The sequence below is a fragment of the Pseudocitrobacter sp. 2023LY-00077 genome (assembly GCF_055796175.1).
The window spans coordinates 115344-171516 of record NZ_JBSPEI010000009.1 but is presented as its reverse complement, the minus strand read 5'-3'; the positions used below and the strand labels follow the sequence as shown (position 1 = coordinate 171516).

At 54.1% G+C, this 56173-nt stretch carries 56 protein-coding genes (2 of these 56 only partly in view); 28 read left to right on the top strand and 28 right to left on the bottom strand.

What is annotated here, in order from left to right:
• From gsiA to ACWWFX_RS13555, 5 genes are all read left to right on the top strand, one after another.
• On the top strand, positions 1–1654 hold the 3' portion of the coding sequence (gene gsiA, locus ACWWFX_RS13575) for a glutathione ABC transporter ATP-binding protein GsiA (RefSeq protein WP_473224031.1). It extends 194 nt beyond the left edge of the window; the window shows 1654 of its 1848 coding nt (coding positions 195–1848); its start codon lies off the left edge, out of view; the stop codon is at positions 1652–1654.
• Between the two features lie 32 nt (positions 1655–1686).
• Positions 1687–3225 carry a glutathione ABC transporter substrate-binding protein GsiB gene (gene gsiB / locus ACWWFX_RS13570; RefSeq protein ID WP_473224030.1) on the top strand — a complete coding sequence of 513 codons (1539 nt, stop codon included), beginning with the start codon at positions 1687–1689 and terminating at the stop codon, positions 3223–3225.
• Between the two features lie 40 nt (positions 3226–3265).
• Complete coding sequence (gene gsiC / locus ACWWFX_RS13565; protein WP_473224029.1) at positions 3266–4186, top strand: glutathione ABC transporter permease GsiC; 921 nt, start codon at positions 3266–3268, stop codon at positions 4184–4186.
• Positions 4187–5098, top strand: coding sequence for a glutathione ABC transporter permease GsiD (gene gsiD / locus ACWWFX_RS13560; protein ID WP_276218151.1), 912 nt, complete (start codon positions 4187–4189; stop codon positions 5096–5098).
• A gap of 417 nt (positions 5099–5515) precedes the next feature.
• Complete coding sequence (locus ACWWFX_RS13555) at positions 5516–6751, top strand: hypothetical protein (protein WP_473224028.1); 1236 nt, start codon at positions 5516–5518, stop codon at positions 6749–6751.
• Between the two features lie 130 nt (positions 6752–6881).
• Here ACWWFX_RS13555 and ACWWFX_RS13550 read toward each other — a convergent pair whose 3' ends face one another.
• From ACWWFX_RS13550 to ACWWFX_RS13540, 3 genes are all read right to left on the bottom strand, one after another.
• On the bottom strand, positions 6882–7421 hold the full coding sequence (locus ACWWFX_RS13550; RefSeq protein ID WP_276218147.1) for a DUF2058 domain-containing protein: 540 nt from the start codon (positions 7419–7421) through the stop codon (positions 6882–6884).
• 45 nt (positions 7422–7466) lie between these two features.
• Positions 7467–7949, bottom strand: a complete 483-nt coding sequence (locus ACWWFX_RS13545; RefSeq protein ID WP_473224027.1) for a cold-shock protein — start codon at positions 7947–7949, stop codon at positions 7467–7469.
• Between the two features lie 159 nt (positions 7950–8108).
• Positions 8109–9092, bottom strand: a complete 984-nt coding sequence (locus tag ACWWFX_RS13540) for a GlxA family transcriptional regulator (RefSeq protein ID WP_473224026.1) — start codon at positions 9090–9092, stop codon at positions 8109–8111.
• A 111-nt stretch (positions 9093–9203) separates the two neighbouring features.
• Here ACWWFX_RS13540 and ACWWFX_RS13535 point away from each other — a divergent pair, with 111 nt between their 5' ends.
• Positions 9204–9845 carry an HD domain-containing protein gene (locus tag ACWWFX_RS13535; protein ID WP_149461444.1) on the top strand — a complete coding sequence of 214 codons (642 nt, stop codon included), beginning with the start codon at positions 9204–9206 and terminating at the stop codon, positions 9843–9845.
• Between the two features lie 93 nt (positions 9846–9938).
• On the opposite strand, the gene ACWWFX_RS13530 is transcribed toward ACWWFX_RS13535, so the two are convergent.
• Genes ACWWFX_RS13530 through rimO form a run of 3 tightly spaced genes read right to left on the bottom strand, consistent with a single transcriptional unit; the run spans position 9939 to position 12938 of the window.
• A complete protein-coding gene (locus tag ACWWFX_RS13530; RefSeq protein ID WP_473224025.1) occupies positions 9939–10871 on the bottom strand; it encodes a zeta toxin family protein in 933 nt (310 codons plus the stop codon).
• Positions 10872–10909: 38 nt separating this feature from the next.
• Positions 10910–11584, bottom strand: coding sequence for a HEAT repeat domain-containing protein (locus ACWWFX_RS13525; protein ID WP_473224024.1), 675 nt, complete (start codon positions 11582–11584; stop codon positions 10910–10912).
• A gap of 46 nt (positions 11585–11630) precedes the next feature.
• Positions 11631–12938, bottom strand: coding sequence for a 30S ribosomal protein S12 methylthiotransferase RimO (rimO, locus tag ACWWFX_RS13520; protein WP_108474656.1), 1308 nt, complete (start codon positions 12936–12938; stop codon positions 11631–11633).
• A 228-nt stretch (positions 12939–13166) separates the two neighbouring features.
• On the opposite strand from rimO, the gene ACWWFX_RS13515 reads away from it, so the two are divergent.
• Both ACWWFX_RS13515 and ACWWFX_RS13510 read left to right on the top strand, forming a co-directional pair.
• Complete coding sequence (locus tag ACWWFX_RS13515; protein WP_188016803.1) at positions 13167–13550, top strand: biofilm formation regulator BssR; 384 nt, start codon at positions 13167–13169, stop codon at positions 13548–13550.
• 107 nt (positions 13551–13657) lie between these two features.
• Complete coding sequence (locus tag ACWWFX_RS13510; protein WP_473224023.1) at positions 13658–14770, top strand: PQQ-dependent sugar dehydrogenase; 1113 nt, start codon at positions 13658–13660, stop codon at positions 14768–14770.
• On the opposite strand, the gene ACWWFX_RS13505 is transcribed toward ACWWFX_RS13510, so the two are convergent.
• From ACWWFX_RS13505 to ACWWFX_RS13490, 4 genes are all read right to left on the bottom strand, one after another.
• Complete coding sequence (locus ACWWFX_RS13505; protein WP_473224022.1) at positions 14767–16290, bottom strand: sulfatase-like hydrolase/transferase; 1524 nt, start codon at positions 16288–16290, stop codon at positions 14767–14769. The two genes, ACWWFX_RS13510 and ACWWFX_RS13505, sit on opposite strands and share 4 nt — an antisense overlap.
• Positions 16291–16331: 41 nt before the next feature.
• Positions 16332–17645, bottom strand: coding sequence for an MFS transporter (locus ACWWFX_RS13500; protein ID WP_473224021.1), 1314 nt, complete (start codon positions 17643–17645; stop codon positions 16332–16334).
• A 119-nt stretch (positions 17646–17764) separates the two neighbouring features.
• Positions 17765–19054 carry an ABC transporter substrate-binding protein gene (locus tag ACWWFX_RS13495; RefSeq protein WP_276218114.1) on the bottom strand — a complete coding sequence of 430 codons (1290 nt, stop codon included), beginning with the start codon at positions 19052–19054 and terminating at the stop codon, positions 17765–17767.
• 25 nt (positions 19055–19079) lie between these two features.
• A complete protein-coding gene (locus tag ACWWFX_RS13490; RefSeq protein WP_473224020.1) occupies positions 19080–20168 on the bottom strand; it encodes a glycoside hydrolase 5 family protein in 1089 nt (362 codons plus the stop codon).
• A 142-nt stretch (positions 20169–20310) separates the two neighbouring features.
• Between ACWWFX_RS13490 and ACWWFX_RS13485 the strand changes: the two genes are divergently transcribed.
• Positions 20311–21321, top strand: coding sequence for a LacI family DNA-binding transcriptional regulator (locus ACWWFX_RS13485; protein WP_473224019.1), 1011 nt, complete (start codon positions 20311–20313; stop codon positions 21319–21321).
• A gap of 6 nt (positions 21322–21327) precedes the next feature.
• Here the strand turns inward: ACWWFX_RS13485 and ACWWFX_RS13480 are convergent, their stop codons facing one another.
• Positions 21328–21954, bottom strand: coding sequence for a glutathione S-transferase family protein (locus ACWWFX_RS13480; RefSeq protein WP_456147493.1), 627 nt, complete (start codon positions 21952–21954; stop codon positions 21328–21330).
• A gap of 240 nt (positions 21955–22194) precedes the next feature.
• On the opposite strand from ACWWFX_RS13480, the gene dacC reads away from it, so the two are divergent.
• The gene (gene dacC / locus ACWWFX_RS13475; protein ID WP_276218604.1) at positions 22195–23397 is read left to right on the top strand and encodes a serine-type D-Ala-D-Ala carboxypeptidase; all 1203 of its coding nucleotides are present in this window, start codon (positions 22195–22197) and stop codon (positions 23395–23397) included.
• 32 nt (positions 23398–23429) lie between these two features.
• Here the strand turns inward: dacC and deoR are convergent, their stop codons facing one another.
• Positions 23430–24188 carry a DNA-binding transcriptional repressor DeoR gene (gene deoR / locus ACWWFX_RS13470; RefSeq protein ID WP_276218106.1) on the bottom strand — a complete coding sequence of 253 codons (759 nt, stop codon included), beginning with the start codon at positions 24186–24188 and terminating at the stop codon, positions 23430–23432.
• 69 nt (positions 24189–24257) lie between these two features.
• On the bottom strand, positions 24258–24866 hold the full coding sequence (gene ybjG, locus ACWWFX_RS13465; protein WP_473224018.1) for an undecaprenyl-diphosphate phosphatase: 609 nt from the start codon (positions 24864–24866) through the stop codon (positions 24258–24260).
• 267 nt (positions 24867–25133) lie between these two features.
• Between ybjG and ACWWFX_RS13460 the strand changes: the two genes are divergently transcribed.
• Positions 25134–26369, top strand: coding sequence for an MdfA family multidrug efflux MFS transporter (locus ACWWFX_RS13460; protein ID WP_473224017.1), 1236 nt, complete (start codon positions 25134–25136; stop codon positions 26367–26369).
• 34 nt (positions 26370–26403) lie between these two features.
• Here the strand turns inward: ACWWFX_RS13460 and ACWWFX_RS13455 are convergent, their stop codons facing one another.
• Together ACWWFX_RS13455 and ACWWFX_RS13450 are read right to left on the bottom strand one after the other, a co-directional pair.
• A complete protein-coding gene (locus ACWWFX_RS13455; RefSeq protein WP_276218099.1) occupies positions 26404–27216 on the bottom strand; it encodes a Cof-type HAD-IIB family hydrolase in 813 nt (270 codons plus the stop codon).
• The gene (locus ACWWFX_RS13450) at positions 27213–28421 is read right to left on the bottom strand and encodes an MFS transporter (RefSeq protein WP_473224016.1); all 1209 of its coding nucleotides are present in this window, start codon (positions 28419–28421) and stop codon (positions 27213–27215) included. Before ACWWFX_RS13450 ends, ACWWFX_RS13455 begins: the two co-directional genes overlap by 4 nt.
• Before the next feature lie 75 nt (positions 28422–28496).
• Here ACWWFX_RS13450 and ACWWFX_RS13445 point away from each other — a divergent pair, with 75 nt between their 5' ends.
• Positions 28497–29066, top strand: a complete 570-nt coding sequence (locus tag ACWWFX_RS13445; RefSeq protein ID WP_473224015.1) for a TetR/AcrR family transcriptional regulator — start codon at positions 28497–28499, stop codon at positions 29064–29066.
• A 39-nt stretch (positions 29067–29105) separates the two neighbouring features.
• Here the strand turns inward: ACWWFX_RS13445 and ACWWFX_RS13440 are convergent, their stop codons facing one another.
• Together ACWWFX_RS13440 and ACWWFX_RS13435 are read right to left on the bottom strand one after the other, a co-directional pair.
• Positions 29106–29696: a serine acetyltransferase gene (locus ACWWFX_RS13440; protein WP_276218093.1), complete on the bottom strand. Its 591-nt coding sequence runs from the start codon at positions 29694–29696 to the stop codon at positions 29106–29108.
• Positions 29697–30021: 325 nt separating this feature from the next.
• Positions 30022–31707, bottom strand: a complete 1686-nt coding sequence (locus ACWWFX_RS13435; protein ID WP_108474643.1) for an aspartate:alanine antiporter — start codon at positions 31705–31707, stop codon at positions 30022–30024.
• A 274-nt stretch (positions 31708–31981) separates the two neighbouring features.
• Here ACWWFX_RS13435 and ACWWFX_RS13430 point away from each other — a divergent pair, with 274 nt between their 5' ends.
• Complete coding sequence (locus ACWWFX_RS13430) at positions 31982–32389, top strand: inner membrane protein YbjM (protein ID WP_015965156.1); 408 nt, start codon at positions 31982–31984, stop codon at positions 32387–32389.
• Here ACWWFX_RS13430 and ACWWFX_RS13425 read toward each other — a convergent pair.
• On the bottom strand, positions 32386–32649 hold the full coding sequence (locus ACWWFX_RS13425; protein WP_015965155.1) for a GrxA family glutaredoxin: 264 nt from the start codon (positions 32647–32649) through the stop codon (positions 32386–32388). The genes ACWWFX_RS13430 and ACWWFX_RS13425 overlap by 4 nt on opposite strands.
• 182 nt (positions 32650–32831) lie before the next feature.
• On the opposite strand from ACWWFX_RS13425, the gene ACWWFX_RS13420 reads away from it, so the two are divergent.
• The 12 genes from ACWWFX_RS13420 to ACWWFX_RS13365 all read left to right on the top strand — a co-directional run bounded on the left by ACWWFX_RS13420 (position 32832) and on the right by ACWWFX_RS13365 (position 44035).
• A complete protein-coding gene (locus ACWWFX_RS13420) occupies positions 32832–33122 on the top strand; it encodes a YbjC family protein (protein ID WP_276218087.1) in 291 nt (96 codons plus the stop codon).
• On the top strand, positions 33106–33828 hold the full coding sequence (gene nfsA / locus ACWWFX_RS13415) for an oxygen-insensitive NADPH nitroreductase (RefSeq protein ID WP_276218602.1): 723 nt from the start codon (positions 33106–33108) through the stop codon (positions 33826–33828). Before ACWWFX_RS13420 ends, nfsA begins: the two co-directional genes overlap by 17 nt.
• A gap of 162 nt (positions 33829–33990) precedes the next feature.
• Positions 33991–34893 (top strand): 30S ribosomal protein S6--L-glutamate ligase, encoded by a 903-nt coding sequence (gene rimK, locus ACWWFX_RS13410; RefSeq protein ID WP_473224014.1) that lies wholly within the window; start codon positions 33991–33993, stop codon positions 34891–34893.
• Positions 34894–35011: 118 nt separating this feature from the next.
• The gene (locus tag ACWWFX_RS13405) at positions 35012–35494 is read left to right on the top strand and encodes a type III secretion system chaperone family protein (RefSeq protein WP_231827861.1); all 483 of its coding nucleotides are present in this window, start codon (positions 35012–35014) and stop codon (positions 35492–35494) included.
• A 406-nt stretch (positions 35495–35900) separates the two neighbouring features.
• Positions 35901–37013, top strand: a complete 1113-nt coding sequence (gene potF / locus ACWWFX_RS13400; RefSeq protein ID WP_276218084.1) for a spermidine/putrescine ABC transporter substrate-binding protein PotF — start codon at positions 35901–35903, stop codon at positions 37011–37013.
• Positions 37014–37118: 105 nt separating this feature from the next.
• Entirely contained in the window at positions 37119–38252 is a 1134-nt protein-coding gene (potG, locus tag ACWWFX_RS13395) for a putrescine ABC transporter ATP-binding subunit PotG (protein ID WP_015965149.1), read from the top strand.
• A 9-nt stretch (positions 38253–38261) separates the two neighbouring features.
• On the top strand, positions 38262–39215 hold the full coding sequence (gene potH, locus ACWWFX_RS13390; protein ID WP_473224013.1) for a putrescine ABC transporter permease PotH: 954 nt from the start codon (positions 38262–38264) through the stop codon (positions 39213–39215).
• Positions 39212–40057 (top strand): putrescine ABC transporter permease PotI, encoded by an 846-nt coding sequence (gene potI, locus ACWWFX_RS13385; protein ID WP_473224012.1) that lies wholly within the window; start codon positions 39212–39214, stop codon positions 40055–40057. Before potH ends, potI begins: the two co-directional genes overlap by 4 nt.
• Positions 40058–40078: 21 nt before the next feature.
• Positions 40079–40603 carry a YbjO family protein gene (locus ACWWFX_RS13380; RefSeq protein WP_276218080.1) on the top strand — a complete coding sequence of 175 codons (525 nt, stop codon included), beginning with the start codon at positions 40079–40081 and terminating at the stop codon, positions 40601–40603.
• Positions 40604–40645: 42 nt separating this feature from the next.
• Complete coding sequence (gene rlmC, locus ACWWFX_RS13375) at positions 40646–41779, top strand: 23S rRNA (uracil(747)-C(5))-methyltransferase RlmC (protein ID WP_473224011.1); 1134 nt, start codon at positions 40646–40648, stop codon at positions 41777–41779.
• A gap of 73 nt (positions 41780–41852) precedes the next feature.
• Positions 41853–42560, top strand: coding sequence for a response regulator transcription factor (locus ACWWFX_RS13370; RefSeq protein WP_473224010.1), 708 nt, complete (start codon positions 41853–41855; stop codon positions 42558–42560).
• The gene (locus tag ACWWFX_RS13365; RefSeq protein WP_473224009.1) at positions 42557–44035 is read left to right on the top strand and encodes a sensor histidine kinase; all 1479 of its coding nucleotides are present in this window, start codon (positions 42557–42559) and stop codon (positions 44033–44035) included. Before ACWWFX_RS13370 ends, ACWWFX_RS13365 begins: the two co-directional genes overlap by 4 nt.
• 40 nt (positions 44036–44075) lie before the next feature.
• Here ACWWFX_RS13365 and artJ read toward each other — a convergent pair whose 3' ends face one another.
• From artJ to ACWWFX_RS13335, 6 genes are all read right to left on the bottom strand, one after another.
• Positions 44076–44807 carry an arginine ABC transporter substrate-binding protein ArtJ gene (gene artJ / locus ACWWFX_RS13360; protein ID WP_108474629.1) on the bottom strand — a complete coding sequence of 244 codons (732 nt, stop codon included), beginning with the start codon at positions 44805–44807 and terminating at the stop codon, positions 44076–44078.
• 181 nt (positions 44808–44988) lie between these two features.
• On the bottom strand, positions 44989–45657 hold the full coding sequence (artM, locus tag ACWWFX_RS13355; protein WP_276218072.1) for an arginine ABC transporter permease ArtM: 669 nt from the start codon (positions 45655–45657) through the stop codon (positions 44989–44991).
• Complete coding sequence (gene artQ / locus ACWWFX_RS13350; protein WP_276218070.1) at positions 45657–46373, bottom strand: arginine ABC transporter permease ArtQ; 717 nt, start codon at positions 46371–46373, stop codon at positions 45657–45659. The genes artM and artQ overlap by 1 nt, the downstream gene beginning before the upstream one ends.
• 6 nt (positions 46374–46379) lie before the next feature.
• Positions 46380–47111, bottom strand: a complete 732-nt coding sequence (artI, locus tag ACWWFX_RS13345; RefSeq protein ID WP_149461471.1) for an arginine ABC transporter substrate-binding protein ArtI — start codon at positions 47109–47111, stop codon at positions 46380–46382.
• Positions 47112–47131: 20 nt separating this feature from the next.
• Positions 47132–47860, bottom strand: a complete 729-nt coding sequence (gene artP / locus ACWWFX_RS13340) for an arginine ABC transporter ATP-binding protein ArtP (RefSeq protein ID WP_015965138.1) — start codon at positions 47858–47860, stop codon at positions 47132–47134.
• 362 nt (positions 47861–48222) lie between these two features.
• Positions 48223–48738, bottom strand: a complete 516-nt coding sequence (locus tag ACWWFX_RS13335) for a lipoprotein (protein ID WP_276218067.1) — start codon at positions 48736–48738, stop codon at positions 48223–48225.
• A 181-nt stretch (positions 48739–48919) separates the two neighbouring features.
• Between ACWWFX_RS13335 and ACWWFX_RS13330 the strand changes: the two genes are divergently transcribed.
• Both ACWWFX_RS13330 and ACWWFX_RS13325 read left to right on the top strand, forming a co-directional pair.
• Positions 48920–49243, top strand: coding sequence for a heavy metal-binding domain-containing protein (locus tag ACWWFX_RS13330; protein ID WP_015965136.1), 324 nt, complete (start codon positions 48920–48922; stop codon positions 49241–49243).
• Entirely contained in the window at positions 49240–50070 is an 831-nt protein-coding gene (locus ACWWFX_RS13325) for an N-acetylmuramoyl-L-alanine amidase (protein ID WP_276218065.1), read from the top strand. Before ACWWFX_RS13330 ends, ACWWFX_RS13325 begins: the two co-directional genes overlap by 4 nt.
• Before the next feature lie 83 nt (positions 50071–50153).
• Here the strand turns inward: ACWWFX_RS13325 and ACWWFX_RS13320 are convergent, their stop codons facing one another.
• The 4 genes from ACWWFX_RS13320 to poxB all read right to left on the bottom strand — a co-directional run bounded on the left by ACWWFX_RS13320 (position 50154) and on the right by poxB (position 55462).
• Positions 50154–51167, bottom strand: a complete 1014-nt coding sequence (locus tag ACWWFX_RS13320; protein ID WP_276218063.1) for an NAD-dependent epimerase/dehydratase family protein — start codon at positions 51165–51167, stop codon at positions 50154–50156.
• 85 nt (positions 51168–51252) lie between these two features.
• A complete protein-coding gene (locus tag ACWWFX_RS13315) occupies positions 51253–52695 on the bottom strand; it encodes an SDR family oxidoreductase (RefSeq protein WP_473224008.1) in 1443 nt (480 codons plus the stop codon).
• Positions 52696–52705: 10 nt separating this feature from the next.
• The gene (ltaE, locus tag ACWWFX_RS13310) at positions 52706–53707 is read right to left on the bottom strand and encodes a low-specificity L-threonine aldolase (protein ID WP_473224007.1); all 1002 of its coding nucleotides are present in this window, start codon (positions 53705–53707) and stop codon (positions 52706–52708) included.
• A 36-nt stretch (positions 53708–53743) separates the two neighbouring features.
• Positions 53744–55462 (bottom strand): ubiquinone-dependent pyruvate dehydrogenase, encoded by a 1719-nt coding sequence (poxB, locus tag ACWWFX_RS13305; RefSeq protein ID WP_473224006.1) that lies wholly within the window; start codon positions 55460–55462, stop codon positions 53744–53746.
• Between the two features lie 269 nt (positions 55463–55731).
• Between poxB and ACWWFX_RS13300 the strand changes: the two genes are divergently transcribed.
• On the top strand, positions 55732–56173 hold the beginning of the coding sequence (locus tag ACWWFX_RS13300; RefSeq protein ID WP_473224005.1) for a purine-cytosine permease family protein. It continues 992 nt past the right edge of the window; 442 of the gene's 1434 nt are visible here — the first part of the coding sequence; the start codon lies at positions 55732–55734; its stop codon lies off the right edge, out of view.

Sequence of the window (56173 nt, the reverse complement as noted above, 5' to 3'; positions counted from 1 at the left end):
AAACGCTCACGTGCGCAGCCAACAGATGCTGTTGCGCCGCCGCAGCCGCGACGTTATCGAGATAACAGAGCAGTCGTCTGCGCAGATGCGCAATGTGCGCGGTGCGGATATCGCGATGATTTTTCAGGAGCCGATGACCTCGCTGAACCCGGTGTTTACCATCGGTGAGCAAATTGCGGAGTCTATTCGCCTGCATCAGGGAATGGGCCGCGAAGAGGCGCTGGCGGAAGCGAAGAAAATGCTGGAACGCGTGCGCATTCCTGAAGCGCAGGCGATGCTGGCGCGTTATCCGCACCAGCTTTCCGGCGGCATGCGTCAGCGGGTGATGATTGCGATGGCGCTCTCCTGTCGCCCGGCGGTGCTGATTGCCGATGAACCCACGACGGCGCTGGATGTCACCATTCAGGCGCAAATCTTACAGCTTATCGACGTGCTGCAAAAAGAGATGTCGATGGGCGTGATTTTCATTACCCACGATATGGGCGTGGTGGCGGAAATTGCCGACCGCGTGCTGGTGATGTATCAGGGTGAAGCGGTCGAGACGGGCAGCGTCGAGGCGATTTTCAGCGATCCTCAACATCCTTATACCCGCAAACTGCTGGCGGCTGTGCCGACGCTTGGCGAAATGCGCGGCAGCGATTTGCCGCGCCACTTTCCGGAATTGGATTCGCCCGCGTCTGACATTGAAGAACAAAATACCGTGGTTGCCGGCGAGCCGGTGCTTCAGGTGCGTAATCTGGTTGCGCGCTTCGATATACGCAGCGGCTGGCTGAATCGCGTGACCCGCGAAGTGCACGCGGTCGAAGACGTCAGCTTTGATCTCTGGCCCGGCGAAACGCTGGCGCTGGTGGGGGAATCGGGCTGCGGAAAATCGACGACCGGGCGCGCGCTGCTGCGACTGGTCGAGGCGCAGAGTGGCACCATCACCTTTAACGGCGCGCGGATCGATACGCTCTCCGCGCATCAGCTTCAACCCCTGCGCCGCGATATTCAGTTTATCTTTCAGGACCCTTATGCGTCGCTCGACCCGCGTCATACGGTGGGTTACTCGATTATGGAGCCGCTGCGCATTCACAAGAAGCTGGAAGGCGAGGCCGCGCAGCAGCGCGTGGCCTGGCTGCTGGAACGTGTGGGCTTGCAGCCGGAGCACGCCTGGCGTTATCCGCATGAGTTTTCCGGCGGCCAGCGTCAGCGCATCTGTATTGCCCGCGCGCTGGCGCTGGAGCCGAAAGTGGTGATTGCCGATGAATCGGTTTCGGCGCTGGATGTGTCGATTCGCGCGCAAATTATTAATCTTCTGCTTTCCTTACAGCGGGAGATGGGCATTGCGTTTCTGTTTATTTCACACGATATGGCGGTGGTGGAGCGCATCAGCCACCGCGTGGCGGTGATGTACCGTGGGCGAATTGTTGAAATTGGGCCCCGGCGCGCCGTTTTTGAAAACCCGCAGCACCCTTACACCCGCAAATTACTGGATGCCGTACCGGTAGCCGATCCCACGCATCGTCGGCCGCAGCGCGTGCTGCTCTCTGACGAACTGCCGGGCAATATTTATAAGCGGGGAGAAGCGGTGGTGAGCGTCCCGTTGCAGCAGGTTTCGCCGGGGCATTATGTGGCCCGCGAACCGATGGCGAACACGCTCTTGCGAGAATAATAATGACAGGCAGGGTACTTCAGGAGAACAACATGACACAACGCGTATCAGGTAAATGGCTTCTGGCGCTGGGCGTGGCTTCCGCGCTGGCGGCATCCCCGGCGTTTGCCGCCAAAGATGTGGTGGTGGCGGTCGGCTCGAACTTCACCACGCTCGACCCGTATGACGCCAACGACACCCTGTCACAGGCGGTGGCGAAGTCGTTCTATCAGGGGCTATTTGGCCTTGATAAAGAGATGAAATTGCAGAACGTGCTGGCGGAAAGCTACACGGTTTCTGACGATGGGCTGAACTATACGATCAGGCTACGTGAAGGCGTGAAGTTCCAGGATGGCACCGATTTCAACGCCGAAGCGGTGAAGGCTAACCTGGACCGCGCCAGCAATCCGGAAAATCATCTCAAGCGTTATAACCTGTATAAAAATATCGCCAAAACCGAGGCGGTGGATGCCAGTACCGTCAAAATCACCCTGAAACAACCGTTCTCGGCGTTTATCAATATTCTTGCTCACCCGGCGACGGCGATGATCTCTCCGGCGGCGCTGAAAAAATATGGTAATGAAATCGGCTTCCATCCGGTGGGCACCGGGCCGTATACGCTTGATACCTGGAATCAGACCGATTTTGTGAAGGTGAAGAAGTTTGACGGTTACTGGCAAAAAGGTCTGCCGAAGCTGGATACCATCACCTGGCGCCCGGTTGTCGATAACAATACCCGCGCGGCGATGCTGCAAACGGGGGAAGCGCAATTTGCCTTCCCGATCCCTTACGAGCAAGCACCGTTGCTGGAGAAGAATGCCAACCTGGAGCTGGTTGCCAGCCCGTCAATCATGCAGCGTTACATCAGCATGAACGTGACGCAAAAGCCGTTTGATAACCCGAAAGTACGCGAAGCCGTTAACTATGCGATCAATCGCCAGGCGCTGGTGAAGGTGGCATTCGCTGGTTATGCCACGCCGGCGACGGGTATCGTTCCGCCGTCGATTGCCTGGGCGCAAAGTTACCCTGCGTGGAAGTACGATCCGGCGAAAGCGCGTGAACTGCTGAAAGAGGCGGGCTACCCGAACGGCTTCAGCACCACGCTGTGGTCATCGCATAATCACAGCACCGCGCAGAAAGTGTTGCAGTTTACTCAGCAGCAACTGGCGCAGGTCGGTATTAAAGCGCAGGTGACGGCGATGGATGCCGGGCAGCGTGCGGCGGAAGTTGAGGGCAAAGGGCAGAAAGAGAGCGGCGTGCGCATGTTCTATACCGGCTGGTCCGCCTCAACGGGCGAAGCGGACTGGGCGCTGTCGCCGCTGTTTGCCTCGCAGAACTGGCCGCCAACCCTGTTTAACACCGCGTTTTACAGCAACCCGCAGGTGGATAAAGACCTGACCGAGGCGCTGAAAACCACCGACACGAAACAGAAAGCCAGCCTCTATAAAGCGGCGCAGGATACGCTCTGGAAAGAGTCGCCGTGGGTGCCGCTGGTGGTTGAGAAACTGGTTTCCGCACACAGCAAAAAACTGACTGGCTTCTATATCATGCCGGATACCGGTTTTAGCTTCGACGAGGCGGATCTGAAGTAAGGTTCTGCCCCCTGCGCGGGGGCTGAACACAAGGAGAGTCATGCTCAACTATGTCATTAAACGCCTGCTGGGGCTTATCCCGACGCTACTGATTGTGGCGGTGCTGGTGTTTCTGTTTGTTCATATGCTGCCGGGCGACCCGGCGCGCCTGATTGCCGGGCCGGAAGCTAATGCCGACGTTATCGCGCTGGTGCGTCAGCAACTGGGGCTGGATCAGCCGCTATACGTGCAGTTCTGGCACTATATTACCAACGCGATTCAGGGGGATTTCGGCCTGTCGATGGTTTCGCGTCGCCCGGTTTCGGAAGAGATTGCCAGCCGTTTTATGCCCACGCTGTGGCTGACGCTTGCCAGCATGGTCTGGGCGGTGATTTTCGGTATGGCGATGGGGATTGTCGCCGCCGTCTGGCGTAACCGCTGGCCGGACCGTCTCGGCATGGCGATTGCCGTTACCGGGATTTCCTTCCCGGCCTTTGCGCTGGGCATGCTGCTGATGCAGGTTTTTTCCGTCGAACTCGGCTGGCTGCCGACGGTGGGCGCGGATAGCTGGAAGCACTATATTTTGCCGTCGCTGACGCTGGGTGCGGCGGTGGCCGCCGTCATGGCGCGCTTCACCCGCGCGTCGTTTGTTGATGTGCTCAACGAAGACTATATGCGCACCGCACGGGCGAAAGGCGTCAGCGAGCGGCTGGTTGTGCTCAAGCACGGCCTGCGCAACGCGATGATCCCGGTCGTTACCATGATGGGCTTACAGTTTGGCTTCCTGCTGGGCGGCTCGATTGTGGTGGAGAAAGTGTTCAACTGGCCGGGGCTGGGCCGGTTACTGGTCGATTCGGTCGAGATGCGCGACTATCCGGTGATTCAGGCGGAAGTGCTGCTCTTTTCGCTGGAGTTTATTCTTATCAACTTAGTGGTGGATGTGCTCTACGCCGCCATTAACCCGGCTATCAGGTATAAATAAGTGCGACTACTTAACTGGCGACGCCAGGCCGCTCTCGATGCGCTGCCGACGATTCACAGTACGCAACCGCGCACGCCGTGGCGTGAGTTCTGGCGTCGATTCCGTCATCAGCCGGTGGCGATGGCGGCGGGGATATTCATTCTGCTGCTGATTGCGGTGGCGCTGGTCGCGCCGTGGATTGCGCCTTTCGATGCGGAAAACTATTTCGACTATGACCGGCTTAATGAGGGGCCGTCATTAATACATTGGTTTGGCGTCGATTCGCTGGGCCGCGACATTTTTAGCCGTGTGCTGGTGGGGGCGCAAATCTCGCTGGCGGCGGGGGTCTTTGCCGTGCTGATCGGGGCGGCTATCGGCACGGTGCTTGGGCTGCTGGCGGGGTATTACGAAGGCTGGTGGGATCGCATCATCATGCGCATTTGCGATGTGCTGTTCGCTTTTCCGGGGATCCTGCTGGCGATTGCCGTGGTGGCGGTGATGGGGAGCGGCATGACCAACGTGATTATCGCGGTGGCGATTTTCTCTGTGCCCGCCTTCGCGCGCCTGGTGCGCGGTAATACGCTGGTGCTTAAGCAGCAAACCTTTATTGAATCGGCGCGTAGCATTGGCGCGAACGATCTCACGATTATTTTCCATCATATTTTGCCGGGTACGGTGTCGTCGATTGTGGTCTATTTCACCATGCGAATCGGGGTGTCGATTATCTCGGCGGCGAGCCTCTCTTTCCTCGGCCTGGGCGCACAACCTCCGACGCCGGAGTGGGGCGCTATGCTCAACGAAGCGCGCGCGGATATGGTGATGTCGCCGCATGTCGCGCTCTTTCCGGCGATTGCGATATTCCTGACGGTGCTGGCGTTTAACCTGCTGGGTGACGGGCTGCGCGATGCGCTTGATCCGAAAATTAAAGGCTAGATATCTGTTTGCGTGTTTTAGCGTTAAATAAAACATGCAAACAGAACGGAACTCTTTTTTAGAGGGATAGTTTCAGGGTGGGATAAAGCTTATATGGTTATTATTTGAGTGCGTATATTTACGCGTAGTGAGTTATTTATATGCATATTTCAGATTTGATTTAAACTAATGTTTTTGATGATAGTTTTATAAGTCGCATCTTTTGCGAAGATAAGTTGAATAAATAAGCGTTTACAGATCCGTAGTTGTATATTTTAATATTATATTGTTACAAGATGTAGAGCATTATTTGTCTATTTTTAAGCACGTTTCGCAAATATTTCCTCGTCTCGCTAAGCCACCATTATATCAAGACTAAGTATTATCTGAATTATGATGTCGCTAAGCGGCTTTTACGTTGAAAAAAGGAAGTACAAAATGAAACGTTCAACACTCGCTCTATTCATTTCATGCGCAATGTTTTCTACGGCGAGCTTTGCCACGCCGGTACAATTAGCTTCGGTAAAAAACCTCTCTACCGACACTGAAGTCAATGGTTTCCAGAGCTCTTTGTTTTATAGCGATACCGGCACGGTAAACGGTTTTGATCTGCCGATTCTCGGCTATACGGAAATGGACCAGGTTAATGGTTTCCAGCTTGGCGCTGCGGCGGGTTCTCATGTGCGTAACGGTGTCAACGGGGCGGCGATTGGCTTATTCAACTGGCACGGTGGTGAAGACAACGGCCTGAACATCAGCCTGGCAAACCAGGTTGGCGTAATGAACGGTGCCAGCGTCGGTATTTACAGTGCCGCAGACGAACTTAACGGCCTGAATATCGGTGCGGCGAACGCCGTCGGTAACCTGAACGGTAGCGGTGATATTAACGGTATGAACGTGGCCGCATTGGGCAACTATAATAAAGGCCGGATGTACGGTTTGAATGTTGCGGGCCTGGGTAACTATACCGAAGGCACTATGCGCGGCATGAACGTGGCGGGCATTGGAAACTATATTGGCGGCGATATGAAAGGCTTCAACGTCAGCCCGTTCAGCTGGGTTGAGAAAGATATTACCGGCGCCAACGTTACTCTTGCTAACCATAGCCGGAACGTTGAGGGTCTGAACGTTGGTGGTATTGCGAACTGGAGTGAAGGCGATATTAAAGGCATGAACGTGGCTGTCGTTAACGTCTCTGAAAATATGACCGGCCTGAACGTCGCGCCATTTAACAAATCAAAAGAGACTGTCGGTGCGAATATTTCCGCCTTCAACTGGTCTGAAAACACCACCGGTTTTAATATGGCGGCGTTTAACCGCACTAACGATATGACCGGTTTCAACCTGGGCGCTTTCAACGTGGCGAATAATGTCACCGGTATGAACCTGGGCGCGGTGAACTTCAACGGCGGGAATGTTGAGGGCCTGAACATGGGGGCGGTGAACGTAACGTCTGAAAATGTTACCGGTTCGAATATCGGGGCGATCAACGTGACGTCTGGTAGCAGCTCCAGCGACTTTGGTGCCTTTAACTATGCTGATACCACCAACTTCCAGTTTGGCCTGATTAACGCCACTAAGCACCTGGAAGGCTTGCAGATTGGTGTGATCAACGTTGCGATGAACGCTACGGTGCCGGTGTTACCGCTGGTTAACTTCCACCGCTCATTCTGATTCGGTGCCTGAGTGCCTGATGCGCTTCGCTTATCAGGCCTACAAGGTTTAGCAAAATTTTGTAGGCCGGATAAGGCGTTTACGCCGCATCCGGCAGGAAAGCCCGAAAGGGCTTTCTTTCACTGCACCATCACCACATCAAATCATCCGGCACTTTAAAATCAGCGTACGGATCGTCTTCATCCTGCTCTTCCTGACTCAACGCGCTGTTTAATACAATGCTGTCGGCATCACGCTGGGCAATTTTATCCGCGACAACGGCTGGAATAATGGCATATTGCGGCTCGCCATTTGCGTCGACCAGTAAACGGGCGATAGCGAGACGGCCATTAATCAGCTGGGTCTGCGTCACTTTATCGACCACTACTTTCTTGATGAGGTTATTGTCGGTAAAGTTAAAATCGATATTGCCTTTGCTGATGGTGATGCGGTTCATCTCAATCAGCTGTTTAACCTGCGCCTTCAGCTCTTTTGATAAAACGGCCTGTTTTTGCTGCTCGCTCAGTTGCTTATCGCGCTCAAGCTGCGCTTTTTTATTTTCTTCGACCGCTTCGCGCGCCTCACGTGCCTGCACGCGTGATTTCTTTGCCGTTCTCTGGACTTTGGCCACTTTTTTGCTGGTCACTAAGCCCGCTTTGAGCATTTGCTCTTGTAAGGTAAGTTTTGTCATCTTGCTTGTCAGTCCGTTAAGAGTGTCAGGGGGAAAATGTCAGGTTTAAACCTTCAGCATTTTCACCGTGGCATCGATATCAATTTCGTCTTCCGAGAAGATATGCGTCGTCCCCTGGAAGGTGGTGATAGCCAGTTTTTTCAGCGTGCGTGTTTCGCCCGGCTTAGGTTCATTTTTGGGTCGAATACTGTTCATTAGCACGCCTACAGAAAGCACCGCGTTCTCTTTGTCGATACGCGTATCGGCAGGCACATCTTCGCTGAACACCACGTAAGACTTAATCGAGGTAAGCTTCAGGCGCTCGCCCGCGATGAAGATGTATTTACTTTCCGGCAGCACTTTTACCGCATACGCCGAGAGCCCTTTGTTGTTGGTGGTGGGCTCAAAAGTTACGGCTGCATCTTTCTTGATAAGATCAGGATTGGCGACCTTAATCACATGAAAATAGCGATTGTCGCCGTTCTCGTCTTTGATAAATCCAAAACCTTTATCTTTAAACCACGTTGTGATTGTTCCGTTCATCGCCATTACCGCCTGATTGTTTATCTACTCAGTTTTTGCAGCGCGCAGTTTAATGCACAATGCCTGCGCAGACCATGCCTTTGACTTAAGTTTGGGTGAGAAAGTGTGGGTTTGCGAGGGCAGGGGGGCGAAAGCGTAACGTGCGCAATTCCGCCCTGACCACGGTTATGCGCGTTCTTTCGCCCAGGGCCTGGCTACATTCAGACGACGATAAACGGAAGGGGTGATCCCGACGCGTTTTACGAACGCCCTGCGTAGCACATCACCGCTGGAATAACCGCACTGGCTCGCGATCGCCTTTAGAGGCAACGCATCTTTTTCCAACAGCATTTTTGCTTTATCTATGCGGCAGGCTTCCAACCATTCGCCAGCCGCCATCTGCATTTCCTGCTGAAATAGCCGCCCAAGATGGCGAATGCTTAGGCCAATATGATCAGACATCTCTTTCAGGCTTAATACGGTGCCGAGATTCGCGAGCGTCCAGCGCTGTAAATCCTGAAAGGCGCTCCGGGCTGAAGGTGAAATCTCGCTATGGCGGATAAAATGCCCCTGGTTAACCGGTCGGCGGAAAAACATCACCAGATTGCATGCCACCTCCTGAGCCACCTCGCTTCCCAGATCCTCTTCTATCAGGCGTAACGCTAAATCCATGCCTGATGTGACTCCTGCTGCCGTTCTTACCGGGCCGTCACAGACATACAGTGCATCAATATCCACCTCCGTTTGTGGAAATGCGTTGGCAAAACGGGCGGCAATTGCCCAGTGTGTGGTGACTTTACGTTGGGTCAGTAACCCGGTTTGCGCCAGTAAAAATGCGCCAGTACAGATAGAACCATAGCGATCGCTTTTTTCACAAAGCGCGTGAATATGACTCTTTTGTAGTTCCGTTAACGCCTGCTGCCAGACCTGCGGCGCGCCTGCTATTAAGAAGGTATTCGGGCTGAGCGTTTCGGTTTGTTCAAGAAGAGCGTTTGCCAACAACGTGACACCTGATGAGGCATTGATCGTCAATGTATTAACAGCAACGATGACCGGTTCATAGACCTGCCGATGAAGAAGGCGATTGGCTTCGGCGAAGACATCTAATGGCCCGGAAACGTCCAGAAGTTGCACGCCGGGAACGGCAAGAATGGCGATAATGCGTTTCATGAAAGGTGGGTGTCCTGATTCAGCGTAATGTCTTAAATCGTCGTAACTGGATTATTTGAGACAAACAGAATGCCTTGTAAACTTCCTCACATCAACCCACTGGAGGTAAATATGACTTTTAATGTACAAGGTATTCGAATCCCTGACAGCAAACTGGCTCGCGAAGCGACTGAATTCGTTCGTGATACGGAAAACGACCTGCTGTTTCATCACTCCAGCCGAGTCTATTACTGGGGAGCTCTGGCGGGCCAACGACGTGGGTTAAACGTAGACCCCGAGCTGCTCTATGTTGGTTGCATGTTCCACGACGTTGGCCTGACGCACGAACACTGTAGCTGTGATAAACGCTTTGAGGTGGATGGTGCGAATGCCGCGCGCGCTTTCCTTGAAGGTCACGGCGTTGATGCCCATGATGTCGACAAAGTCTGGACGGCAATCGCGCTTCATACCACGCCCGGTATTCCTGAATTTATGGCACCGGAGATCGCATTATTAACGGCTGGCGTTGAAATGGATGTTCTGGGTATTGAGTATGAAAAGGTGAGTGATGAGAGCCGTGAAGCGGTGGTACATCAGCATCCGCGAGTTGGGAATTTTAAAGAAAACATTATTGATGCGTTTTATCAGGGAATTAAAGACAGGCCTCAAACCACCTTTGGTAATGTTAAAGCTGATGTGATTTGCGATAAAGATCCCCAGTTTATTCGTGGGAATTTTTGTAGCGTGATTCGAAACTCGCTCTGGAAGGCGTAATAAGTGAATGAATAATTTTTTATTCTATGTTTGAGATTTATCCTCATTGAGGATATCAGTTAAATTGATCGCTGATATCCTCTACTTTGGAAATTAAGCTGTTACAGTTTTGCAAATTTCATCGCGGATTTTTTCTTCAATATCGGTTGCTGACGCTGCTTGTGAGTCAAAAATATTGCCCTCGCAAGACCAGGCAGAAAACGCATCCGCGAGGCCTGAGTCGAATACTTTCTTCGCATTTTCTGCAAGCACAGCGATGACCAAATCATGGTGGTTTTTATCGACTTTTCGGGCGATGTTACCTGCTAATTTATCGTTATCGTATCTCTCATTGGTTTGGCGCCAGCCTTTGGTGGCTGAGGTAGTTTTTATCATCACCTCTGCCCGGTAGCCCGCCTCTTTCAGGCGTTTTAATGTTTGCATGGGGGTATCGGCATTACGGAAGGTGCCTTCAATGACGATATTATATTTGTTTTCAATGGCTTTTTTGAGCACACGCTCAACCATTTCACCGGAAAACTGCGCCGTGTGGCTGACAAAGTCATCGCCATAGGTAGCATAAATTGCCTGGAAATCAGGATGGTGGAAGCGAAAATCATCACCATTAATAACCAACGCATTAAAGTCAGTCCTCACAAGTGCATGCTTAATGAGTAACGACTTTCCGGCACCTGGTTGCCCACCTAAAACAAAACCGACCGGTTGCGCCTGTGATGTGAGTACTCTCTTCGTCAGGCGACGCCATACCGACTCAAAAGGGTCATCATTTATATCGATATTATGATGAGTTGTGTTTGTACTATAATATTTTTCTCTTAAATATTTAAACCGCACAACCCCTTCGTTAAAATTAACCTCGTCGGCATCAGTTGAATAAAGATAATCCCGATAAGTAATACATTGGTTAATATCCTGACTTAAATTCAATGCTTCAGAATTATCTATGTTTCCACAAGCTTCCGATAAAAATGCAATACACTGACTCGCGCCATTTAAAAGCGCATCTTTTTCCATTAACGTTGCCATTTACGACTCCTGTAAAGAACATCTTTCCTGAAAAAATACTACTTGTTATGCTCCTCAAACCACATCTCAGCCTCATATCTTGCGCCACCGTGCTCGTCTGTGAGCATTTCCCGGAATATTTCATGCAGTTCCGGTAAATCGTAACCGTTGCCATTAATCGCACAGCCCGCCCAGCTGCGGACTTCGCCATGGTTATCGCGGAGTAATCTGATAAGAAGGGGTATAATGCTGTCATCAGCATGGTAAATAAGTGTGCACGCGATGGCATGACGAACGGTGACAAAAGGAGAATCGATGGCCTGAGTACAGCGATGCTTAAGCGTCGCCCAAAGCGCTTTATCCGCAGAATGATTTGAAAATAATTGCCCCATTGCAATAATGGCGCTGGCGCGCACGATGGCGGTGATATCATTGACCGCGCAGGAATCAAGGAAGGCCATAATATCGGGGACGTTACTTTTCGCGGTTTTTATTTGCCCAAGAATAAAACAGGCAACTTCGCGAGTACGGTAGTTTTTATCATGGCATCGCTGTTTCGCCTGGGCCAGAATCGGGTCGGAACCCATGAGTTGTAGACGTCTCGCGGCAGCATAGCGCAGCGAATGGTCTTTATTTTCTAACAGAGGGTAGAGCTCATCTTCACTGAGCTGCTGGCAATAAAGCCAGGTCTTAAGCTCTTTGGCGTCCTGGCGGCGCTGATATTCCGTTCTCATAGTGACTCATCCTGAGTACACGCCGCACAGGGTGCGGTGCGAGGTCTTAAACCCGGCTACCCCACAGGTCATACTCGTCGGCGTTATCCACTTTCACACGGATAATGTCGCCCGGCTTGACGTTGGTTTCGCCATTCAGATACACCGCGCCGTCGATTTCCGGGGCGTCGGCCATGCTGCGGCCAATCGCGCCTTCTTCATCCACTTCGTCGATGATGACCATCACTTCACGGCCCACTTTCTCCTGCAAACGCTCGGCGGAGATCTGCTGTTGCAGCTGCATGAAGCGGTTCCAGCGATCTTCTTTCACGTCGTCCGGTACCTGATCCGGCAGATCGTTGGCGCTGGCGCCCTCAACCGGGCTGTACTGGAAACAACCGACGCGATCGAGACGCGCTTCTTTCAGGAAATCGAGCAGCATCTGGAAGTCTTCTTCCGTTTCGCCCGGGAAGCCGACAATAAAGGTCGAGCGCAGGGTCAGATCCGGGCAGATTTCACGCCACTGTTTGATGCGTGCCAGCTGGCGGTCAACGGAGCCAGGGCGTTTCATCAGTTTCAGAATACGCGGGCTGGCATGCTGCATCGGGATGTCGAGATACGGCAGAATTTTGCCTTCCGCCATCAGCGGAATAACGTCATCGACATGCGGATACGGATAGACGTAGTGCAGACGCACCCAGACGCCCAGTTTTGCCAGCTCTTCACACAGGCTGACCATGCTGGTTTTGACCGGGGAACCGTTATGGAAACCGGTGCGGTGTTTCACATCGACGCCGTAAGCGGAGGTATCCTGAGAGATAACCAGCAGCTCTTTCACGCCTGCGTCGGCCAGACGTTTCGCTTCAGAGAGCACATCGCCAATCGGGCGGCTGTCGAGGTCGCCACGCATGGACGGAATGATGCAGAAGGTGCAGCGGTGGTTGCAGCCTTCGGAAATTTTTAAATAGGCGTAATGACGCGGCGTCAGCTTCACACCCTGTTCCGGCACCAGGCTGGTAAACGGGTTGTGCTGCGGCTTCGGCGCATAGTGATGGACGTGTTCCAGCACCTGCTCGTAGCTATGCGGGCCGGTAATTTCCAGCACTTTAGGATGCACTTCGCGAATTTGATCTTCTTTGGCACCCAGGCAGCCGGTGACGATCACCTTGCCGTTTTCTTTTAAGGCTTCGCCAATCGCTTCCAGGGATTCCTGGACGGCGCTGTCGATAAAACCGCAGGTGTTGACGATAACCATATCGGCATCATCGTAGCTCGGGACCACGTCGTAACCTTCAGTACGCAGCTCCGTTAAAATACGTTCGGAGTCCACCAGGTTTTTCGGGCAGCCCAACGATACAAAACCAATTTTGCTCATTTTATATACTATTCATTGCTCGGAATCGGGAGATTATACATACGGCGCGCCACGACAGCCAGATACGTTAATCACCATTTTTCAGGCCGGGAGACGGGGATTAGTGTCAGTGTAGAAAAATTGTTTCTGGCTCGTTTCAGTTGTTGAATTATTGACCTCACGCATCATTCTGTACGAAAAATGACCTTATAATAAATGTGCAAAATGGATGAGGAGGGAGGAAATCACATGAGTGGAATGACGCTGAAACGCAACATGATGAATAAAATCATCAATGCGCGCATCGATCTCGACGCTTACCTGCAACTCAGAAAAGCGAAGGGATATATGTCGATCAGCGATAACGAGCATCTGCGTACTAACTTGTTTGATTTATGTGGTGAATTGCGTAGCAAAGCACCACAGCTGATACAGTCCGCAACGCCGAAAGAAAGGGACGCTTTGCGGCAGGCAGGCGAAGCAATCGCTTCTGCGGCTGTGTGTTTGATGACCGGGCACCATGACTGCCCGACCTCCATCGCCGTTAACGTGGAATCGCTCGAACGCTGTCTGACGACGTTGAGTGAAAGCATTTATAGTATGAATGCCCACATCGACCCTCTGCACGCCTGACCTCAGGGGGAGTTAACTCCCCCTGTTAAAGGTTTTGTAAAATCCCCCGCGTTATCAATGACGTTGTCTAACCTTAAGCCAATCAATGGCGGCTACCGGGATAGGCTATGCGTCGTACTTTTCTTACTTTGACCTTAAGTTCTCTGCTGTATGTCGCTTCCGCTCAATCGGCGGAGGTCAATGTTCAGGTGTTGCAGGATAAGCTCGAGCACCCCTGGTCACTGGCTTTTCTGCCGGATGATCACGGCATCCTGATTACGCTTCGCGGTGGCGAACTGCGTCACTGGCAGCAGGGTAAAGGGCTCTCAGCGCCCATTTCGGGCGTGCCGAAGGTCTGGGCAAACGGGCAGGGCGGTTTGCTGGATGTCGCGCTGGCACCAGATTTTGCCCAGTCGCGTCGCGTGTGGCTGAGCTTTGCGGAAGCGGGCGACGATGGCAAAGCCGGAACGGCGGTCGGTTACGGAAAATTAAGTGCCGATAACCAAACGCTGAGTGATTTCAGCGTGGTGTTCCGGCAGATGCCGAAGCTCTCTACCGGTAATCACTTTGGCGGCAGGCTGGTGTTTGATGGCAAAGGGCATCTCTTTATTGGCCTCGGTGAAAACAATCAACGCAGCACCGCGCAGGATCTCGACAAACTTCAGGGCAAAGTTGTACGCCTGACTGAGGAAGGCAAGGTGCCGGACGATAACCCGTGGCTGAATAAATCGGGCGTGCGCCCGGAAATCTGGTCTTACGGTATTCGTAACCCGCAGGGGATGGCGATGAATCCGTGGAGCGAGACATTGTGGCTGAACGAGCACGGCCCGCGCGGCGGAGATGAAATCAACATTCCGCAAGCGGGCAAAAACTATGGCTGGCCGCTGGCAACGCACGGTATTAACTACAGCGGGCTACCGATCCCCGAAGCGAAAGGGGAATCAGCGCCTGGCACCGAGCCGCCGCTTTACGTGTGGAAAAAATCACCGGCATTGAGCGGTATGGCGTTTTACGATGCGAAGACGTTCCCACAGTGGCAGCACAAACTGTTTATCGGCGCGCTGAAGGATGAATCGGTGATTGTGATGCAGGTAGACGGTGATAAGGTGACGGAAGAGGCGAGAATTCTTGGCGAGCGCAAACAGCGCATCCGCGATGTGCGCGTCGGACCCGACGGTTATCTGTATGTCTTAACCGATGAGTCCGACGGCGAGTTGCTGAAGGTCAGCCCGATGGGCTAGGTTGTTAGCGAAGGAAATGTGGCGTAAGGCGCGAGATAACCGTGCACATCGGTTTTACGGACATACTCTTTTTTCGGCAACGGATCTTCAGCGCGCATTTGCCATATTGCCAGCCATTGCAGCATGACCAGCTTCACCTGTGTCAGTGCGGGATCATCCCACACGTTATTCATCTCCCAGGGATCGCGGCTTAGATCGTACAAGCGAAAATCGCCGGTAACGCCTGCAAACAGTGACCAGTTTTGATAACGGACTTTACGATGCCGTCCGCTTTGCGTGACGGCATTAAGCTCATCAAGCCGCGGGATCGCTTCGCCGTTATCCCACATGATTCCCGGCCGTGGGCGCATGGTGACATCTTCAGCCGTATAAGGCAGGCCGCCAAAGCCTTGCTCGATGTACGCGCTGGCAAACTCTTCAGTAGGGTAGCTTTCGCCACGCAGCATTGGCAGGAGACTTCTTCCCTGTGCGCTTAACGGGATCGATTGCCCCATGGCTTCGCAGAACGTTGGCATAACGTCGGCAAGGGAAACAAAATCCTCACGAGGAGATTGCCTTGCGCGGGCCAGGTTATCGCCAACGACAACCATGGGTACACGGGAAAGGACTTCCGGCATTTCAGCCCCTTTACGCACTAACCCGAATGCGCCAACGTAATCCCCGTGATCGGCCGTAATCATTACCAACCTTTCACGCTGCTGGTGGCGGGCTTCCAGGCCTGTGAATAAGCGGCGAATTTGGTCATCAATCAGCCTCAGCATGCCGCAATAGTTGGCTCTGGCGCGATCGATAAGCCTGTCGTAATCCGGATCGGATTCCACGCCAATCTGATGCAGGTAATCCCATGCCCAGGATTGTGTCGAACGCATCTCCGCGTGGGGATCGCTTTGCGGCAGCGTTTCAGGAGGAAAGAGTGAAAACCACGGGTCAGGAACCTGATAGGGGTTATGCGGTTCCGGAAATGAAACGACCAGCAAAAGCGGCGTATCTGGATTCTGCTTTTTAACCCAGGCTAATGACTGCGACACAATACGATATTGATTCTGCACTTCAACGGGGAAGGGCGTGGGGGATTCCGCCGTGCGGTGACGTAAATCGTGCAGCCACTGCTCGAATTCTCGGGCCTCTTCGTCGGTCGTCCCCACGTGGCCTTCATGCGAATATTCTTCCCAGTAATCCACATCCGTTGCGCTAAGCCAGGTATGGTTTTTGCCGACCATTGCGGTGGCGTAACCTGCCTGTTTAGCAATTGCAAACAGATTTTCACCATGTACGGCCAGCTCCGCAGCAGAGTTTTCAACCACGCGATGCGCCGTTGGATAACGCCCGGTGAAGAGGGTGGTTCGCGCCGGGCAGCAAAGTGGTGCGGTGGTGTAGGCGCGGTTAAACCATTGGCCTTCGTCAGCCAGAGCATCAAGAAAAGGCGTTGTGTCTAAGGTAAATCCTTCACGTGCGCATAAATCCGCGCGTTGTTGATCGGTGAGGATCAGGATTAAATCGGGTTGTTGCCTCGAAATCATAAAATCACCTTATGAATAACGGTTTTTCATGGGCGCGGGGATCAATGCGTCCCGCTGGCTATCTGTGGATGTGGATTCCTTTTTTCCGCTTTCATGGCGACGCCACAAAGTGCTGAAAGGGCGCAAACCACGGTCAACACCAGCGCCAGGACGTACGCATTGCCGTCGGACCAAATGAGAATGGCCAGGCAGGCGGGCGGGGTTAAACCGCCGATGATGGCGGAGACCTGATATACCAGAGAAACGCCGGTGTAGCGCACCTCTACGGGGAATATATCGGCCAAAAATGCAGACTGAACGGCAAACGGCATCATGTTGCATATGCGCATCACGATAACGCCCAGCACCATCACGGGAACGATTTGGGTGTTGAGCATGGCGAACATGGGAAACATGGAAAGGGCCACAAGGAACATTCCAAGGGTGAAAATACGTTTACGCCCTACTCGGTCGGAAATTTTTCCGGTGATAAGCATCAGCGGAATGGCGATAAGTGTGGGGATAAGCGTGGCGATAAGGCCGATTGAGTTAGCCATATGCAGATAGGTCGCCACGTAAGCAATCACGACCGTGCCCGCAACATTGCCAGAAATCGCATCGGATGCGCGCGCGCCAAGCCCAAGCAGGAGTGGTTTCCAGTGATGGCATACCACCGTTTTCACCGGGCTTTTCTCGACTTTGTTGTCTTTCACCAGTTGAGCAAAATCGCCCGTTTCTTCCATGTGAACGCGGATATAAAGAGCATATGCCAGCAGAAACCCTGAAATAAGAAAAGGCACGCGCCAGAGCCAGGCGGCAAAAATCTCATCGCCTGCGAAGGCCGTACAGCACAGAACCAGAATAGTGCCTATCGCGCCGCCGACGGGATTCCCCAGTTGTGGAATGGCGCCATAAAAACCGCGTTGATTTTCTGGTACCGACTCAATTGTTGCCAGCGCGGCACCGGCATATTCTCCCCCAAGGCCAACGCCTTGTAGAAGGCGACAAATGGTCAACAGGATGGGGGCGGCAACGCCGATTTGCGCATAGCCGGGCAGGCAGCCAATCACCAGCGTGGGGATCCCCATGATTAACATCGTGGTGACCAGCAGCTTCTTACGACCCACTCTGTCGCCAAAGTGACCAAATATGACGGCACCGAGCGGACGGGTGATATAGCCCATTGCAACGGTCATCAGCGAAGAAAGCGTGCCAACAGCCGCATTTTGTTCAGGGAAAAAAACGTGATTGAAGACCAGCGTAGAAACGGTGGTATAGAGAATAAAATCGTACCATTCAAACGTAGAGCCCAAAAAACTGGCCCAAACGGTACGCCTTGCCGCCGCAGATAAGCGACCTGACGTGTGAGTATTCACATTAACTCCTTGGTTAAATCTTTCCGATGAATGAACAGCAAGAAGAATGAAAATGAACGGCTCGTTATTGTTGGCGGGAATAAGGGGGAGGCCCCCCCTTATTCGGGTCAAGTTGCGTTTTAGCGCATAATGCGACGTAAAATACGGTTCGCCTGCTCCTCGAAGGTGGTTGCAGCTTCGTCGATGGAGGCTTTACCGTGGTCGATGCTTTCTCTGGCGGCGGTGAACAGCGCGCCAAATTGCGGATCTTCCAGGTACGGCATGGCCATCGATTTGTTTGGCATTGACTTCGACTGAATCAGCCCGGCGATTACCGGATCTTCATCTTTCAGAATGCCAGCCTCGCGGAGGATTTTTTCTCCGTCATGGCTCAGCGGCGCACCGCGTTCAAGTCCGACCGGAAGAACACCCTCGGATTCACTCATCAGGAAATGCAGTAATTGTGCGGCTTCCTGCGGATGTTTGGTGTTGCGGCTGATGGAGTACATCAGTGCGGTTTTACTAAACTGCCCGGCATCTTTTGCGTCTTTATGCATCGGATATGGGCCCATCACCAGGTCTGACGGGTTTTTCAGGTTCTGCGATTCAGCGGTGTAGAGCACGTTCCAGTTATAAACGCCGCCCCATTCGCCGTTGATCCACGGCTTCATTTCGTAATTCACGCCTTTACCAAACGAGGCCATCGCTTTGGTGTCGGGAATAACGTGGTTATCCGCCAGTTTGCGATAGAAGGTTAACGCCTCAACCAGTTCTTCATGTGACCAGGCGATTTTCTTCGTTTTCTCGTCGATCATCTCTTTCTGGTTCTTCTGGTACATATAAGAACGCAGCATCAGCAAAGCATCCTGCTCGGAGAGAATCAGCGGATAATAGTTATCGCCCAGTTTTTCTTTAAATACCGGGCCGGTCGCCAGCAGCTCGTCCCAGGTTTTTGGAAACGCAACGCCCGCTTTTTTCCAGGTAGCGGCGTTGTAGAAGAACAGCATAACGTTAGAGGAAATAGGAATGGCGTTGATTTTGCCATTCACGGTGGTGGTCGCCAGCGCTTCAGGCGGGTATTGATCGAGGCCCAAAGGTTTACTTAGTTTATTCAGATCGTAAAAACCATCGCCTTTTTTCGACAGCAGCGTCAGCCAGTTCCAGTTGGTCTGCATAACGTCAGCTTCAGTGTTGCTGTTCATCTGGGTGGTCAGGCGAGGATAAAAACCGTCCCAGCCGGTATATTCCGCTTTTACCTTGATGTTCGGATATTTGGCCTGGAAGGCTTCCAGCGCTTTCATGGTGGCCTGGTTACGGGCTTTACCGCCCCACCAGGCAAAACGCAGCTCAACCTGTTCGGCGCTGTGCGCAATAATCGGCATCGCGCTGAAACTGCAACAGGCCAGCATCAGCAGTACTGATTTTTTCATTCAATAACCCCTCCATGTTAAAGGATCAGCGGCGATCTCTGCGCTGTTGATGGTAGGCGGATAACGCTTTCACCAGCGTCATTTCCTGTTCGCACCACGGTTTGCCGTCGGCGTGAAGCACATCGTGGAACCACAGTGACTGCGGGTCTGGATGTGTTTTTTGCACGCCAGGCCACGGGATCCAGGTTTGAGTTTTTCCAGCGACCAGCCCCCAGTGGTAGCAGCCCGTTTCGAAGGCGCTGAACAGCGGAAGTTGTTCGCTAAAGTTGCAGTCGACGTGGCGGGCAAGCCACTCTGTGCACAGTACCGGGCGGTTGCGCTGGGCCAGTTTTGCCAGAATGTCCAGCTGACGGGCGGCGGTATTGTAGTTGTGGTAGCTGACGATATCGGACAGCGCCAGCGCGGCGGCATCAATTGGATGCTCGAAGGTGGCGTACTCATCGTGATCGACATGCCATGCACCAACGGTCAGCGGCTGGCTCGGGCGAACGTCGTGCGCCCAGCTGAATACGGAGACCATGAGTGTTAACGCGAACTCTTCCAGCGCGTCGTCCACTTCGCCGGATTCGCCGGGGCCGATAAACACGCCACGGTTGCCGGGTTCGTTGTAGAGATCCCAGATAGCCACACGTTCGTCATTTTTGAAGCGGGTTAAGATGTCGCGCACGTAGGCTTCGACGCGCGGCCACAGGCTTGGGCTCATGACGATAGCGCGGCCCGGGCTGGCCGCCGCCTGGCTGTTATGCAGGTTGGGCACCGGCTCTTTTTGCGGGCCGAGATAGGGCTCGTCGCCGGAAAAACCGCAGTCATCCATGAGGGTCAGCATGACCTGAATGTGATGTTTTGCGGCTATTGCCAGAAAAGTACCAATACGCGCCAGCAGGCCATCGCGATCGGCTTCCCAGACAATAAACGGCAGGTTGGTGCGCAGGGCGTTATAGCCATAGTTGTGCGCCCATTCCAGTTCTTGATCAATCGTGTGGGCGTCGAAGGTATCGGCTTGCCACATGTCAGTCCAGTTCACCGCGGTGCGCGGTAAATAGTTAAATCCACAGGCCCATCCATGATGTTTGTACCACTCCTGCACCTGTGACTTACTCCACTGAGATTGCATGAGTATTCTCCATTGGTAATAATATTAGCTAATATTTATTACTCACGTGGCGCACGCAATGAAATTCCTGGTGTTTTGCCGTTTTGTTCACAAAAAAGTCGTAGATGTTTTGTGCTATAGTCGGCAGCGATAAGGAGCCGAAATGCAAAAGAAAAATAAGATAACCATGAGCGATATTGCCAGAGAAGCGGGGGTGTCACAGGCCACCGTATCGCTGGTGCTGAACAATAGTCGGGCGGTGCGTTTGAGCGACGATACGCGAGAGCGTGTTTTCATTGCGGCGCAAAAGCTGGGCTATAAGAAAATCGCCGTGACGCACCGCCAGGAAGGGCAGGAAGAGATTGCATTACTGTTGTGCGGAATGGACGGTTACGATCCCTTTATTGACGCACTGAGTGAGGCCAGCGGTACGGCCTGGCAGCGGGATACGTTGCTGACTGTTTATGACTATGGCGATGATTTTGAAATGGCGCGGCAAATCATCCAACAGCTGGCGGGACGTAAATGCGCGGGCGTGATTCTGGCGAGCCCAACGACACGGGCATTTGATTTTTCTCCGTTTGAGCCGCTGCTCAATGTCCCGGTCGTGCTCCTGAATCAGTACGACCCTGCGCGGCCATTGTTACCGACGTTTCTGCCAGACGATCGCGCGAATGCTTGCCAGATAGTGAATCATCTGCTGGATCAGGGCGTGACGCGTATCGCACACATTACCGGGGATGAATGGATGGACGCCAGCGTCCTGCGTCTGGAAGGTTATCGTCAGACGCTTGAGCAGGCGGGAATTGCCATTGATGAGGCGTTAATTAAGCCGACAGACAGGTCGTTGAATGCAACGTTTAACGCCACGCTGGAATTAATGAAATTGCCGCAGCCACCACAGGCGATATTCTGCGCCAGCGACTGGATGACGCTCGGTTGCTATCAGGCGCTGGCGACGCTCAATATTAAGGTACCTGATGAAATTCTGGTGTGCGGCTACGACGATCAACGGATTGCGCATCAGCTGACGCCAATGCTTACCAGCGTGCAGTTAGCCTACGGCGAACTGGGCAGAATGGCGGTGGCTTACTTATGCGACGGTGATGATGTTGCCACGCACGTCCGGCTGGTGGGGAAATTACAGGTACGCGGCAGCAGCCAGCGTACCTGAATGGCATCAGGTGACGGGGATCATCACCACATTCTGGAAGGCCGGACGATCCGCAAGCTGCTGATACCAGCGCGCCAGATGCGGATGCGGCTGCCAGGTTTTCACTGTTTCCAGCAGGTTGTAGATGAACGGTGCGACCGCAATATCGCCGGGGCCAAATTCCTCGCCTGATAACCAACGATGCTTCGCCAGTTCAGCATCAAGCATCGCCAACAGCGGTTCACACTGGGCGATGGCTTTTTCAATCGCCGCGTGGTCGCGTTTTTCCGCTGGCGTTCTGACCAGCCCCATCAGGATCAGGCGGTGGCTGGGGGAAAGGGTATCATTGGCCCAGTCCATCCACTTCTCACCCTGCGCGCGCGTTGCCGGTGAATCCTGCCACAGGCGTCCCTGGCCGTACTGGGCTACCAGATAACGCACGATAGTATTTGACTCCCACAACACAATATCGGCTTCGTCATCTTTCAGCAGCGGCACCAGGCCATTGGGATTGAGCGCCAGAAATTCGGCGTCGTGGTTCAAACCAAACTCCATGCCCGCCATAATCTGCTGATAAGGCAATTCCAGTTCTTCCAGCGTCCAGCGGACCTTTTTCACGTTCGTTGAGTTATTGCGTCCCCACAGCGTAATCATAATCACCCCAGTGTTTCGTATCAGTACGTATCAGCATGGTGATTCAAAGTTAAGCGTTAGGCAATCGCGATCAAAAAATTGTTCAGGATTTTCGCACATCCCTGGGATCTTGCGTAAACTTAACAAACTTTACCAACTCACTGTTTCTTTAAGAGAGTTTATACGTTATTACTCACCGCCTGGTGCAGCACGGTTACGGTAGTGGCGTGTTTTTTTGGAATGGATACTTGGGTGGCTTTTATGACGCGTGATGCTTTTTCCCTTCGTGGCCTGGTGACGGGCTCTGCTCTTTTACTTCTTGTCGCACCTGCTGTGCAGGCGGCGGAACAACTTCCTGATGCGCCGTCGATTGACGCACGTGCGTGGATCCTGATGGATTACTCCAGCGGTAAAGTGTTAACCGAAGGGAATGCGGACGAAAAACTGGACCCGGCCAGCCTGACCAAAATCATGACCAGCTACGTGGTGGGCCAGGCGCTGAAAGCGGGGAAAATTAAGCCGACCGATATGGTCACCATCGGAAAAGATGCATGGGCGACCGGCAACCCGGCACTGCGCGGCTCTTCCGTCATGTTCCTGAAGCCTGGCGAACAGGTTTCCGTTGAGAACCTGAATAAAGGTGTGATTATCCAGTCCGGTAACGATGCCAGTATCGCCATTGCGGACTATGTCGCCGGCAGCCAGGACTCCTTCGTAAGCCTGATGAACGGCTATGCGCAGAAAATTGGCCTCACCAATACCACCTTTAAAACCGTCCACGGCCTTGATGCGCCGGGGCAGTTCAGTACTGCGCGCGATATGGCCTTGTTGACCAAAGCCATGATCCACGATGTGCCTGAAGAGTACGCGATCCACAAAGAGAAAGAGTTCACCTTTAACAACATTCGCCAGCCAAACCGTAACCGTCTGTTGTGGAGCTCCAGCCTGAACGTTGATGGCGTGAAAACGGGCACCACCGCAGGTGCGGGCTATAACCTGGTGGCGTCTGCCAGCCAGGGTGAAATGCGCCTGATTTCCGTGGTACTCGGCACCAAAACGGACCGCATCCGCTTTGGCGAATCAGAGAAACTGCTGACCTGGGGCTTCCGCTTCTTCGAAACCGTGACGCCGATTAAACCGGACGCCACTTTCGTGACGCAGCGCGTCTGGTTCGGCGATACCAGCGAAGCGAAGCTGGGCGCTGGCGAAGCGGGCTCAATTACCATACCGAAAGGGCAACTGAAAAACCTGAAGGCCAGCTACTCACTAACTCAGCCGCAGCTCACCGCGCCGCTCAAGAAAGGCCAGGTTGTCGGGACCATCGACTTTAAACTGAATGATAAAACTATTGAACAGCGTCCACTGATTGTGATGGAAGCCGTGGAAGAGGGCGGGTTCTTTAACCGGATGCTCGATTTCGTGCTGATGAAATTCCACGAATGGTTTGGTAGCTGGTTCTCTTAATTGACGATAACAGGCCGCGCCAGCTGGCGCGGTCAGTAAAGTAAGGATATCTGCGTTTTTTTCGCCAGCGCGACAATATCATCATCCGGGCGAATATCACTGGCAATTACATCAAACTTCTCCAGCGCGCCCATTCTTGCCGGGCGTACCTTACCAAATTTACTGTGATCCGCCACCAGCACGTGGTAGCGCGCCTGACGCATCGCCCAGTGTTTTACCGGTAATTCTTCGAGATTAAAGCAGGTTGCACCCTGAACAATGTCGATGCCAGCCGCCGAATAAAAGGCGATATCCGGGCAAAGATGGGCCAGCGTGTCGTGTTCGCTCAGCGGTTTAAAGATGGCGTTGCTGGCATGAAACTCACCCCCGCAGAGGATAACTTTGCAGTTGGGTTTTTCCTGCAACGCCAGAAAGGTATTCAGTGAATAGCAAACGCCGGTAAAAGGCAGCTCATTATCAATAGCGTCAATGATCCACGGTGTCGTCGTACCGCAGTCAAAAAAGGCCATCTGGTGTGCTTTCAACAACTGCGCAGCATGCTGAGCCGCGCGCTTCTTTTCATCCACCAGACGCGTTTTTTGATCGCTTAAGAGATAATGCGAGGCACTACGCGGTTCGAGGACGATGTAGCCGCCGAGCAGCACCACCGGCCCGCTCTGGCTATTCAGGTCACGGCGAACCGTCATTTCTGAAACGCCCAACAGCGCTGCGGCTTCTTTAAGGTGCAGTTTATCGCTGCGTTTTAATGCCTGAATGAGTTGACCAATCCGCTCGTCGCGTCGTGTTTCCATGTTTCCTCTACCGGGCCAGCTCCGGCAGGGCGCCGGAGTCAGCCTGTCATATTACCTGTGCCTGACGGCTTAGTCACGCACCCAACCCTTGCGAATGGGAAGGGAGAAAAGCATACGGTAGAGTGATTGCAGGTGTTGATAGACCTGAGAGCCAAAGCGGTGCCAGAGCATCTGTGAGGTCAGGCAGCCAATAAGGCCGCTCAGGAAACCGCCGAGCATATCGATGGGCCAGTGCACGCCAAGGTAAACCCTTGACCAGGCGATTGCGCAGGCAATAACCATTAATATCGCGCCGGACCACAAACGGTGCCAGAACAGGAAGGCGAGGGCAAAGGTGAAAATCACCGTACCGTGATCGCTTGGGAAGGAATCGTCTGCGGCATGCGGCAGGAAGTTGTAGCCCACGCCATCGACAAAGGGACGATCGTGCGGAAAAAGATGGCCCACAACCCATGAAAGCGTCAGGGCGACGACAATCGCCAGCGCGGTTTTGACCACCAGCTGACGCTGGGCGCAAACCTGCTGTTTCGGCCCCCAAAGCCAGAGCGCAGCCGCCAGGAAGGGAACGATAGAGATAAGGTCGCGGGCGATAAAGGTCGCCAGGGTGATTAACCACTGCGCCGAAGCGGGGGTGGCATTCAACAGCGCGAAGAGTTGGTGGTTCAGGATTTCCAGCATAACATCCAGACTTTTATGACAGATTAATGACCGATACCTTAAAAAGCTTAACCGCAGCGGTAAAGGGGGATTGTCTTAATTCCGCTCCCACGCACGCGCGCTAATCAGGTTAACTCGTTGAATTCAGCACACTATACCTATCCAAAGTTAAGCAAACCTTAAACGAGTAAAATTGTGCGGAAATATTACATCTGAGCGATAATTTACTATCGTCACTACGACCTGTGGATTAAACTTGCGCGTTTTTACACTGAGTTAGTTTTGGTAATGAGTAATCCCTCTCTTTCCGGCAAACGTCTGGGCCGTCAGGCGCTGCTTTTTCCGCTCTGTCTGGTGCTGTACGAATTCTCCACTTATATCGGCAATGATATGATTCAGCCGGGTATGCTGGCGGTGGTGGAACAATTCAACGCAGGCAACGAGTGGGTTCCCACCTCGATGACGGCTTATATGGCAGGCGGCATGTTTTTACAGTGGCTGCTGGGGCCGCTGTCGGATCGTATTGGCCGCCGCCCGGTAATGTTGACCGGCGTGGTGTGGTTTATCGTCACCTGTCTGGCCACGCTGCTGGTGCACAATATCGAACAGTTTATTTTCCTGCGTTTCCTGCAAGGGGTCAGCCTGTGCTTTATCGGCGCGGTAGGCTATGCGGCGATTCAGGAATCTTTCGACGAGGCCACCTGCATTAAAATCACCGCGCTGATGGCAAACGTAGCGCTGATTGCGCCATTGCTTGGCCCGTTGGTCGGTGCGGCCTGGGTGCACGTTGCGCCGTGGGAGGGTATGTTTGTACTGTTCGCGTTGCTCTCGGTTGTCGCTTTTGGCGGCTTGTTCCGCGCAATGCCGGAAACCGCTACGCGTATCGGCGAAAAGCTCTCTCTCGGTGAGTTAGGCCGTGATTACGCGCTGGTACTCAAAAATGGACGTTTCCTGGCGGGGGCACTGGCGACAGGTTTTGTTAGCCTGCCGTTACTGGCGTGGATAGCCCAATCGCCGGTGATTATTATCAGCGGTGAGCAGGCCAGCAGCTATGAATATGGCCTGTTACAGGTGCCTATCTTCGGCGCGCTGATCGCCGGTAACCTGACGCTGGCGCGCCTGACCTCTCGCCGTTCCGTGCGTTCACTGATTATCATGGGCGGTTGGCCGATTATGGCCGGTTTAGTACTGGCGGCGGCAGCGACGGTCGTTTCCTCGCACGCCTATCTGTGGATGACGGCGGGATTGAGCGTTTACGCGTTTGGCATTGGTGTGGCGAATGCCGGGCTGGTGCGACTGACGCTGTTTGCCAGCGATATGAGCAAAGGCACCGTTTCGGCGGCGATGGGCATGTTGCAGATGCTGATTTTTACCGTCGGTATCGAAGTCAGCAAACACATGTACCTGCAAGGCGGGAATGGGCTGTTTAGCCTCTTCAACCTGACGAACGGTGTGCTGTGGCTGGTGGCGGTCGTCTTCTTCCTGAAAGACAAATCGGTAGGCAGCAGCAACCAACCGCAATAATGTGTGTGCCCGGCAAGTGCTGCCGGGCAGACCTTCAGGCAAACGGCGCTTCGCCGTTCAGCGCTTTCTCAATAATGTCCAGCACACCCTCTTCGTTATTATGCGGCGCACGATATTTCGCCACTGACTTCACCACGTCCGACGCATTCGCCATCGCAAAACCGTAGCCCGCCTGTTGCAGCATTTCGATATCGTTGCCGCTGTCGCCAAAGGCCAGAACTTCGCTGTCGTCAATACCCCAGCGCGCCTGCAGCAGACGCAGACCGTTCGCTTTATGAACGCCAGGGACGATAAGGTCGATACTGCCATGGCCGGTCGTGACGGCGGTGAGCATATCGCCTACTTCTTCATGAATCAGTTTTTGCATCTCGGGTACCAGAGTATCCGGAACGTTGAGACCAAACTTCAGGAAGGTATCTTCAATATTGTCGAAGTTATCTACTTCTTCCAGACGATAATAGTAGCGGAGGGCAACCTCTTTAAATGTCTGATCGTAGCGCTTTAGGGTGTAGGCGCTTTGTTTCCCGCAGGCGATGATTTCCAGTTCGGTACGGGTTTGCAGATAACGCACCACGTCCTGGAAATGCTGCTTTGGAATACTGCAGTTGAAAATATCTTCTCCGGCATCTACCACCCAGCCGCCGTTTTCGGCGACAAACGCAATTTCATCAACAATCTCCGGGAAGAAGGAGATGAGCTGATAATACTGGTTGCCGCTGGCGACCGCGAAGCGAATACCTTGCTGCTTCATGCGCTGATACTGAGCCAGGAATCGCTCACGATTATAGGTTTTCGCCTCGCTGAGGAAGGTGCCATCCATGTCGACTGCAATCAGTTTGATACTCATCCATTACTCTCCATCACAACGTTGGGTTCAGGTTTAGCCACCGCTCGCGCCACCAGCGCAGCGACCAGCACCAGCGCCAGCACGGCAAGCATGGCACTGCGCAGACCATAATGTTCGCCGAGGAAGCCCAGCAGCGGCGGCCCGACAAGAAAAGCAAGATAACCGGTGGTGGCGACGACGCTCACGCGGGTCGGCGCATCCGGGCCGGTATCGCTGGCGGCGGAAATGGTTAGCGGGAAGCCCAGCGACGCGCCCAGCCCCCATAAAATCACGGATACGCCGGCAACCCAGTCGACATCGACGAAGATAATCAGCGCAATACCCAGCGCGCCCATCAGCGCACTGGCGCGAACTACTGTCACGCGGCTGTAGCGGTCAATGAACCAGCCGCCGGTAAAGCGGCCAAGGGTCATGCCCAGGGTGAAACCGGCGTAAATTAACGCGCCGGACTTCGCGCTGAACCCGTGGCCGTCAACCATCAGCAGCGGTAACCAGTCATTGGCTGAACCTTCGGCAAATGCCATCGCCAGCACTACGACGCCTATCAGCATCAGTTGCATATCGCGCCAGAAGGGCGCGCCTTTCTCGTTCGGCTGTGTACCATCCGCGGCGTTTTTGCCGGTACCCTCGGGAATTGCCCGAATGGCGATAGCGATAGGCGCGATGCCCACCAGCGCCGCCAGGGCGATATGCCACATTGCGGGTAGACCGAAAGCGGTTAACGCCATCCCTACACCCGCGCCCACCAGGGTACCGAAGCTGTAAAAACCGTGCATCATCGGCAGCACGGTTTTTTTCATCTCTTGTTCAACGGCTGCGCCTTCAACATTAATGGCCACTTCCGCCGCGCCAAAGCTGCCGCCAAACACCGCCAGCCCGGCGGCAAAAATCCACGCTGAGCTAAACCAGAGCGCGATGCTTAAAATTAGCATTCCGACCAACGCACATGACATGGTGGTGCGAATTACCGCGCGCGTGCCAAAACGCTTCACCAGCGGAGCCGAGCAGAGAATGCCGCTCATTGAGCCCACCGACAGCCCGAACAGCACAATGCCCATTTCTGCCGTCGAGACCGATAAAATATCGCGGATAGCGGGCGTGCGTGTTGCCCACGAGGCCATCAGCAAGCCCGGTAAAAAGAAGAACATAAACAGCGCATACATGCGCAACTGAAGGGCTTTGCGGGGCGTCACGTTGTTATCCATTAGCGAAGTTGACGAAATGATGCGACAACACTAGCAAGGCTGTGTACATTTGTACATAAACAAACGAGGAGAAATATGGCCCGTCGACCCAACGATCCGCAGCGCCGGGAGCGCATCCTGGACGCCACGCTGGAAACCATCGCCGCCCACGGCATCAGCGCCGTCACGCACCGCAAAATTGCCAGTTGTGCCGATGTCCCGCTGGGATCGATGACCTATTACTTTGACGGCATTGAAGCATTACTGGTGGAGGCGTTTACCGTATTCACCGAACGGATGTCTCAGAAGTATCGCGACTTTTTCTGTGAGGTTGAAACCTCCGCAGCCGCCTGCGATGCCATCACTCAGCTTATCTTTAGCAGTGAAGTCACCACGCCGCGTAACATGACGCTGATGTATCAGTTGTATGCCTTTGCCAGCAATCGCCCGGCGTTAAAAGGCGTGATGCAAAACTGGATGCAGCGCAGCCAGCAAACGCTGGAGCAGTGGTTTGACCCGGCAACCGCCCGCGCGCTGGATGCGTTTATCGAAGGGATGACGCTACATTTTGTCACCGACCGCCAGCCGCTGACAAAGGGGCAGATACGGGAAACGGTGGGGAGGATTGCGGGGGCATCAATTTGTACAGGCATATCGAAAGGCTAGTACACGTTAAAATGTACCGGCCTTCATTATTCGTTCACATTAAGAGGAATGCACGACCATCTCTCTTTTGTTGTAACAAATTGAATTTTCTGGAATATCTTTGTTCAGAAAACACATCGCTCCAATTGTTACATTGTCTCCAATCGTCACGTTGTTCGAAATAATGCAGGTATTGGCCCCAATATCGACATTATGACCTATTTTTAGACAATACTTTGGAAGGTCAATATCCTTAACGCCAATCGTAACGCCTTGTTTTATAGATAAATTATCGCCAATTTCGGCAAATTTAGAAATAACAACATTGGTAAAGTGATGAATTCTTGGGCATCTTCCAATCTTTGCGCCTGGCATAATATCAACATTGAAAGTAGATATAAGCTTAAGATTCAGACGTTTAGCTGCAAGTCTATAATGGTGCTTTTTACTCATATGCATTTGGTTTGCCAGACGCCACCAAAACCAGAATAGACTGTTCTGAAGACTTTTTTTCTTCGCCTTACGATACTCCTTCACAACCCTTATCCATGAAAATGTGTATTTTGAACGTAACAACTCAAGCTGCCAGTAATGGGTCAGCATGGATAAATCTTCAGTCATTAAAAAAAGGATGATGCGAAAGTAAGGCATAGTGTCTCGCCAGCAGGTTCTTCGTCAGGCGTGTAGTGTACGCAAGCAAGTATCTGATGACCAGATTCAAAAAGGCACAATGTTTTCATCGCTCTTGCCATTCAGAACAGGGATGCAGGGGAGTGGGATAAGGATGGCAAAGTGAATGGGGGATTGGTGCGCCAGGCAACAAAAAACCCATCAACCTTGAACCAAATCTGGCGGGGTTGATGGGCTCCACAAAATGGGGACATCAAAGAAAAGCAGTGGCATAAGTTATGACTGACGCTTATGCGAAAAGTTCTCTGTATCCCTAAAAATTTTTCTAAACATTTAAGACTAAGAATTATCCTAGCCCAGGCCAAATGATGATAATCAGCGTACCGGCCAATGTTAACAACACGTTAGCAATCGCGTAGGTGCCTGCATAGCCCAGCGCTGGAATGTTGCTTCGTGCAGTATCGCTAATGATTTCCATCGCCGGTGCGCAGGTACGTGCGCCCATGATGGCACCGAACAGCAGCGCGCGGTTCATGCGCAGAATGTACGCGCCGAACAGGAAGCTAATCACCACCGGCACCAGGCTGACAATCAGCCCTGCGACCAGCATCTGGCCGCCGACTGCGCCGAGGCTATTGCCGATGCCGCTGCCTGCGCTTAAACCCACGCCCGCCATAAACACCATCAGGCCGAACTCTTTCACCATGTTCAGCGCGCCCTGCGGGATGTAGCCGAAGGTCGGGTGGTTTGCACGCAGGAAGCCGAGCATGATGCCAGCAAACAGCAGACCCGCCGCGTTACCGACGCCAAAGCTAAAGTTGCTGAACTGGAAGGTGATCATGCCGATCATCAGGCCGACAATAAAGAAGGCGCAGAAGGCCAGCAGGTCAGTGACCTGACTGTGAATAGAGACGAAGCCAATGCGGTCGGCAACGGTTTTCACGCGTCGAGCGTCGCCGCTCACCTGAAGCACATCGCCTTTATTCAGCACCACGTTATCGTCGATGGGCATTTCGATCTGGCTGCGAATGACGCGGTTGAGGAAGCAACCGTGGTCGGTGAGTTTCAGCTGCGCCAGGCGACGGCCAACGGCATTGTGGTTTTTGACCACGATTTCTTCGGTGACGATGCGCATGTCGAGCAGGTCGCGGTCGAACACTTCTTTACCGTTACGGAAGCTTGGGTCGAGACGGGCATGGGCGTCCGGATATCCCACCAGCGCAATTTCATCGCCCATTTGCAGTACCGCGTCGCCGTCCGGGTTCGCCAGAATGCCATTACGGCGAATACGCTCGATATAGCATCCGGTCTGGCGATAAATTCCCAGCTCGCGCAGGTTTTTACCGTCGGCCCACGCCACCAGTTCCGGGCCAACGCGATAGGCGCGGATAACCGGCAGGTAGACTTTACGATTGGTGTCCGTATCCAGACCACGTTCACGGGCGATTTGTTGGGCGCTGGTTTGCAGATCCTGATGTTGCAGTTTTGGCAGATAGCGCGCGCCGACAATCAGGCTGACCAGACCAATCAAATAGGTGAGGGCGTAGCCGAGGCTTAAGTGATCCTGGGCGATAGCCAGCAAGCCGGGTTCCATTCCCGAGTGGCGAAGGGTATCGCCTGCACCAACCAGCACTGGGGTAGAGGTCATGGAGCCAGCGAGCATACCGGCCGTCAGACCGATGTCCCAGCCGAACAGCTTACCGAGGCCCAGGGCAATCAGTAGGGCGCTACCAACCATCACCAGCGCCAGCATCAGATAATTTTTGCCGTCGCGGAAGAAAATTGAAAAAAAGTTAGGCCCGGCTTCCACGCCCACGCAGAAAATAAACAGCATAAAGCCGAGATTGAGCGCCTCCGTGTTAATACTGAAATGCTGCTGGCCTAATAACAGGGAGACGACTAAAACGCCAATAGAATTACCGAGTTGAACGGAACCCAGACGTAATTTTCCCAGGCAAAGGCCAAGTGCCAGCACCACGAATAATAACAGGATGTAATTCCCATTTAACAAATCTGCGACGTTTATATTCACGGAGACTAACTTCTTGTTTACCAGTAACTTGTTGAAAGAGTTGGTTATTTAGTCTAATGTTTTGGTTCAGACAGCCGCGTAATTGCCTCTGTTCTGTACCTACAAAATAACCAAAAAATTGAAGCCGTTAGTTTAATCGTTCCTTATCGCTTCGGCTAGCAACAATCGCTTTTTGTACTTAAGTGTTTTGGCACGGATGGCCAGATGCTTTATCTGACTGGGCGCCCAATGGGTGAAATGTTGAGTTTGATAGAGAATTTTTCAGGAGGATCCTTTGAGATCTGAACGCGGCTGGACCGGCGTGATCTGCTGTTTCCTGCTTTTTATCGTGGTTTTCTTTTCGTTGCTGCTGCATATGAAGGGCGCGTTTCGTGCGTCTGGCGCGCCTGAGCTGGGGTTATTGTTCTTTTTGATCCCGGGAGCGGTCGCCAGCTTTATTTCGCCAAGACGTCGCTTGTTACGGCCGCTGGTCGGCGCGATTCTGGCAGCGCCGTTGTGTATGGTGCTGATGCGGTTGTTTTTCTATTCTGAGCGTTCGTTCTGGCAGGAGCTGGCGTGGCTGTTTAGCGCGGTATTCTGGTGTGCGCTGGGGGCGTTGTGCTTCTTATTTGTGACGACCTTATTACGGTTGAAAAACCGTGATGCGGATGCCCACCCGCTGGATGGGCATCCGAAGGATTAAGCGTACAGGCCGAGGGTCTCTTTGGCCCAGGCTTCAAAATCCGTGCAACCGCCGATGTGCTGCTGATCAACGAAGATCTGCGGCACAGTCTCAACCGGCTTACCGACTGTTTTTTCCAGGTCAGCTTTGCTGATGCCTTCCGCATGAATATCAACGTAGCGATAGTTGAAGTCGTCACGTTCCTGCGTCAGTTTTTCAGCCAGTTCTTTTGCGCGAACACAGTACGGGCAACCCGGGCGACCAAAAATTACGGTGAACATCGTTTCTCTCCTCAACCTTAAAATAAGGCGCTCATCATGACCTTATTCCCTCTGGCGCGAAAGAAGGTTCTGCCTGTTGCTTCAATTCATTCTGGCTATGTGTGGCGAATTGCCCTGCAACAATCGCGGCGGCTGAGATAAACTTGTGGTCTGATAAAGCAGCACGGTTAAGCGGAGGACGCATGCGTTCGCTCGGGTCGTTACCCAAAAGCGTTTTGATTCTGGAAGCAATAGGCATGGTGTTGTTGGGGGCCGCCTGGCTCTCGCTTAACGGCTATGTCACATTGCCTGCGCCTGTCGCCAGCCAGGGGGCGGCGGTGGTGATGATTTTCGCCGGGATAATCCTGATGCTCCCCGCCGCCTTTGCCCTGTTTTGGGGCATGGCGCAAACCGTTGCACCACAACTGATGGAGCGTAATGCCAAAACGCCCCCTAAGCAAGATAAGGAAAAACATGATGACGCCGACCATTGATCTGCTTCTCAGCCACCGTTCTATTCGCCAGTTTACCGATAAGCCCATCAGTGACGAGCAACGCGCGGCGATTATCGCCAGCGCCCAGGCGGCATCCAGTTCGAGTTTTTTACAGTGCAGTTCGATTATCCGCGTCACCGATAAAGTGATGCGCGCGCAACTGGTCGAGATGACCGGCGGTCAACAGCATGTCGCACAGGCGGCGGAGTTCTGGGTTTTCTGCGCCGATTTTAACCGCCATCTGCAAATTTGCCCTGACGCGCAGCTCGGCCTGGCGGAGCAACTGCTGCTGGGCGTAGTCGATACCGCGCTGATGGGGCAGAATGCCTTTACCGCCGCAGAATCTCTTGGGCTTGGCGGCGTTTACATCGGCGGAATTCGTAACAGCATTGAGGCGGTGACCGAGCTGCTGAAGCTGCCTAAACACGTGCTGCCGCTGTTTGGTTTGTGCCTGGGCTGGCCGGACAGCAACCCGGATATCAAACCGCGCCTGCCTGCCTCTATCGTGGTGCATGAAAACCACTATCAGCCGCTGGATGCCGACGAACTGGCGAAATACGACGAACAGCTTGCGGAATATTATCTGTCTCGTGGCAGCAACACGCGCCGTGACACCTGGAGCGATCATATTCGCCGCACCATCATCAAAGAGAATCGTCCGTTTATTCTCGATTATCTGCACAAGCAGGGCTGGGCGACCCGCTAATAATCTTCATCCTTCGAATTGTCTCTGCGTTGGCTGCGCGCGTTGATACGATTCGAATGATTTGATTATTAGATAGAAAAAAAGGCCGCCGGACACCATTTTTCTTCCGGCGGTACGTGTATCATACGCGGGCTTTTTTCAGGTTTTTTAGCGAGGTAAAAGGTGAAAATTGCCATTTTGTCCCGGGATGGAACGCTCTATTCCTGTAAGCGTCTGCGTGAAGCGGCAATGCGCCGTGGTCATATCGTCGAAATTCTTGACCCGCTCTCCTGCTATATGAACATCAGCCCGTCGGCGTCGTCCATCCACTATAAAGGGCGCAAGCTCCCGCATTTTGACGCGGTTATCCCGCGTATTGGGTCGGCGATCACCTTTTATGGCACGGCGGCGCTGCGTCAGTTTGAATTGCTGGGCAGCTATCCGCTTAATGAATCCGTCGCCATCACCCGCGCGCGTGACAAGCTGCGTTCGCTGCAACTGCTGGCGCGTCAGGGCATCGACCTGCCGGTGACCGGTATTGCCCATTCGCCTGATGACACCAGCGATTTAATCGATATGGTCGACGGCGCGCCGCTGGTGGTGAAGCTGGTGGAAGGCACGCAGGGTATTGGCGTCGTGCTTGCCGAGACGCGTCAGGCAGCGGAAAGTGTGATTGATGCCTTTCGCGGCTTAAACGCGCATATCCTGGTGCAAGAATATATTGAAGAGGCGAAGGGATGCGACATTCGCTGCCTGGTGGTCGGTGATCGCGTGGTGGCGGCGATTGAGCGGCGAGCGAAAGAGGGGGATTTCCGCTCTAACTTACATCGCGGTGGCGTGGCGACGGTGGCGGAAATTACCCTGCGCGAGCGCGAAATTGCCGTGAAGGCGGCGCAAACCCTGGGGCTTGATGTCGCCGGTGTGGATATTCTGCGCGCCACGCGCGGGCCGCTGGTGATGGAAGTGAACGCTTCGCCGGGGCTGGAAGGCATCGAGAAAACCACCGGTATTGATATCGCGGGCAAAATGGTCGAGTGGATTGAGCGTCAGGCGCACCCCGGTTTTTGCCTTAAAATCGGCGGCTAAGACTGTTTTTTCGGCTTTCGTGGTATACGCGTGCAATTTTGCGTAAGCTATAGCGATCGAATGCCGGGCCCATTGCCCGGTTTTGTTCTGTTTTAAACCGCATGAGGTCATAGGTCATATGGATTCACTCGTCGTCCCGAGTCTGGATACGTTACGTCAGTGGCTCGACGAATCAGGCATCAGCTTCTATGAGTGCGATACCTGTCAGGCGTTGCACCTGCCGCATATGCAAAATTTTGATGGCGTGTTTGACGCTAAAATCGACCTTATTGATAACACTATTCTCTTCTCTGCGCTGGCGGAAATTCGTCCAACCGCACTGTTAGCGATGGCAGCGGATCTCTCTGCGATTAATGCCAGTTCGCTGACCGTGAAGGCGTTCATCGATATACAGGATGATAATCTGCCAAAACTGGTGGTTTGCCAGTCTTTATCTGCCTCTGTTGGCGTGGCCTACGAGCAGTTCGTGGCCTTCATGCGTCAAAGCGAAGAGCAGGTGTCGATGGTGATTCTGGAGGCTTTCGCGCAGCAGCTACTGTTTAAAGCGGAAGAAGAGGAAGAACAGCCATCTGAAGAGATTCAATACCACTTTCTTCACTGATTCCACCCCCTGAATAGCGCAGCCACTGCCAGAGCGGCTGCGTATCACGTTCGTTTATTCCGTATTTAACCTATTTTTAAAGATTCATTCACTACCTGAAAGACCCTTTTGGCCTATCAGATAGAGTGATCTTGCATAAAAAATTGATAAAAGGCGTTTTTAACGCTGAGCTATAGCCTCTATCTCTGGCTACAGTTATTCTTGCGATGCCCGGATGATCCCCCTCAATAGCCAGACCTTTCGCAGATTTGGCGAGGTTTTTGCATCCGTTAAGCGAGCAACGACTGCGGCGAGAGGAACCATTTCTTCTTCAATGCGGTACGACAAAAATATGCATGAATATTGCATACCTCCGACTGCGTGTATTTGGTCCAAATGTTAACGGACGTTGAGAAGGAAAAGAGATATGGCCGCTTTCAGTAAAAAATGGTTAACGGGTCTGGTGACGGGTGTGCTGATGGCCACCTCGGCAAGCGCGCTCGCTGCGGAGCAAAAAACGCTGCATATCTATAACTGGTCTGATTATATCGCGCCGGATACGGTGGCGAATTTTGAAAAAGAGACCGGCATAAAAGTGGTGTATGACGTTTTCGATTCCAACGAAGTGCTGGAAGGAAAACTGATGGCGGGCAGCACCGGGTTTGACCTTGTCGTACCCTCGGCGAGCTTCCTGGAGCGCCAGTTAACGGCGGGCGTATTCCACCCGCTGGATAAAAGCAAACTGCCTAACTGGAAAAATCTCGACCCGGAAGTACTGAAGCTGGTGGCGAAACACGATCCGGATAATAAGTACGCGATGCCCTATATGTGGGCAACCACCGGCATTGGCTACAACGTTGATAAAGTGAAAGCGGTGCTCGGCGCCGATGCGCCTGTGAACAGCTGGGATCTTATCTTCAAACCTGAAAATCTGGAGAAGCTGAAAAGCTGCGGCGTCTCCTTCCTCGATGCCCCGGAAGAGGTCTTTGCCACCGTGCTGAATTATCTGGGCAAAGACCCGAACAGCACCAAAGCGGATGACTACACCGGCCCGGCGACGGACCTGCTGCTGAAGCTGCGTCCGAACGTGCGTTACTTCCACTCCTCGCAATATATCAACGACCTGGCGAATGGCGATATCTGCGTGGCCATCGGCTGGGCGGGTGATGTATGGCAGGCGGCGAACCGCGCGAAAGAAGCGAAAAACGGCGTGAATGTTTCCTTCAGCATTCCGAAAGAGGGGGCCATGGCGTTCTTTGATGTCTTCGCTATGCCTGCCGATGCGAAAAACAAAGATGAAGCCTATCAGTTCCTCAACTATCTGATGAAACCCGAGGTGGTCGCACATATCAGCGATCACGTCTTCTACGCTAATGCCAACAAAGCATCAACCCCGTTGGTTAGCGAAGCGATTCGCAACAACCCTGGCATTTATCCACCGCCGGATGTCTTCGCCAAACTCTTCACCCTGAAAGTGCAGGAGCCGAAGATTGATCGCGTGCGTACCCGCGCGTGGACCAAAGTAAAAAGCGGTAAATAACTGATGCAATCCGCCCGGCGCGCGCTGCCGGGCGGATTGGCAGCGCAGTTTTTCGTATGGCAACCGGGCCATAACGAGTGTGTTTTTTTGCCGGAGAGCACCCCATTGAACGACGCGACCCCCCGCCCACAGGCGAAAATCCGTAAAGCGCTCACCCCGCTGCTGGAGATCCGTAACCTGACCAAATCCTATGACGGCCAGCATGCTGTGGATGACGTCAGCCTCACCATTTATAAAGGCGAAATTTTTGCGCTGCTTGGCGCATCCGGCTGCGGAAAATCCACGCTGCTGCGTATGCTGGCGGGCTTTGAACAGCCCAGCACCGGGCAGATTATGCTCGATGGCGTCGACCTGGCACATGTTCCGCCCTATCAGCGTCCGATCAACATGATGTTTCAGTCCTACGCCTTGTTTCCCCATATGACCGTGGAGCAAAACATTGCTTTTGGCCTGAAGCAGGACAAACTGCCGAAGGCGGAAATTAGCGCCCGGGTAGCGGAAATGCTGGCACTGGTGCATATGCAGGAATTTGCCAAACGTAAACCGCACCAGCTATCCGGCGGCCAGCGGCAGCGTGTGGCGCTGGCGAGAAGCCTGGCGAAGCGACCAAAGCTATTGCTGCTGGATGAGCCGATGGGCGCGCTGGATAAGAAACTGCGCGACCGGATGCAGCTGGAAGTGGTCGATATTCTGGAGCGCGTCGGCGCGACCTGCGTGATGGTGACACACGACCAGGAAGAGGCGATGACCATGGCCGGGCGCATCGCCATTATGAATCGCGGCAAGTTTGTACAGATTGGCGAGCCGGAAGAGATTTACGAGCACCCGACCACCCGCTACAGCGCGGAGTTTATTGGTTCAGTAAATGTCTTTGAAGGGCTGCTCAAATCGCGCGAAGAAGATGGCCTGGTGATTGATTCTCCGGGGCTGGTGCATCCATTGAAAGTCGATGCCGATGCATCCGTAGTAGATAACGTCCCGGTGTATGTCGCGCTGCGACCGGAAAAAATCATGCTCTGCGACGCGCCGCCTGAAAATGGCTATAACTTTGCCGTGGGGGAAGTGGTGCATATCGCTTATCTCGGCGATTTATCGATTTATCACGTGCGCTTAAAAAGCGGGCAGATGATCAGTGCACAGCTACAGAATGAACATCGCTACCGAAAAGGATTACCCACCTGGGGCGATGAGGTGCGTCTGTGCTGGGATGCCGACAGCTGCGTCGTTCTGACGGTGTAAGGAGGGCGAATGAGTGCTTTAGAATCGCCAGCCCGCGTCGCGAAACCTGCGGGCTTTGCCCAGTGGCTTACGCGTATGAACGTCGCGCACGGGCGTAAATTGGTTATCGCGCTGCCGTTTATCTGGCTAATTTTGCTGTTTTTGCTGCCATTTATAACGGTATTCAAAATCAGCCTAGCCGAGATGGCGCGCGCGATCCCGCCGTATACGGATCTCATGTCGTGGGACGACGGGCAGCTTACGCTGTCGCTTAATTTTGGCAACTTCCTGCAATTGACCGACGATCCCTTGTACATCGAGGCCTATTTCCAGTCGTTGCAGGTGGCGGCTATTTCGACGATCTTCTGCCTGCTGTTGGGCTACCCGCTGGCGTGGGCGGTGGCGCACAGTAAACCATCGACGCGCAATATTCTGTTATTGCTGGTGATCCTGCCGTCGTGGACGTCGTTTTTGATTCGCGTTTATGCCTGGATGGGCATCCTGAAAGGCAACGGCGTGCTGAGTAATTTCCTGCAATGGGCGGGCATTATCGACCAGCCGCTGGAGATCCTGCACACCAATCTCGCGGTGTATATCGGCATTGTGTACGCCTATCTGCCGTTTATGGTGCTGCCTATCTACACGGCGTTGACGCGGATTGATTACTCGCTGGTGGAAGCCTCGCTGGATCTGGGCGCAAGGCCGCTGAAAACCTTCTTCAGCGTGATTGTGCCGTTAACCAAAGGCGGGATTATTGCCGGATCGATGCTGGTGTTTATTCCGGCGGTGGGGGAGTTTGTGATACCTGAACTGCTCGGCGGCCCGGATAGCATCATGATTGGCCGCGTGCTGTGGCAGGAGTTCTTTAACAACCGCGACTGGCCGGTGGCGTCGGCGGTGGCGATCGTCATGCTCCTGCTGCTGATTGTGCCGATTATGTGGTTCCACAAACATCAGCAAAAACAGATGGGAGAACACGGATGAACAACTTACCGGTCGTCCGCTCACCATGGCGAATTCTGATTCTGGTGCTCGGATTTACGTTTCTGTATGCGCCGATGCTGATGCTGGTGATTTACTCCTTCAACAGCTCAAAGCTGGTGACGGTATGGGCGGGGTGGTCAACGCGCTGGTACGGCGAACTGTTCCGCGATGATGCAATGATGAGCGCGGTAGGGATTAGCCTGACTATTGCCGCCTGCGCGGCAACGATGGCGGCAATTCTGGGCACGATTGCGGCGGTGGTGATGGTGCGTTTTGGCCGTTTTCGCGGCTCCAACGGCTTTGCCTTTATGATAACCGCGCCGCTGGTGATGCCTGATGTGATCACCGGTTTATCGTTATTACTGCTGTTCGTTTCGCTCGGTCACGCCATCGGCTGGCCGTCCGATCGCGGCATGCTCACCATTTGGCTGGCGCACGTCACGTTCTGTACGGCGTATGTGGCGGTGGTGATTTCGTCGCGGCTGCGTGAGCTGGACCGCTCGATTGAAGAAGCGGCGATGGACCTCGGGGCGACGCCGCTGAAAGTGTTCTTTATCATTACTTTGCCGATGATTATGCCGGCGGTGATCTCGGGCTGGCTGCTGGCGTTTACGCTCTCGCTGGACGATCTGGTGATTGCCAGCTTCGTTTCCGGGCCAGGGGCGACCACGCTGCCGATGCTGGTCTTCTCCAACGTGCGTATGGGCGTCAACCCGGAAATCAACGCCCTGGCGACGCTCATTCTCGCGGTAGTAGGAATTGTCGGATTTATCGCCTGGTACCTGATGGCGCGCGCAGAAAAACAACGTACGCGTGATATCCAGCGTGCAAGACAAGGATAATCCTCTTAAAATTAAGGAAGGTTGTATTCGGTTCCCTGTCCGCAGGGAACCGTTTTCACGGAAGACGACATCTTGGGATTCTTTGCTAAAACCGGCCGTTCACATGCCAGCTTAAACGTTCCTGCTCTGGTGCAGGTGGCGGCGCTCGCCATTATTTTGATCCGTTGCCTCGATCTGCTGATGATTTTCAATCTGCTGGGTCTGCGCGGACTCCTCGATTTTATTCATCGCAGCGTGCAAACCTGGAACCTGACGCTGGTGTTTCTGGCGAGCCTGATTCTGGTGTTTGTTGAAATCTGGTGTGCGTTTTCGGTGGTAAAAGGGCGCAACTGGGCGCGCTGGCTCTATCTGCTGACGCAAATTATCGCTGCCAGCTATTTATGGGCCGCGTCGCTGGGTTATGGATACCCGGAACTTTTCAGCATCGCCGGGGAGTCAAAACGTGAAATATTCCGCTCGCTGGTGATGCAGAAAATGCCGGATATGCTGGTCCTGTTCCTGCTTTTTGTCCCGGCACACAGTCGACGGTTTTTCCGCTTCCAATAACGGTGATACAATCGCCGCCCCTGAATTTCTGAAGGTCTTTGTATGCAGTGCGCACTTTATGACGCGGGTCGCTGTCGCTCCTGTCAGTGGATTGAACAGCCGGTAAACGATCAACTCGCCGCCAAAATGAACGATCTCCACACGCTGCTGGCCGGGCAGACGGTGGCGTCGTGGTGCGCACCCGTCAGCGGGCCGGAGCAGGGCTTTCGTAATAAAGCCAAAATGGTGGTCAGCGGCAGCGTGGAAAAACCGCTGCTGGGCATGCTGCATCGCGACGGCACGCCGGTTGACCTGACCGATTGCCCGCTGTATCCCGACTCTTTCGCGCCGGTTTTCGCCGCGCTCAAACCGTTCATTGCCCGCGCCGGGCTCACGCCCTATAACGTCGCGCGTAAACGCGGCGAGCTGAAGTATCTGCTGCTGACCGAAAGCCAGCGCGATGGCGGCATGATGCTGCGCTTTGTGCTGCGCTCAGAAAGTAAGCTTGAACAGCTGCACGCTGCGCTGCCCGCGTTGCAGGCGCAGTTACCGCAGCTGAAAGTGATCACCGCCAATATTCAGCCGGTACACATGGCGATCATGGAAGGCGAGCAGGAGATTTTCTTCACCGAACAGCAGGCGCTGGCGGAAACGTTTAATGGCGTACCGCTGTGGATCCGTCCGCAAAGTTTCTTCCAGACCAACCCGACCGTTGCCAGCGCCTTATACGCGACGGCACGCGACTGGGTGCGCGCACTGCCGGTCACGCACATGTGGGATCTCTTCTGTGGCGTCGGCGGTTTTGGTCTGCACTGCGCGACACCGGAGATGACCCTCACCGGTATCGAAATTGCCCCGGAAGCCATCGCCTGTGCGAAGCAGTCTGCGGCACAACTGGGGCTCACTAAGCTTCAGTTTCAGGCGCTTGATTCCACGCAGTTTGCCACCGCCCAGGGTGACGTGCCCGAGCTGGTGCTGGTTAATCCGCCGCGTCGGGGCATTGGTAAAGCGCTGTGCGATTACTTAAGCCAGATGGCCCCGCCGTTTATTATCTACTCCAGCTGTAACGCTCAGACGATGGCGAAAGATATTGCCAGTCTGCCGGGCTACCGCATCGCGCGGGTTCAGCTGTTCGACATGTTCCCGCATACCGCCCACTACGAAGTGCTTACCCTGCTGGTAAAAAGCGGAAGTTAAACAAAATGTGAACTTTTGCCGGACGGAAATCAGGTAAGCTTTATCTCAGAAGAGATGGAAAAGGCACTGATTGATGACGGCAAAACAGATCCTGCTGGTGGAAGACGATCGCGATATCGCCACGCTGCTGCAACTCAACCTTGAAGATGAAGGCTATACCATCGTCCATGAAGAGGACGGCGGCAGGGCGTTGCAGCGCCTGGAGCAGACGCAATGGGATATGGTTATCCTTGATTTAATGCTGCCTAACGTCGATGGGTTGACGATTTGCCAGCGCATTCGCGAGCGCGGGCGCTATCTGCCGGTGATTATCATCAGCGCGCGCAGCAGCGAAACGGAGCGGATTCTGGGCCTTGAAACCGGGGCCGATGATTATCTGGCAAAACCTTTCTCGGTACAGGAGCTGGTGGCGCGTATCAAAGCACTGTTCCGTCGCCAGCAGGCAATGGGGCAGGATGTGCAGCAAACCAGCGGCACTATTGCCGCCCATGGTCTGGTGATCGACCCGCTGGCGCGTAGCGTGCGTTTGCGCGGTAATCTGGTCGATCTCACCCCGCGCGAATTTGATTTACTGTGGTTCTTCGCCCGCCATCCGGGGAAAATTTTCTCGCGCCTTGATCTGCTGGAGCAGGTGTGGGGCTATCAGCATGAAGGCTACGAACACACGGTGAATACGCATATTAACCGCCTGCGCGTCAAAATCGAACATAACGCCGCCGAGCCGGAAATCATTCTGACCGTCTGGGGCAAAGGCTATCGTTTTGTTGGAGGCCCGGCATGAAAGCGAAACTGAGCCTGAGCCAGCGCTTAACGCTACTGTTTATTCTGCTGCTGGTATTGTGCGCAACCATCGCCGGGGCGGTGCAACTCTACAGCAGCATGCAGTTTGGTAATGCGATGGTGCAGCGGCTGTCGGCGAATCTGGCGCAGCAAATTGTACGCAGCGAGCCGCTGATGGATGCGCAGGGCAGGGCGGATCGCAACACGTTAAAACCGCTCTTTGACCGTCTGATGACCTTTAACCCCAGCGTGGAGCTCTATGTTATCTCGCCCGACGGCGAGATTCTGGCCGATGCCGCGCCACCCGGGCATATCAAACGCCAGCGCGTCGCGCTCGCCCCCGTCGAACAGTTCCTGAATCAGGGTACGATGCCAGTGTATGGCGACGACCCGCGCAGTGCTGATAAGCATAAAGTCTTCAGCGCCGCGCCGCTGCGTCAGGATGGTGAACTGCGCGGGTATCTGTACATCATTTTGCAAGGTGAAGAACTCAACGCGCTGGCAGAAAATGCCTGGCATAAGACCCTGTGGAGCACGCTGCTGTGGGCGCTGTTGTTGGTTGCAGGCGTCGGTGTATTGGTGGCGATGCTGGTGCGTCAGTGGGTGACGCGCCCGGTGAATGCCCTAACGCGCGAGGCCAGCCGTATCGATCAGGACAGCATTAGCGCGATTAAACATCTGGCAACCCAGCCAACGGTCGAAAAGCCGGGCGATGAAGTGGCGTTGCTGCGCAATACGTTTATCGAGCTGGCGCGCAAGATTGCCTCGCAGTGGGATGAACTGGCCGACAGCGATCGCCAGCGGCGCGAGTTTATCGCCAATATTTCGCATGACCTGCGCACGCCGCTCACTTCGCTATTAGGTTATCTCGAAACCCTGTCAATGAAAGCCGCGACGCTGACGCCAGAAGAATCCCGGCATTATCTGGAAATCGCCCTGCGTCAGGGGCACAAAGTGCGTCATCTTTCGCAGGAGCTGTTTGAGCTGGCCCGGCTGGAGCATGGGGCGATTAAACCGCAGCGGGAGCGCTTTGCCCTGAGTGAACTGGTTTCCGATGTGGTGCAAAAATTTGATCTCTCCCTTGAGACGCGCAAAATCACCTTACAGACGGAGATCCCCGGGCATTTACCGCTGATCAACGCCGATCTCTCGATGGTGGAGCGCGTGGTGACCAATTTGCTTGATAACGCGATTCGTCATACGCCGCCGGGTGGAACGATCCGCCTGAAAATCTGGCAGCAGGAGGAACGGTTGCAGATGGAAGTGGCCGACAGCGGGCCAGGCATTGATGCAGCGGTGCGGGAACAGCTTTTTGTTCGCCCTTCGGCGCTCAGCCAGCAGGCGACGCGCGAGAAGCGCGGTGGGTTAGGTTTGCTGATCGTCAAAAAAATGCTGGAACTGCACGGTGGGGGCATTGGGCTGGTGGAATCGACGGGCGGGGCGTGTTTTCGGTTTTGGCTTCCGTGTGGGCGGTAGTTGCCGGATGGCGGGGTAGCCGCCATCCGGCGAAGAGATATTACTCTGGGAACCACTGATTGCTGATTTTCTGATACGTGCCGTCAGCTTTAATCGCTTTCAGCGCGCCGTTCAGTTTTTCCAGCAGGGCTTTGTTATCCGGACGAACCGCAATGCCCAGACCCGTGCCGAAGTATTGCGGATCGGTCACTTTCTCGGTCGCTGCGCCCAGCTGCGGGTTCGTTTTCAGCCACTCGTTCACCACCGCGGTATCACCAAACACACCATCAATACGGCCATTTTTCAGGTCGATAATCGCGTTCTGGTAGCTGTCATACGCCACGGTTTTCACTTCCGGATGTTTATCCATCAGGTATTTCTGGTGTGTGGTGCCGTTTTCCATCCCGATGCGTTTGCCTTTCAGGTCAGCGAAGGTTTTATAGGTATCTTTCTTTGCGATGACCAGTGCGGAGTTGGCGTAGTATGGCTCGGTGAATGCGACCTGCTTGCTACGTTCCGGAGTGATATCCATGCCGGAAATTACGGCGTCATATTTTTTGAATTTCAGCGCAGGGATCAGGCTGTCGAACGCATGGTTAGTGAAGGTGCACTCTGCCTGCATCTGTTTGCACAACGCTTTCGCCAGATCGATATCAAAGCCGACAATCTGATTGCTGGCATCCATCGACTCAAACGGTGGGTAAGTTGCGGAAACGCCAAAGTTGATTTTATCAGCGGCGCTGGCGCCAGCGGCGAAGGTGGCAAGTAATGCGGCCAGAACTAACTTTTTCATCGGTAAGGCTCCCGTCTGTCAAAATTAAAAGATGCTGCCCTGCGTGTGGCATGAATATATCCTGCCTGCTTTTGAATTTATATGCAATAAAAATGATTTTTTATTTTGTTGATTATAAAAAAAAGCGGACAACTTATAAGGTTGCCCGCTTTATGATTGTGCCTTTATGCAATCATCGTCATCAGTTTCTGCGCTCGAATGCCAGCGCTTTTCGCTCAATCAGACGCATCAGCAGCGTCAACAGACCGTTGACGATAAGATAGACGACGCCCGCCGCGCCAAAGACCATCACGTCGTAGGTACGACCATACAGCAACTGCCCGTGGCCCATCACTTCCATCAGCGTGATGGTATAGGCCAGCGAGGTACTTTTGAAGACCAGCACCACTTCGTTCGAGTAGGAAGACAAGGCGCGTTTCAGCGCGTACGGCAGCAGAATCGCCAGCGTATCTTTCTTGCTCATTCCCAGCGCGCTACAGGATTGCCACTGCCCATCAGGAATGGCGCGAATCGCCCCATAGAATAACTGAGTGGTATACGCAGCACTGTTCAGCGACAGGGCGATTAACGCGCACAGCCACGGTTCAGAAAGCAAATGCCACAGCCCCGGATAATCCTGCAACGACGGGAACTGACCCGGGCCGTAGTAAATCAGGAAGATCTGCACCAGCAGCGGCGTGCCGGTAAACAGGGTGATATAACCGCGCACGATCCAGACCAGCACCGGCGTTTTCAGTGTCAGAACGATGGTGAAAATCAGCGACAGGATCAGCGCAACCGCAATGGACGCCACGGTCAGCGTCAGGCTGGTGTGCAGCCCTTTCATCAGTTCCGGTAAATACTCGAGCATCAGCCTGGTCTCCGTTCGAAGCGAGTGGTACGCAGGTCAATGCGTTTGAGGATGTACTGGCTGAGCAGGGTGATCACCAGATAAATCGCCGCCGCGACGATATACCAGGTAAACGGCTCCTGCGTACGCGTGGCGATACTTTTGGTTTGCAGCATTAAATCATTCACGCTAATCAACGACACCAGCGCGGTATCTTTCAGCAGCACCAGCCACTGGTTACCGAGCCCCGGCAGCGCATGACGCCACATTTGCGGCATCACCAGACGGAAGAAAATCGCCGCTTTCGACAGGCCCAGCGCCTGGCCGGATTCCCATTGGCCAACCGGCACCGCTTTCAGTGCGCCGCGCAGGGTTTGCGAGGCATAGGCAGCATAAAGCAGCGACAGCGCAATCACGCCGCACAGGAACGGGCTAACGTCGAAGTTTTCGATCTGCATCTGCACCGGAATTTGCACCACGCCAAGGTTAAGCGTGAAGCCGTCCGACAGCATCAGCAGCAGCTGTGAGGAACCGAAATAGATAAACAGGACCACCAGAATTTCCGGCAGCCCACGCAAGATGGTCACGATAGCCGAGCCCGCCCACGCGACAGGACGCCATTTTGCTGACTCCCATACCGCGAAGAACATCGCCAGCGCCAGCCCAATGACCAGAGCACAAACGGCAAGGCCGACGGTCATCCCGGCGGCGCTTGCTAATGGAAAAAATTCGTTCATCCGATCTTACTTCTGGAACCATTTGCTGTAGATGGTTTGATAAGTGCCATCTTTTTTCACTTTTTCCAGCGCAGCGTTGAATTTTTGCTGCAGCTCGGTGTTGCCCTGACGAACTGCGATACCCAGGCCAGTGCCGAAGTAGTCTTTATCCGTCACTTTGTCACCGATGGCCGCCAGTTTGGCGTTGGCTTTCAGCCATTCGTTCACCACGGCAGAGTCGCCGAAGACCGCATCAATACGACCGTTTTGCAGATCCAGTTTCGCATTCTGATAGCTATCGTACGGTACGGTGGTGATTTCCGGATGTTTATCCATGATGAATTTCTGGTGGGTGGTGCCGTTCTGCACGCCCACTTTCTTGCCTTTCAGCGCATCAATGCTGGCGACTTTACCCTGCTGGCCGATGAACAGCGCAGAGTTGTCGTAATACGGGGTGGTGAAGAGAACCTGTTTTTCACGCTCAGGCGTGATATCCATTCCTGCCATCACCGCGTCAACGCGGCGGAATTTCAGGCTTGGGATCAGGCTGTCGAAGGACTGGTTAGAGAAGGTGCAGGTGGCGTCGATCTCTTTACACAGCGCATTCGCCAGGTCGACGTCAAAGCCAACAATCTTGTTGTTCGCATCCATTGATTCGAACGGAGGATAGGAGGCTTCGGTCGCGAAACGGATGGTCTGAGCTGCGCCAGCAGAAAGGCTTACGCTTGCGAGCAGTGCGGCAATCAGTACTTTTTTCATGGTCATTGTCCCGGGTCTCTTCAGTGAGAAAGGTAATTCTTAAACGCTTCAGTCTGTGGCTGGGTGAAGCAGCTGTTATCGCCCTGTTCGACGATATAGCCGTTTTCCATATACACCACGCGGCTGGCGGTTTTTCGCGCCACTTCCACTTCGTGGGTGACGATCACCTGTGTAATGTTGGTTTCCGCCAGTTCGCGAATGATGCTGACGATCTGGGCGGTGATTTCCGGGTCGAGGGCCGCGGTCGGTTCATCAAACAGCAGAACCTGCGGTTCCATCATCAGCGCGCGAGCAATCGCCACACGCTGTTGCTGACCACCCGAAAGGTGCAGCGGATAACGATCGCTGTAAGGCTTCAGGCGTAAACGCTCGAGCAGTTTCTCGGCGCGCGCCATCGCGTTTTCTTTACTCAGGCCCAGCACGCGGCAGGGCGCTTCAATCAGGTTTTGCACCACGGTGAGGTGTGGCCAGAGGTTGTACTGCTGGAACACCATGCCGACGTTCTGGCGCAGCTCGCGAATCGCTTTATCCGACGGCGCTTTGGCGAAATCAAAGTGATTACCGGCGATGTTCAGCGTGCCGGAGCGCGGCATCTCAAGAAGATTCAGCACGCGCAGCAGCGAGCTCTTACCCGCGCCGCTTGGCCCCAGCAGTACCAGTGTTTCACCCTGCGGGCACTCAAGCGTGATGTCGAACAGCGCCTGGTGCGCGCCGTAGAAGCAGTTAATGCCGTTTAATTTAATGCTCATCGATACTCGTCAAGATGCGTTAGCTGTAGGTACTTACCCTGAACGTCCGTTCAGCGGCTCACTCAGTTGCTGCGGTATCCGGAGGCTTCGGCAGAATAACCTTCTGCTCAACCCGGCTTTGTCCGCTCATTATGTAACGAAAATGTTGCTAAATTCTCGAAGGTTTTCAGCAATTGAGGCCGCAAATAGTACCTTTGACAGAATAGTTATGCAATATTTGTGCGTTAAAACTTAAATATAAACCAGCGTTACACTTAAAGTTAGCACAAAATGTTGGGTGGGCGAGGCGGGAGGCAGAAATGTCGGCATTCCTCACGGAATGCCAGACAATTTACCCATGTGACGGTTGATGCACGGGAGGGTTAGCGTTTTTCCAGCGACTGGCGCAGCGTTCCGGCTGGCGCGTGCACGCTGCCGCCAAGGTAACGCACATCATCAACCGCCCAGCACTGGCCTTCGCGGACCATCAGCACTTCGTCCTGCCAGCTTTGCGTGCCCTGTTTGAGGCTGACGCGCAGAGGAATATTGCGCGCATCGGTATTAGGAATCGTGGATGCACTGGCGACGGTGGCGCTGTCTGCCGGCGTGGTGCGGCTGGAGAACGGATCGGACTGCAACAGTGCGCTGTGGCTGGCGTCGCTGCGGCTGTCATTCAATACTTTCGCCAGATCGTCGCTCAGGTATGGGCGAAGCGCCGTGAGGTCATTATTGCGATGCTGAATGCGATAATCGTAAAACTTTTGTGCCACGGCGTCCGGCCCGCCTTCCACGCAGGGCCCGCTTCGTGTACCAATATCTTTAAAGGCTGGCGTCACGGTGGTACAGGCGCTCAGCAGCATGACGCCAGGGAGGAGGAGTGCAAGAGTGGAGTAGCGCATAATTTTTCCTTTTAAGCAGCTCAACACATCCTCCTTCAAACGTGTCGTTTGTGCGATGCAGTCTGAAGGATTTGTGTATACGATTATGATGGAATCCCTTTCCAAGCATAGCGCATCGGTCCGATAATGGGAGAGGACAGTTTGCGCTAAGGCATTGAACGTTAAAAGAAGGAGTACAACGATGCAATTCTCAACCACCCCGACGCTGGAAGGCCAGACCATTGTGGAATATTGCGGCGTGGTCACCGGTGAGGCGATTCTCGGGGCCAATATTTTCCGCGATTTCTTCGCCGGCATTCGCGACATTGTGGGCGGTCGTTCCGGTGCCTATGAAAAAGAGCTGCGTAAAGCGCGTGAAATCGCCTTTCAGGAGCTGGGCGAGCAGGCAAAAGCGCTGGGCGCAGATGCCATTGTTGGTATCGACATCGATTATGAAACCGTCGGCAAAGACAGCAGCATGCTGATGGTGAGCGTCAGCGGCACGGCGGTGAAAACGCGCCGATGAAACGTTTCCTGACGCTGGCTTTACTCGCGAGTTTTTTAGTGGGCTGTGCGGGTGAAAAGGGCGTGATCGACAAAGCCGGGTATCAGCTTGATACCCGTCATCCGGCGCAGGCCGCGTACCCGCGCGTAAAAGTGCTGGTGATTCACTACACGGCGGACGACTTTGACGTCTCGCTGGCGACGCTCACCGATAAACATGTGAGTTCGCATTATCTCATTCCTGATGTGCCACCCATGCACAACGGGAAACCTCGCATCTGGCAATTGGTGCCGGAAGATAAACTTGCCTGGCACGCTGGAGTCAGCTTCTGGCGCGGCGCAACGCGAATTAACGACACTTCCGTGGGTATCGAACTTGAGAACCGTGGCTGGCAGAAAACGGCAGGCGTGAAGCATTTTGCGCCGTTCTCACCCTCGCAAATTGAGGCGCTGATCCCGCTGGCGAAAGATATTATCGCCCGCTACGACATCCAGCCGCAAAACGTGGTGGCGCACGCGGATATCGCCCCGCAGCGCAAAGATGACCCCGGCCCGCTCTTTCCGTGGCAGCAGCTTGCCGCGCAGGGAATTGGTGCCTGGCCGGATTCACAACGGGTCACGTTTTACCTGAACGGACGCTCGCCGTATCAGCCTGTTGATACTGCCGGGTTGCTCGATCTGTTGTCGCGCTACGGTTACGAAGTGACGCCGGATATGACGCCAGCGCAGCAGAAAAGGGTGATTATGGCATTCCAGATGCACTTCCGCCCGACGCTGTGGAACGGCATTGCGGATGCGCAAACTCAGGCGATAGCGGAAGCGTTGCTGGAGAAATATGGACAGGGGTGATGGCTTTGCCGGGGGCGCTGCGCTTGCCCGGCCTACATTTACTGCACGTTGTAGGCCCGATGCGCCATCGGGCATTTTCGCATTTAGCGGTGCAGCTTCCCGTGATCTTCCAGCCACTCGGCGGTGCGCACGATACCTTCGTTCAGCGTCACAATCGGCGCATAACCCAGCTCTTCTTTCGCGCGGGTGATATCCAGCGTGAAATCAAAGTTCAGCTTCGAAACGCCATAATGGGTGAGAGCAGGCTCTTTGGCGGATTTATTGCCAAAGCGTTCCATGCTGCGCGCCACCATATCCAGCATCGGGTAGGGCACGGAACGGATCCGGCACTTGATATCCAGCTCGTCAATTAAACGCTCAACGATGCTGCGCAGCGTGCGAGGTTCATCGTTGGTGATGTTATACGCGCGGCCAGAAGGCAGGCCGTCGCACTGTGGCTGGCTTGCCAGCCACATGGCATGCACCACGTTTTCGTAATAGGTCATATCGACCATCGCATGGCCGCCGCGCGGCAGCAGCACGCTGCCGTAGTGGTGCATCATTTGCGCCAGACGCGGGATAAACACTTTATCATGCGGCCCAAAAATGCTTTGTGGACGCAGAATGGTAAAGCGCGTATTTGGGTTAGCCTGCGCCAGCAGTTGCACGACTTCTTCACCTGCCGCCTTGCTGCGGGCAAATTCGCAGGCAAAGCGGTGCGGACGAAAATCTTCTTTGATATCGCGATGGTGGTGATAATCGAAATAGAGCGATGGGGAAGAGATATGAATAAAGTTGCGCACGCCCCAGGCCACGGCCCATTCGCCCAGACGGCGCGTGGCGCGCACGTTAGCGAGGTCAAAGGCTTCCTGGGTTCCCCACGGAGAAGTAAAGCTGGAGCAGTGCCACAGCGTATCGACACCGGCGAGCATCACTTTCGCCTGAGAAGAGACCAGTTCCGTTAAATCGGCGTGGACAAACTCCGCACCCATTTTCTCCAGCAGTTTGCCCATCGCTTCATTGCGACCGCTCGCTCTGACGCTGATGCCCTTGTTGCGCAAATACTCGACGGCATTTCTGCCGAGCCCGCTGGTCGCGCCGGTAACCAGTACCTTCATATCGATCCACTGTGTAAAAAGAATTTCGTGCGCATTTTTCCGTGAATTTCACTCTCATGCAATGGGAAACTAAGAAGAAATGAGCTTATGCCTCTTTTTTGCCCGTGATTTCTTCTGCAAGCCTGGCAATTCGCCGCGCCATACCGCGAAAAATGAACAGATGCGCGGGGATCATTAACAGCCAGTAGAGTAATCCTGGCATACCGTGCGGATGCCACCAGGCGCGAACGTCAAGTTCACGATGGTCGCCTTTATCCACCAGCGTAAAACTGAGTCGCCCCAAACCCGGCGCTTTCATACCGAACAGCAGTGACAATTGTTTCTCCGGCTCGACGATAATCACTTTCCAGCTATCGACATTGTCACCGGTTTTCAGCCGCGCGTGCGCGGGGCGGCCTTTCGCCAGTTTATGACCCACCAGCAAATCCATCGCGGCACGCGTTTTCCACAGAATATTGCCAAAGAAATAGCCTTCGCGACCGCCCAGTCGATTCACCACTTGCCACAATGCCGCCAGGCTTGCCGGGGTTTTTACCGTATAACCCGCCTGTTTGGCGAAATATCCGTATTCGGGCCGCCAGCGGGCAAACGCATGTTCGTCGTAGCCCCAGTCACTGGAGTTCACCAGCTTCTTTTCTTCTTCCAGCGTCTGGCGTACGGCTTCATCAAACGTTGTCAATTTCTGCGGGATCAATGCGCGGAGTTCGCGATCGTCTGCCAGAAGATCGTGCTTTAAGCCCTGGATCAGCGCTTTCGCAATTGTCGGCGGCACAGAGGTGATCACATTTAAGAACCACACCGAGATCCAGCTTGTCGGGAAAGGAATGGGAATTAAGAGACGATGACGCCCGCTTACCGCCATAAAGCGCTCAAATTGTTGCTGATAGGTCAGCTCTTCCGGGCCCGCCGCTTCTAAGATGCGATGCTCTGAGGCTGGATGCTCCAGCAACCCCGCCAGATAGACCAGCAGGTTCTCCAGCGCAATCGGCGTCGTGCGCGAGCGCACCCAGCGCGGCGGTGTCAGCACGGGCAGGTTGTAAACCATATCGCGCATCACTTCGAAAGCGGCAGAGCCCGCGCCGACGATGATCCCGGCGCGCAGTTCGGTCAGCGGAATGCCCGCTTCACGCAGAATATCCCCGGTCGCCTGACGGGCGCGCAGATGCTCCGATTGTTCGTGTGCGGGAGCCTGTAATGAGCTTAAAAAGATAATCTGCTTAACCGGAACCTGACGTAACGCATCGCGCACGTTCAGCGCTACCTGACGCTCATGGGCGAGAAAGTCACGGCTTTCGCCCATGCCGTGCACCAGGTAATAGAGCGTCTCCACGCCCTCAAGCAGGGCGGGAAGGGTAACCGACCATTCAAGATCGAGCGAGTGACAGCTCACGCCCGGAAGCTGCTGCTTTTCCAGGCGTTCGATATGCCGCGCCGCCGCCCGCACGGTATACCCGCGCGCGCTCAGTTCCGCCACCAGATGCTGGCCGATATACCCACTTGCACCGAGGACTAAAACGGTTTGCGGCACGTCACTCTCCTTATTGGGCTAAAAACGCTTTCCAGTGGCTGACCACGTCGCTGAGCTGCTCGCGGCTGACGTTGAGATGCGTCACCAGACGCACCACCGGCGAGGCGTTAATCAGCACATCACGTTCACGCATAAATGCGCCCAACGCCGCAGCCTGCTTGTCACCCACGCGGACAAACAGCATGTTGGTATCGTGACGCATCACGTCCGCACCGATTTCACGCAGTTGCTCTGCCAGCCAGGCGGCATTGTCATGATCGTCCTGCAAACGTGCGACGTTATTTTTCAACGCATAAAGCCCGGCGGCGGCCAGAATCCCGGCCTGACGCATACCGCCGCCGGTCATTTTACGCCAGCGCGTCGCACGCTTGATGTAGTCATGACTGCCGACCAGTAATGAACCGACAGGTGTGCCGAGACCTTTCGAGAGACAAATAGTGAACGAATCGCAATACTGCGCAATCTCTTTCAGCTCACAACCATATTCCACTACGGCGTTGAAAATGCGCGCGCCGTCGACGTGCAGCCCGAGCTTGCGCTCGCGGGTGAATTCCCACGCCTGGCGCAGATAATCGCGCGGCAACACTTTGCCGTTATGGGTGTTTTCAATGCTCAGCAGTTTGGTGCGCGCAAAGTGAATATCATCGGCTTTAATTTTCGCCGCGACTTTATCGAGCGGCAGCGTGCCGTCTGCAGCTGCGTCAATCGGCTGTGGCTGAATACTGCCGAGCACCGCAGCACCACCAGCTTCATAAAGATAATTATGCGCACCCTGGCCGACGATGTACTCCTCGCCGCGCTCGCAGTGGCTGAGCAGCGCCACCAGGTTCGCCTGGGTACCGGTGGGTAAAAAGAGGGCGGCGTCCTTTCCGGCAAGACTGGCAGCGTAGCGCTGGAGTTCATTGACGGTAGGGTCGTCGCCATACACATCATCCCCAACCGGGGCGGCCATCATCTCTTCGAGCATGGCACGGCTCGGCCGGGTAACGGTATCACTGCGTAAATCGATCATGACATTTCCTTGTAACTGAGGAGAATGTCGATAGTTTTACCTGAGCCAGTTAGTTTTCGCCAGCTCCATCACTTCATCGCCGCGCCCGTTAATAATGGCGCGCAGCATATAGAGGCTGAACCCTTTGGCCTGCTCCAGTTTAATCTGCGGCGGCATGGCCAGCTCTTCTTTGGCGACCACCACATCAACCAGCACCGGGCCGTCGATACTGAACGCTTTCTGAATCGCTTCATCGACGTCAGCCGATTTTTCCACGCGGATACCTGGAATACCGCAGGCTTCGGCGATGCGGGCGAAGTTAGTGTCGTGCAGCTCGGTGCCGTCGGTGAGGTAACCGCCCGCTTTCATTTCCATCGCCACAAAGCCGAGAACGCTGTTATTAAACACGAAAATTTTCACCGGCAGTTTCATCTGCACAACGGAGAGAAAATCGCCCATCAGCATGCTGAAGCCGCCGTCGCCGCACATCGCCACCACCTGGCGTCCAGGGTGAGTTGCCTGTGCGCCCAGCGCCTGCGGCATGGCATTCGCCATCGAACCGTGGTTAAACGAACCGAGCAGGCGGCGTTTGCCGTTCATTTTCAGATAACGCGCGGCCCAGACGGTTGGCGTGCCGACATCGCAGGTGAAGATGGCATCATCAGCGGCGAAATGGCTGATTTGCTGCGCCAGATATTGCGGGTGAATGGCTTTATCGCTGGGTTTGGCGAGGTCATCAAGGCCTTTGCGCGCATCGCGATAGTGCTCCAGCGCTTTATCCAGGAAGCGGCGATCGGTTTTCTCTTCCAGTTTTGGCAGCAGGGCGCGAAGTGTCGATTTGATATCGCCGACCAGCGCCATATCGACCTTACTGTGCGCGCCAATGCTGGCGGGATTAATATCAATCTGGATGATTTTGGCATCCGTGGGGTAGAACGGGCGATAAGGGAACTGTGTGCCGAGCAGGATCAGCGTATCGGCGTTCATCATGGCGTGGAAGCCCGAAGAGAAGCCAATCAGCCCGGTCATGCCCACATCGTAAGGGTTGTCGTACTCGACGTGCTCTTTACCGCGCAGGGCGTGAACAATCGGCGCTTTCAGTTTGCCCGCGAATTCCACCAGCTCTTTATGCGCCCCGGAGCAGCCGCTGCCGCACAGGAAGGCGATATTGCTGGAGTAGCGCAGCAGTTGCGCCAGTTTATCGAGTTCTTCTTCGGCGGGTGTCACCACCGGGAGCGGAGCGTGATACCAGTGGCTGCTGGCGCTTTCCGGCGCGGCTTTCAGCGCCACGTCCCCTGGAAGCACAACCACCGATACGCCGCGATTGAGCACCGCTTTGCGCATGGCAATGGCCAGCACCTGAGGAATTTGCTCGGGTGACGAAACCAGTTCGCAGTAGTGGCTACATTCGCGAAACAACTCCTGCGGGTGCGTTTCCTGAAAATAGCCACTGCCGATTTCACTCGATGGAATATGGGCGGCAATGGCCAGCACCGGCACGTGGTTGCGGTGGCAATCAAACAAGCCGTTGATTAAATGCAGGTTACCTGGGCCGCATGACCCCGCGCAGACGGCGAGTTCGCCCGTAAGTTGCGCTTCTGCGCCTGCGGCAAAGGCGGCGACTTCTTCGTGGCGCGTGGGCATCCAATCGATAGTGCCCATCCTGTTGAGACTGTCACTCAGACCGTTTAACGAGTCTCCGGTGACGCCCCAGATGCGTTTAACGCCAGCCTGTTCAAGGGTTTTGGCAATGTAAGCGGCAACGGTTTGCTTCATGGTTTTCCATCTCCTGAAATGTGATATCGCTAACAAGTTTAGTCGAAGATGGACATTGTGCTGGTTATTCTCCCTTTGATTTGTATGGGTTTAGCCATTTGTGCCTTTAACTGATACGTGTAATTTTTGGTCTGAAGCACGAAAAATGATTTGCCTGCATTTAACGGCTAGTGACTGCAATTCCGGTTTGTCCCCGCGTTTATTTCTGCTGTATCTCTTTTAGTCGAATATTTGTTCAATCTGGCGAGTTATTTTCTTGCGGGGGTAACATGCGTAATGCAGTGACACAAAGTAGCCTGTCAGCCAGGGCAGAAGACCATGCACTGGTCAGTGTTCCGGTGGCGGAACGAAAGAATGGTTATCACCTTTCAATGAGCACGGTGGGGGTAGCGACCGCGCTGGCGATGTTTGCCGTAGGTGGATTCACCGTGGTTTTGGCCGGTTTCAAGATGGGGGTGCTGGCCGGTGTGGTTTCAGGCGTGCTGGGTTTTGTTCTTGGTAAACTGCTGGGGCAAATCGCGTATCGCACCGGGATGTCCAGTACCCTGACGTCGCGTTTTTATGGCCTGGGATTTAAAGGCTCCGCATTAGGCTCATTTATCTTCTCCTTTCTGGTGCTCGGTTTTCTGGCCCTGGAAAATGCGCTGCTGTATGAAGGCACGTTATTGATGTTTGATTTGCACGACACGCTAATCACCCGAATTATGCTTT

What these genes read in the sequence shown, in the direction of transcription:
- deoR (WP_276218106.1), bottom strand. Translation starts at nt 24,188, where the DNA reads ATGGAAACACGACGCGACGAGCGGATTGGTCAACTCATTCAGGCATTA.
- artJ (WP_108474629.1), bottom strand. Translation starts at nt 44,807, where the DNA reads ATGAAAAAGTTAGTTCTGGCCGCATTACTTGCCACCTTCGCCGCTGGC.
- potI (WP_473224012.1), top strand. Translation starts at nt 39,212, where the DNA reads ATGAACAACTTACCGGTCGTCCGCTCACCATGGCGAATTCTGATTCTG.
- artP (WP_015965138.1), bottom strand. Translation starts at nt 47,860, where the DNA reads ATGAGCATTAAATTAAACGGCATTAACTGCTTCTACGGCGCGCACCAG.
- ACWWFX_RS13490 (WP_473224020.1), bottom strand. Translation starts at nt 20,168, where the DNA reads ATGCAATCTCAGTGGAGTAAGTCACAGGTGCAGGAGTGGTACAAACAT.
- ACWWFX_RS13420 (WP_276218087.1), top strand. Translation starts at nt 32,832, where the DNA reads ATGCGTTCGCTCGGGTCGTTACCCAAAAGCGTTTTGATTCTGGAAGCA.
- ACWWFX_RS13370 (WP_473224010.1), top strand. Translation starts at nt 41,853, where the DNA reads ATGACGGCAAAACAGATCCTGCTGGTGGAAGACGATCGCGATATCGCC.
- potF (WP_276218084.1), top strand. Translation starts at nt 35,901, where the DNA reads ATGGCCGCTTTCAGTAAAAAATGGTTAACGGGTCTGGTGACGGGTGTG.
- ACWWFX_RS13480 (WP_456147493.1), bottom strand. Translation starts at nt 21,954, where the DNA reads ATGATTACGCTGTGGGGACGCAATAACTCAACGAACGTGAAAAAGGTC.
- ybjG (WP_473224018.1), bottom strand. Translation starts at nt 24,866, where the DNA reads ATGCTGGAAATCCTGAACCACCAACTCTTCGCGCTGTTGAATGCCACC.
- potH (WP_473224013.1), top strand. Translation starts at nt 38,262, where the DNA reads ATGAGTGCTTTAGAATCGCCAGCCCGCGTCGCGAAACCTGCGGGCTTT.
- ACWWFX_RS13450 (WP_473224016.1), bottom strand. Translation starts at nt 28,421, where the DNA reads ATGGATAACAACGTGACGCCCCGCAAAGCCCTTCAGTTGCGCATGTAT.
- dacC (WP_276218604.1), top strand. Translation starts at nt 22,195, where the DNA reads ATGACGCGTGATGCTTTTTCCCTTCGTGGCCTGGTGACGGGCTCTGCT.
- ACWWFX_RS13445 (WP_473224015.1), top strand. Translation starts at nt 28,497, where the DNA reads ATGGCCCGTCGACCCAACGATCCGCAGCGCCGGGAGCGCATCCTGGAC.
- artM (WP_276218072.1), bottom strand. Translation starts at nt 45,657, where the DNA reads ATGCTCGAGTATTTACCGGAACTGATGAAAGGGCTGCACACCAGCCTG.
- ACWWFX_RS13485 (WP_473224019.1), top strand. Translation starts at nt 20,311, where the DNA reads ATGCAAAAGAAAAATAAGATAACCATGAGCGATATTGCCAGAGAAGCG.
- artI (WP_149461471.1), bottom strand. Translation starts at nt 47,111, where the DNA reads ATGAAAAAAGTACTGATTGCCGCACTGCTCGCAAGCGTAAGCCTTTCT.
- ACWWFX_RS13440 (WP_276218093.1), bottom strand. Translation starts at nt 29,696, where the DNA reads ATGCCTTACTTTCGCATCATCCTTTTTTTAATGACTGAAGATTTATCC.
- nfsA (WP_276218602.1), top strand. Translation starts at nt 33,106, where the DNA reads ATGACGCCGACCATTGATCTGCTTCTCAGCCACCGTTCTATTCGCCAG.
- poxB (WP_473224006.1), bottom strand. Translation starts at nt 55,462, where the DNA reads ATGAAGCAAACCGTTGCCGCTTACATTGCCAAAACCCTTGAACAGGCT.
- ACWWFX_RS13535 (WP_149461444.1), top strand. Translation starts at nt 9,204, where the DNA reads ATGACTTTTAATGTACAAGGTATTCGAATCCCTGACAGCAAACTGGCT.
- ACWWFX_RS13325 (WP_276218065.1), top strand. Translation starts at nt 49,240, where the DNA reads ATGAAACGTTTCCTGACGCTGGCTTTACTCGCGAGTTTTTTAGTGGGC.
- ACWWFX_RS13335 (WP_276218067.1), bottom strand. Translation starts at nt 48,738, where the DNA reads ATGCGCTACTCCACTCTTGCACTCCTCCTCCCTGGCGTCATGCTGCTG.
- ACWWFX_RS13405 (WP_231827861.1), top strand. Translation starts at nt 35,012, where the DNA reads ATGGATTCACTCGTCGTCCCGAGTCTGGATACGTTACGTCAGTGGCTC.
- ACWWFX_RS13505 (WP_473224022.1), bottom strand. Translation starts at nt 16,290, where the DNA reads ATGATTTCGAGGCAACAACCCGATTTAATCCTGATCCTCACCGATCAA.
- ACWWFX_RS13515 (WP_188016803.1), top strand. Translation starts at nt 13,167, where the DNA reads ATGAGTGGAATGACGCTGAAACGCAACATGATGAATAAAATCATCAAT.
- ACWWFX_RS13510 (WP_473224023.1), top strand. Translation starts at nt 13,658, where the DNA reads ATGCGTCGTACTTTTCTTACTTTGACCTTAAGTTCTCTGCTGTATGTC.
- ACWWFX_RS13540 (WP_473224026.1), bottom strand. Translation starts at nt 9,092, where the DNA reads ATGAAACGCATTATCGCCATTCTTGCCGTTCCCGGCGTGCAACTTCTG.
- rlmC (WP_473224011.1), top strand. Translation starts at nt 40,646, where the DNA reads ATGCAGTGCGCACTTTATGACGCGGGTCGCTGTCGCTCCTGTCAGTGG.
- ACWWFX_RS13555 (WP_473224028.1), top strand. Translation starts at nt 5,516, where the DNA reads ATGAAACGTTCAACACTCGCTCTATTCATTTCATGCGCAATGTTTTCT.
- ACWWFX_RS13460 (WP_473224017.1), top strand. Translation starts at nt 25,134, where the DNA reads ATGAGTAATCCCTCTCTTTCCGGCAAACGTCTGGGCCGTCAGGCGCTG.
- ACWWFX_RS13455 (WP_276218099.1), bottom strand. Translation starts at nt 27,216, where the DNA reads ATGAGTATCAAACTGATTGCAGTCGACATGGATGGCACCTTCCTCAGC.
- rimO (WP_108474656.1), bottom strand. Translation starts at nt 12,938, where the DNA reads ATGAGCAAAATTGGTTTTGTATCGTTGGGCTGCCCGAAAAACCTGGTG.
- artQ (WP_276218070.1), bottom strand. Translation starts at nt 46,373, where the DNA reads ATGAACGAATTTTTTCCATTAGCAAGCGCCGCCGGGATGACCGTCGGC.
- ACWWFX_RS13365 (WP_473224009.1), top strand. Translation starts at nt 42,557, where the DNA reads ATGAAAGCGAAACTGAGCCTGAGCCAGCGCTTAACGCTACTGTTTATT.
- ACWWFX_RS13320 (WP_276218063.1), bottom strand. Translation starts at nt 51,167, where the DNA reads ATGAAGGTACTGGTTACCGGCGCGACCAGCGGGCTCGGCAGAAATGCC.
- ltaE (WP_473224007.1), bottom strand. Translation starts at nt 53,707, where the DNA reads ATGATCGATTTACGCAGTGATACCGTTACCCGGCCGAGCCGTGCCATG.
- ACWWFX_RS13550 (WP_276218147.1), bottom strand. Translation starts at nt 7,421, where the DNA reads ATGACAAAACTTACCTTACAAGAGCAAATGCTCAAAGCGGGCTTAGTG.
- ACWWFX_RS13545 (WP_473224027.1), bottom strand. Translation starts at nt 7,949, where the DNA reads ATGGCGATGAACGGAACAATCACAACGTGGTTTAAAGATAAAGGTTTT.
- ACWWFX_RS13425 (WP_015965155.1), bottom strand. Translation starts at nt 32,649, where the DNA reads ATGTTCACCGTAATTTTTGGTCGCCCGGGTTGCCCGTACTGTGTTCGC.
- gsiB (WP_473224030.1), top strand. Translation starts at nt 1,687, where the DNA reads ATGACACAACGCGTATCAGGTAAATGGCTTCTGGCGCTGGGCGTGGCT.
- ACWWFX_RS13530 (WP_473224025.1), bottom strand. Translation starts at nt 10,871, where the DNA reads ATGGCAACGTTAATGGAAAAAGATGCGCTTTTAAATGGCGCGAGTCAG.
- ACWWFX_RS13495 (WP_276218114.1), bottom strand. Translation starts at nt 19,054, where the DNA reads ATGAAAAAATCAGTACTGCTGATGCTGGCCTGTTGCAGTTTCAGCGCG.
- gsiC (WP_473224029.1), top strand. Translation starts at nt 3,266, where the DNA reads ATGCTCAACTATGTCATTAAACGCCTGCTGGGGCTTATCCCGACGCTA.
- ACWWFX_RS13525 (WP_473224024.1), bottom strand. Translation starts at nt 11,584, where the DNA reads ATGAGAACGGAATATCAGCGCCGCCAGGACGCCAAAGAGCTTAAGACC.
- ACWWFX_RS13330 (WP_015965136.1), top strand. Translation starts at nt 48,920, where the DNA reads ATGCAATTCTCAACCACCCCGACGCTGGAAGGCCAGACCATTGTGGAA.